At 40.7% G+C, this 57671-nt stretch carries 50 protein-coding genes and 6 pseudogenes; 14 read left to right on the top strand and 42 right to left on the bottom strand.

Features of this window, described 5'->3' with window-relative positions; genetic code table 11:
• Nucleotides 1-333: 333 nt before the first annotated feature.
• From KNO96_RS12680 to KNO96_RS12690, 3 genes are read left to right on the top strand one after another with little or no spacing between them, the layout of a single operon-like run.
• Nucleotides 334-1116, top strand: a complete 783-nt coding sequence (locus KNO96_RS12680) for an ABC transporter permease (protein WP_214704264.1) — start codon at nt 334-336, stop codon at nt 1114-1116.
• 21 nt (nt 1117-1137) lie between these two features.
• Nucleotides 1138-2631 carry a hypothetical protein gene (locus KNO96_RS12685; RefSeq protein ID WP_074037985.1) on the top strand — a complete coding sequence of 498 codons (1494 nt, stop codon included), beginning with the start codon at nt 1138-1140 and terminating at the stop codon, nt 2629-2631.
• Between the two features lie 13 nt (nt 2632-2644).
• Nucleotides 2645-3286, top strand: coding sequence for an ATP-binding cassette domain-containing protein (locus KNO96_RS12690; RefSeq protein ID WP_074037984.1), 642 nt, complete (start codon nt 2645-2647; stop codon nt 3284-3286).
• Nucleotides 3287-3758: 472 nt separating this feature from the next.
• On the opposite strand, the gene KNO96_RS12695 is transcribed toward KNO96_RS12690, so the two are convergent.
• From KNO96_RS12695 to KNO96_RS12700, 3 genes are all read right to left on the bottom strand, one after another.
• On the bottom strand, nt 3759-3935 hold the full coding sequence (locus KNO96_RS12695; RefSeq protein WP_214704263.1) for a hypothetical protein: 177 nt from the start codon (nt 3933-3935) through the stop codon (nt 3759-3761).
• 198 nt (nt 3936-4133) lie between these two features.
• Nucleotides 4134-4262 (bottom strand): hypothetical protein, encoded by a 129-nt coding sequence (locus KNO96_RS14445; protein WP_285800486.1) that lies wholly within the window; start codon nt 4260-4262, stop codon nt 4134-4136.
• Between the two features lie 388 nt (nt 4263-4650).
• Entirely contained in the window at nt 4651-6093 is a 1443-nt protein-coding gene (locus KNO96_RS12700; RefSeq protein ID WP_074037983.1) for a caspase family protein, read from the bottom strand.
• Nucleotides 6094-6665: 572 nt separating this feature from the next.
• Here KNO96_RS12700 and KNO96_RS12705 point away from each other — a divergent pair.
• Nucleotides 6666-7658, top strand: a complete 993-nt coding sequence (locus tag KNO96_RS12705; protein ID WP_214704262.1) for an Abi family protein — start codon at nt 6666-6668, stop codon at nt 7656-7658.
• 225 nt (nt 7659-7883) lie between these two features.
• Here KNO96_RS12705 and KNO96_RS12710 read toward each other — a convergent pair whose 3' ends face one another.
• The 3 genes from KNO96_RS12710 to KNO96_RS12720 form a co-directional block, all read right to left on the bottom strand.
• Nucleotides 7884-8048, bottom strand: coding sequence for a hypothetical protein (locus tag KNO96_RS12710; RefSeq protein ID WP_214704261.1), 165 nt, complete (start codon nt 8046-8048; stop codon nt 7884-7886).
• Nucleotides 8049-8184: 136 nt separating this feature from the next.
• The gene (locus KNO96_RS12715; protein WP_214704260.1) at nt 8185-8382 is read right to left on the bottom strand and encodes a hypothetical protein; all 198 of its coding nucleotides are present in this window, start codon (nt 8380-8382) and stop codon (nt 8185-8187) included.
• 401 nt (nt 8383-8783) lie between these two features.
• Nucleotides 8784-9239 (bottom strand): JAB domain-containing protein, encoded by a 456-nt coding sequence (locus KNO96_RS12720; protein ID WP_214704259.1) that lies wholly within the window; start codon nt 9237-9239, stop codon nt 8784-8786.
• 371 nt (nt 9240-9610) lie between these two features.
• Between KNO96_RS12720 and KNO96_RS12725 the strand changes: the two genes are divergently transcribed.
• Nucleotides 9611-9952 carry a YolD-like family protein gene (locus KNO96_RS12725; RefSeq protein WP_214704258.1) on the top strand — a complete coding sequence of 114 codons (342 nt, stop codon included), beginning with the start codon at nt 9611-9613 and terminating at the stop codon, nt 9950-9952.
• Nucleotides 9953-10190: 238 nt separating this feature from the next.
• Here KNO96_RS12725 and KNO96_RS12730 read toward each other — a convergent pair whose 3' ends face one another.
• The 3 genes from KNO96_RS12730 to merR form a co-directional block, all read right to left on the bottom strand.
• Nucleotides 10191-11513 (bottom strand): ISL3 family transposase, encoded by a 1323-nt coding sequence (locus KNO96_RS12730; RefSeq protein ID WP_214704257.1) that lies wholly within the window; start codon nt 11511-11513, stop codon nt 10191-10193.
• 159 nt (nt 11514-11672) lie between these two features.
• Nucleotides 11673-13313 (bottom strand): mercury(II) reductase, encoded by a 1641-nt coding sequence (merA, locus tag KNO96_RS12735; protein WP_002440486.1) that lies wholly within the window; start codon nt 13311-13313, stop codon nt 11673-11675.
• Between the two features lie 28 nt (nt 13314-13341).
• Entirely contained in the window at nt 13342-13734 is a 393-nt protein-coding gene (merR, locus tag KNO96_RS12740; RefSeq protein ID WP_001863748.1) for a mercury resistance transcriptional regulator MerR, read from the bottom strand.
• Nucleotides 13735-14052: 318 nt separating this feature from the next.
• Here merR and KNO96_RS12745 point away from each other — a divergent pair.
• Nucleotides 14053-15620, top strand: a protein-coding gene (locus KNO96_RS12745; RefSeq protein WP_214704256.1) for an IS3 family transposase whose coding sequence is annotated in 2 segments (ribosomal slippage) — nt 14053-14704 and nt 14704-15620 — 1569 coding nt in all. Because the reading frame shifts where the segments join, the coding sequence is not laid out codon by codon here.
• 54 nt (nt 15621-15674) lie between these two features.
• Here the strand turns inward: KNO96_RS12745 and KNO96_RS12750 are convergent.
• The 5 genes from KNO96_RS12750 to cadC all read right to left on the bottom strand — a co-directional run bounded on the left by KNO96_RS12750 (nt 15675) and on the right by cadC (nt 21395).
• Nucleotides 15675-16340 (bottom strand): CadD family cadmium resistance transporter, encoded by a 666-nt coding sequence (locus tag KNO96_RS12750; protein WP_435528659.1) that lies wholly within the window; start codon nt 16338-16340, stop codon nt 15675-15677.
• Nucleotides 16341-16414: 74 nt separating this feature from the next.
• Nucleotides 16415-17062 (bottom strand): ZIP family metal transporter, encoded by a 648-nt coding sequence (locus KNO96_RS12755; RefSeq protein ID WP_251125207.1) that lies wholly within the window; start codon nt 17060-17062, stop codon nt 16415-16417.
• A gap of 175 nt (nt 17063-17237) precedes the next feature.
• A complete protein-coding gene (gene lpdA, locus KNO96_RS12760) occupies nt 17238-18647 on the bottom strand; it encodes a dihydrolipoyl dehydrogenase (protein WP_029336149.1) in 1410 nt (469 codons plus the stop codon).
• Nucleotides 18648-18862: 215 nt separating this feature from the next.
• Entirely contained in the window at nt 18863-21034 is a 2172-nt protein-coding gene (locus tag KNO96_RS12765) for a heavy metal translocating P-type ATPase (protein WP_214704254.1), read from the bottom strand.
• Nucleotides 21027-21395 carry a Cd(II)-sensing metalloregulatory transcriptional repressor CadC gene (cadC, locus tag KNO96_RS12770; protein WP_003322301.1) on the bottom strand — a complete coding sequence of 123 codons (369 nt, stop codon included), beginning with the start codon at nt 21393-21395 and terminating at the stop codon, nt 21027-21029. The genes KNO96_RS12765 and cadC overlap by 8 nt, the downstream gene beginning before the upstream one ends.
• Before the next feature lie 690 nt (nt 21396-22085).
• Between cadC and KNO96_RS14370 the strand changes: the two are divergent.
• Nucleotides 22086-22429, top strand: a pseudogene (locus tag KNO96_RS14370) (DNA/RNA non-specific endonuclease); the annotation flags it as partial.
• Between the two features lie 75 nt (nt 22430-22504).
• Here KNO96_RS14370 and KNO96_RS12780 read toward each other — a convergent pair.
• From KNO96_RS12780 to KNO96_RS12800, 5 genes are all read right to left on the bottom strand, one after another.
• Nucleotides 22505-23110 (bottom strand): hypothetical protein, encoded by a 606-nt coding sequence (locus tag KNO96_RS12780; RefSeq protein WP_214704250.1) that lies wholly within the window; start codon nt 23108-23110, stop codon nt 22505-22507.
• 204 nt (nt 23111-23314) lie between these two features.
• A complete protein-coding gene (locus KNO96_RS12785; protein WP_214704248.1) occupies nt 23315-24175 on the bottom strand; it encodes a hypothetical protein in 861 nt (286 codons plus the stop codon).
• A gap of 1823 nt (nt 24176-25998) precedes the next feature.
• Nucleotides 25999-26586, bottom strand: a complete 588-nt coding sequence (locus KNO96_RS12790; RefSeq protein WP_214689690.1) for an SCO family protein — start codon at nt 26584-26586, stop codon at nt 25999-26001.
• Between the two features lie 11 nt (nt 26587-26597).
• On the bottom strand, nt 26598-27014 hold the full coding sequence (locus KNO96_RS12795; protein ID WP_214704245.1) for a disulfide oxidoreductase: 417 nt from the start codon (nt 27012-27014) through the stop codon (nt 26598-26600).
• Nucleotides 27011-27682, bottom strand: coding sequence for a DsbA family protein (locus tag KNO96_RS12800; RefSeq protein ID WP_214689672.1), 672 nt, complete (start codon nt 27680-27682; stop codon nt 27011-27013). Before KNO96_RS12800 ends, KNO96_RS12795 begins: the two co-directional genes overlap by 4 nt.
• Nucleotides 27683-28046: 364 nt before the next feature.
• Here KNO96_RS12800 and istA point away from each other — a divergent pair.
• Nucleotides 28047-29586 (top strand): annotated as a pseudogene (gene istA / locus KNO96_RS12805) (IS21 family transposase).
• Entirely contained in the window at nt 29583-30341 is a 759-nt protein-coding gene (gene istB / locus KNO96_RS12810; RefSeq protein ID WP_214689670.1) for an IS21-like element helper ATPase IstB, read from the top strand. The pseudogene istA and the gene istB overlap by 4 nt, the downstream one beginning before the upstream one ends.
• 704 nt (nt 30342-31045) lie before the next feature.
• Here istB and KNO96_RS12815 read toward each other — a convergent pair.
• Nucleotides 31046-31801 (bottom strand): annotated as a pseudogene (locus KNO96_RS12815) (IS3 family transposase); the annotation flags it as partial.
• On the opposite strand from KNO96_RS12815, the pseudogene KNO96_RS12820 reads away from it, so the two are divergent.
• A pseudogene (locus KNO96_RS12820) lies at nt 31793-32917 on the top strand (heavy metal translocating P-type ATPase); the annotation flags it as partial. The pseudogenes KNO96_RS12815 and KNO96_RS12820 overlap by 9 nt on opposite strands.
• A 497-nt stretch (nt 32918-33414) precedes the next feature.
• Here the strand turns inward: KNO96_RS12820 and KNO96_RS12825 are convergent.
• The 7 genes and pseudogenes from KNO96_RS12825 to KNO96_RS12855 form a co-directional block, all read right to left on the bottom strand.
• On the bottom strand, nt 33415-34266 hold the full coding sequence (locus tag KNO96_RS12825; RefSeq protein ID WP_029336174.1) for a cation diffusion facilitator family transporter: 852 nt from the start codon (nt 34264-34266) through the stop codon (nt 33415-33417).
• A gap of 212 nt (nt 34267-34478) precedes the next feature.
• Nucleotides 34479-35372, bottom strand: a pseudogene (locus tag KNO96_RS12830) (arsenic resistance protein).
• Between the two features lie 321 nt (nt 35373-35693).
• Complete coding sequence (locus KNO96_RS12835) at nt 35694-36509, bottom strand: ZIP family metal transporter (RefSeq protein ID WP_029336175.1); 816 nt, start codon at nt 36507-36509, stop codon at nt 35694-35696.
• Nucleotides 36510-36633: 124 nt separating this feature from the next.
• Nucleotides 36634-37575 (bottom strand): cation diffusion facilitator family transporter, encoded by a 942-nt coding sequence (locus KNO96_RS12840; protein WP_029336176.1) that lies wholly within the window; start codon nt 37573-37575, stop codon nt 36634-36636.
• Between the two features lie 23 nt (nt 37576-37598).
• A complete protein-coding gene (locus KNO96_RS12845) occupies nt 37599-37937 on the bottom strand; it encodes an ArsR/SmtB family transcription factor (RefSeq protein WP_029336177.1) in 339 nt (112 codons plus the stop codon).
• Between the two features lie 420 nt (nt 37938-38357).
• Complete coding sequence (locus KNO96_RS12850) at nt 38358-38777, bottom strand: disulfide oxidoreductase (RefSeq protein WP_214704244.1); 420 nt, start codon at nt 38775-38777, stop codon at nt 38358-38360.
• Entirely contained in the window at nt 38774-39448 is a 675-nt protein-coding gene (locus tag KNO96_RS12855) for a thioredoxin domain-containing protein (RefSeq protein WP_029595508.1), read from the bottom strand. Before KNO96_RS12855 ends, KNO96_RS12850 begins: the two co-directional genes overlap by 4 nt.
• 384 nt (nt 39449-39832) lie before the next feature.
• On the opposite strand from KNO96_RS12855, the gene KNO96_RS12860 reads away from it, so the two are divergent.
• From KNO96_RS12860 to KNO96_RS12870, 3 genes are all read left to right on the top strand, one after another.
• Nucleotides 39833-41374: an N-acetylmuramoyl-L-alanine amidase gene (locus KNO96_RS12860; RefSeq protein WP_081828362.1), complete on the top strand. Its 1542-nt coding sequence runs from the start codon at nt 39833-39835 to the stop codon at nt 41372-41374.
• Nucleotides 41375-41681: 307 nt separating this feature from the next.
• A complete protein-coding gene (locus KNO96_RS12865; protein WP_029336183.1) occupies nt 41682-43019 on the top strand; it encodes a murein hydrolase activator EnvC family protein in 1338 nt (445 codons plus the stop codon).
• A gap of 770 nt (nt 43020-43789) precedes the next feature.
• On the top strand, nt 43790-44182 hold the full coding sequence (locus tag KNO96_RS12870; RefSeq protein WP_029336184.1) for a FixH family protein: 393 nt from the start codon (nt 43790-43792) through the stop codon (nt 44180-44182).
• A 378-nt stretch (nt 44183-44560) separates the two neighbouring features.
• Here KNO96_RS12870 and KNO96_RS12875 read toward each other — a convergent pair.
• The 5 genes and pseudogenes from KNO96_RS12875 to KNO96_RS12895 form a co-directional block, all read right to left on the bottom strand.
• Nucleotides 44561-44689, bottom strand: a pseudogene (locus KNO96_RS12875) (ATP-binding protein); the annotation flags it as partial.
• A gap of 195 nt (nt 44690-44884) precedes the next feature.
• Nucleotides 44885-45268 (bottom strand): hypothetical protein, encoded by a 384-nt coding sequence (locus KNO96_RS12880; RefSeq protein WP_214689658.1) that lies wholly within the window; start codon nt 45266-45268, stop codon nt 44885-44887.
• Nucleotides 45269-45426: 158 nt separating this feature from the next.
• Nucleotides 45427-45630 carry a hypothetical protein gene (locus KNO96_RS12885; protein WP_214704242.1) on the bottom strand — a complete coding sequence of 68 codons (204 nt, stop codon included), beginning with the start codon at nt 45628-45630 and terminating at the stop codon, nt 45427-45429.
• Nucleotides 45631-46119: 489 nt separating this feature from the next.
• On the bottom strand, nt 46120-46653 hold the full coding sequence (locus KNO96_RS12890; RefSeq protein ID WP_024127825.1) for a DUF4258 domain-containing protein: 534 nt from the start codon (nt 46651-46653) through the stop codon (nt 46120-46122).
• Nucleotides 46654-46668: 15 nt separating this feature from the next.
• Entirely contained in the window at nt 46669-47001 is a 333-nt protein-coding gene (locus tag KNO96_RS12895) for a hypothetical protein (RefSeq protein WP_214704239.1), read from the bottom strand.
• Between the two features lie 1163 nt (nt 47002-48164).
• Between KNO96_RS12895 and KNO96_RS12900 the strand changes: the two genes are divergently transcribed.
• Nucleotides 48165-48911, top strand: a complete 747-nt coding sequence (locus KNO96_RS12900; RefSeq protein ID WP_214704238.1) for a hypothetical protein — start codon at nt 48165-48167, stop codon at nt 48909-48911.
• Between the two features lie 542 nt (nt 48912-49453).
• On the opposite strand, the gene KNO96_RS12905 is transcribed toward KNO96_RS12900, so the two are convergent.
• The 10 genes from KNO96_RS12905 to KNO96_RS12950 all read right to left on the bottom strand — a co-directional run bounded on the left by KNO96_RS12905 (nt 49454) and on the right by KNO96_RS12950 (nt 57651).
• Nucleotides 49454-50068, bottom strand: a complete 615-nt coding sequence (locus KNO96_RS12905; protein WP_214704237.1) for a hypothetical protein — start codon at nt 50066-50068, stop codon at nt 49454-49456.
• On the bottom strand, nt 50061-50804 hold the full coding sequence (locus KNO96_RS12910) for an ImmA/IrrE family metallo-endopeptidase (RefSeq protein ID WP_214704236.1): 744 nt from the start codon (nt 50802-50804) through the stop codon (nt 50061-50063). Before KNO96_RS12910 ends, KNO96_RS12905 begins: the two co-directional genes overlap by 8 nt.
• On the bottom strand, nt 50804-51136 hold the full coding sequence (locus KNO96_RS12915) for a helix-turn-helix domain-containing protein (RefSeq protein ID WP_214704234.1): 333 nt from the start codon (nt 51134-51136) through the stop codon (nt 50804-50806). Before KNO96_RS12915 ends, KNO96_RS12910 begins: the two co-directional genes overlap by 1 nt.
• Before the next feature lie 201 nt (nt 51137-51337).
• The gene (locus KNO96_RS12920) at nt 51338-52168 is read right to left on the bottom strand and encodes a hypothetical protein (protein WP_214704232.1); all 831 of its coding nucleotides are present in this window, start codon (nt 52166-52168) and stop codon (nt 51338-51340) included.
• Nucleotides 52169-52978, bottom strand: a complete 810-nt coding sequence (locus KNO96_RS12925) for a hypothetical protein (RefSeq protein ID WP_214704230.1) — start codon at nt 52976-52978, stop codon at nt 52169-52171.
• Nucleotides 52975-53751, bottom strand: a complete 777-nt coding sequence (locus KNO96_RS12930) for a ParA family protein (RefSeq protein ID WP_024127810.1) — start codon at nt 53749-53751, stop codon at nt 52975-52977. The genes KNO96_RS12925 and KNO96_RS12930 overlap by 4 nt, the downstream gene beginning before the upstream one ends.
• A complete protein-coding gene (locus KNO96_RS12935; protein WP_214704228.1) occupies nt 53748-54431 on the bottom strand; it encodes a DUF3102 domain-containing protein in 684 nt (227 codons plus the stop codon). Before KNO96_RS12935 ends, KNO96_RS12930 begins: the two co-directional genes overlap by 4 nt.
• Nucleotides 54428-55210, bottom strand: coding sequence for a ParA family protein (locus KNO96_RS12940; protein ID WP_147538812.1), 783 nt, complete (start codon nt 55208-55210; stop codon nt 54428-54430). The genes KNO96_RS12935 and KNO96_RS12940 overlap by 4 nt, the downstream gene beginning before the upstream one ends.
• A gap of 451 nt (nt 55211-55661) precedes the next feature.
• Complete coding sequence (locus tag KNO96_RS12945) at nt 55662-55994, bottom strand: hypothetical protein (protein WP_214704226.1); 333 nt, start codon at nt 55992-55994, stop codon at nt 55662-55664.
• Nucleotides 55995-56583: 589 nt separating this feature from the next.
• On the bottom strand, nt 56584-57651 hold the full coding sequence (locus KNO96_RS12950) for a hypothetical protein (RefSeq protein WP_214704224.1): 1068 nt from the start codon (nt 57649-57651) through the stop codon (nt 56584-56586).
• Between the last annotated feature and the right edge of the window lie 20 nt (nt 57652-57671).

The following is a 57671-nucleotide window of genomic DNA, read 5'->3' on the forward strand; positions in this document are numbered from 1 at the left end:
ATTAATTTGTCTCATGCTACTATAGTGAATAAAAATGTAAACGACTTGAGTTCAATTATATTTAGGACTTAGGTCGTTTTACGTTTTATAAATTGTATTCAATAGGCACAATAACTCTTTTTCATATTTTTTTAGGAAAATAGAAGTGTTTTTATCAATATAGAGTTTTCCTGTTTAAAAGTTACTTTACTTAAAAAGGTGCTCTAGAGTAATCTTAAGATAGAAAATAATTCCTTTAAGGATAGTAAATATTTGTGAAAAAATTACTCGAATCTTTGATTTGAAAATAATTAATTCCTTAACAAAAGGATGAAAATGAAGTGAGGTTAATCAATGTTTAAGCAAATTAAAAAAGAATTGGTAAATGCGCTGACAACTAAAAATTTAATATTATTTGCATTTATTATTTTCATCGTCCCTTTAATCCAATTTTTAACAGTGTATAATACTTATGAATTTTTTAAGCCAATTGAAGTTTTTGAGGAGAGTATCTCTACTATTCCGGCAATGATCTTTCCAATTCTTGCGGTTTTAGTATACGTTCCTTCATTTATTTCAGAGTATAAAAATAATTTTTTGACTTATACGAGAACTAGAGTAAACCTTAACGATTATCTCGTTAGTAAAGGAATTGTTAACGCGATTTTAAGCGGAATTGTATTATTTTTAATGGTTTTCGTTACATACTTGTTTGTACAGTTTATCGAGCCTTGGTTAGGGTTAGTAAATTATACACCGATAAGTGAATCGACTGGTGATGTGAAGAATGTATTTTCGTCTTTAATTGAAAACAGCCCGTTTTTATATGCCACGATTTATGCTATATGGATTGGATTAAATGCTGCTCTATACGCTACGCTTGCTTATATTCTTGTATTATCACTTAATAGTATTTTTGTAGCGATCTCGATTCCGTTTATGGGATATCACCTTTTAAATTTTGTTTCAGGAATTTTCCAGTTTCCGCAATTTTCGCCATTGAGTACCTTGTTTCCGTTCAATATTACAGCACAACCAATTTGGACAGTTTTTGTTCCATTCACAGTAATACTTTTGATCAACTTAATCATATACAAAGTATATATTTCAAAAAAAGAAGAATGGACTTTCAATTAAGTAAAGCAGGTGACAAATTTAATGCTTGAAACAATCTTTAAAGAATTTACAAAAATAAAGTGGCTGTTAGTTGGTACAGTAATATTTTTTTATAGCTTATATCTAAAAAAACAAATATTTAGTTTTGCAGGAGAATACTCATTAAATATCAATATATGGGATCCGATCTACTCACTTCAAAATGATTCATATCTTATGGTGTATTTTTTAATTCCGATTATAATCTTTACTTCAGTCAAAACAATCACTACTAAATTTGATTACATATTGCTTATACGACTAAAGTCGTTCAATTCATGGATGCTTTATACGACTAAAGAATTTTTAGTTCAAATCTTCCCTATGTTTGTCCTGTTGTTTATACTTAGCCTGTTAATGTCTATCGGCTTACCATTCCAGATGCACTGGAGTGAATATAGCAAATTAATTAATGGTGTGAACGAATTAAACGAGTTATATTCAGAATTTCAAAATCCTCTAGCACCACTATTCTTTCAATTCTTATTATGGATAGTTACTTCAATAAGTCTTCATGGAATGCTGGTTTTATTATTTTTAATGCATCAGAAGTACCAGTACTTGTATATCGAGGCAGCTCTTTTATTTTTACTTTGTGTTTTTGGATTTAAAATTTTTCCATCAGAATTTAAATTTTTATCTCCTTCAGTTTATTTTACAATTGCTGCTGCAATAAATGCTTTATCAAGTATATGGATCATTTTTATAATTCCTATAACGCTTTTTATTTTTGAATTTTTTATTATTAAGTATTTAATTGAATTAAAAAAAATATTTAGGATAATAAAAAAAGAGACGCTCCCTTATACTATTTACAGTACATTGATATTTATTTATATTTTGATGACTTATCAAAATAACAAAGTAGATATTTTAACACTGGGTGACTGGATTACGGTAATTTTCTTGGGAGTGAGTGCTTTTAATTCTTCTTTTACATCTTTATTTGCATATCTGATTATTTTTTTTGGCTTATCATATTTAAGCCAAATTCGACTCTCTCATGAAATCGGTGAAATAAGTCATTACAAAATTATTAGATACGGAAGTATTGATAAATGGTTCTTCAAAGTATTTATGAAAGAATCATTGTTCCTTTTCAGTGTTTTATTATCCATTATAGGATTTGTAGTTTTATTTGGGATCTTTAATGGGTTAGACCCTTCTTTGAAAACAGACATAACATCACTACAGAATAGTAACTTGATTCTTTTTATCATTTGTTTCTCATTCCTTCAGCTTGTATGTTATTTGCTTTTTAGCTTTATTACTTTATGGAAGTCCTCTGAGGGTTATTTTTTACTAATCTTGTTTGGAGTATTATCTTTTATGTTATTACCAGGGATAAATGTATGGGGTGTTTTTCCGGTTGGATTAAATGCTGTAATCGTTACTGAGTCATTCAGTCTTCAGCATTTGCTAATTGTTTTGTTCGCTTATATTGTAGGTTCTTTAATGTTTTTAAAAGTAATGTTCTCTAAAAGTCTTAAAGTATGAAAGGGGTAGTAAAATGGGAATAATAAGTTTAGAAAACGTATCGAAGACATATATGGGCAATATCTTATTTGATAGTGTTGATTTAACAATCAATCAAGGTGAAATTGTTGGTATTGTTGGACCAAACGGATCAGGTAAATCTGTCTTATTTAAAATGATGTGTGGATTCGTTTTTCCTGATGAAGGGACAGTAACAGTAAGAAATAACAAGCTACATAAAAAAAACCGCTTTCCAAAAGATTTTGGGATACTTATTGATCGTCCAGGTTACATAGCAAATAAAACAGGTTTTGAAAATTTAAAACAACTCGCTTTGATTCAAGATAAAATTAACGATAAAGAAATTGAAGAAACAATGATTAAAGTCGGTTTACAACCAAAGAATCAACAAAAGGTAAAAAATTATTCATTAGGTATGAAACAGAAATTAGCGATTGCACAAGCCATTATGGAGAACCAAGACGTTCTTATTTTAGATGAAGCGTTTAATGCGCTTGATCATGACAGTGTAAAATCATTACGAAACATGCTTTTAGATTTCAAGAAGGAAGGAAAAACGATTCTTATAACTAGTCATAATTCTGAAGATATTGATGCGCTGTGTGATAAAGTTTATAGAATCAATCAAAGCAAGGTTGACTTGGTACAAAAATAAAAAAACATATGAAGCGTAAACGATATGGCTCCCTCAAAAATGTACAGTTGAAATAATAAAACTGTATATTTTTGAGGGAGTTTTGTCTATGTCCAGAATAAGTACTCTGCCAATGAAAAGTTAACAGTCGTTAAAAATTTTGAAGAAGATTTCAGAACGATGTGAACCTAGATAAAATTTACAGTTTTTGCTCGATACGATTTTACACTATTGCCGAAGAATCAGAACACAACTCCTATAGATTAATGAGGTCACTGAAAAACTCAAAATGATATTGAACAGTGGAGCGTTGTCCCGACAAGAGTTGACGCTCTCCTGTTTTCCTTTTGACGAATCCGATTTTTGGGTCCAGGCGAGAGCAACGCGAGTCGCCGCCCCACAAAAGAAAAACGCACGTCTTTCGTCCTTGCTCTTCTCGGATGGACCGAGATCGGTCAACCGGCCCCACTCCTTCACGTTTAACCTCGCTGTTTCATGCTGACGTATGACTCGTCCGCACCGAGGATGAGATGTTCGAGCGGTGGGATGCCGATGACCCGATTTGTCGGGCACTGTCCGGAGAATGGATGATGGCGTGCTCGAGGGCGACCATTTCCTCGTGAACCTCTTGGTTGATGCGGATGACCTCGATGATGGCAGATAGTTCCATGATGGTTTGTCCCCTTTCGGATAGATAAGCTGACCACAGAACAAACACCGTTGTACATCCTGTGGACGGGTCGGTATCGATGACTGGGCTTGAAGAAAACGAAAAAAGTACGGGACAATCACCTGCGACCTTGAGACCAGACGGCCGATTGCCTTGCTTTCCTCTCGGGATGTTAACACCGTCTCTGCCTAGTTTCGCTCACATCCTACCATTCATGTCGTGGCATGGGACGTATCCGTCGAGTTCCGGGAGACCATCCGTTTGGTCGATAAGACGATTCAAGAAGTCAAAGATTCCGGATTCAGTATGCCAATCAGAAGTGGCCATTGGCTGTATCCTTATATGCAAGACAATGACGGAGATGGCATGGTCGGAGAGTAATCATACTTATTCGACGGTCAAATAGAATCACATTGATTAAACGCATCCTCGTAAAATCGAAGGATGCGTTTTTTTTGTCCTGCTTCATTCTGCAATTTTTATACGGTGGTAACACCTGACTTTGAAACGTATTTCACTGTTGAGACTCACGGCTCTCCGATTCGCCTTGGCTGACCACATGTTTGGACATATCGTATAAGCTTACAAACACCATTGCATTCTTCGTCATCTTTTCATCCATCGGTGTTCTTAATTAAAAAAGCATCCGGCAAGCATGCTTCATCTCGATTCTCCTGATTATGCTTACTTGCTCTGCGTCTTCTTGTCTTTACAATCATTTCAATGAAAAATGTACAGGTTGGTCCACCGTGATGGTTGACGGCGTGACATTTGTGTAGACGCGGGGACGTCTTCCTTGAAGGGTGATACGGGTGATGGCGTGATCTTCGATATACAAGTTCAAAGAACTCACCTCAGCCACGATGGATTTAAAGACGAGCACCGCGATCAGGTGAAGCCTGATGCATTCCAGCGGTACATGCTGATCGAGGAGGTCCGGAATCAATCGATCGGACACCTCATAGTCGGATGACATCCCATAAATGACTGAAGATGAATGACCGATTTTGACATGGCTTGGCACTTCTTTGTTGAACAGATAGTGGTCGATTCTCAGTTTGGCAATTTCATCAGGTGTGATACCATTGAACGAAGCGTTATCAAACATAGGATTCCCATGCTTATTATCACTGGAGACCAGCTTGAGATTGATTGTTTTTTCGCCCCCAACCACTTCGACATCCACTTCGTCTACACGCACAAATTCAGCCGAGTCCTCAATCGCTAGCGGTTGCTCCGTTCTCCACATCTGCTTGAGCACCTCCTCGATTCCTTTTGAGTTGGGTTTGGCCTCCAAGATCAAAATGTATGACTTGTCAGAACGATTGTAGCGATAGGAGAAGTAGCGTGCGTGTACACGTCCTAGTAGAAACCAATCTCCAGAGTTGTCGACCACTCGCTGCCCACCATCGAAGAGTGGTGCCGGTGACAGATTCGATCCGGCCTCTCTTGTCTTCACATTCTTGATGACGACGGGTGGACCGGAGAGCTTACCCTTCATGACAGGATGTTGATTTGGGAACTCGTTAGATAGTGCCTGACTGACATACGAATAGAGGTTGTAGATATCGACTTCCCCGCTCGAATTCGTCGCCCCACCTTCCAGACCACGGATCAAATGATCGGTGAAGGCGCCGTGTCCATCACGATCCCAGGCCGACTGATTTTCCGTGCACGCTGCGATGACAAACTTCCCAGATCCTTTGATTTCAAGCCCTCTGTCCATCAGACTGTCGATTGATCGCATGACCGCACCGCTATGGCATGTGTCAAAAAAGCTCAAGACCGTGCGCGCCGGCGTTCGGTCGATATGATCCCGGACGTCGGACATATTGATGCTCGTGTCTCCGATAGCATGACGATCTGCATCGTACGGAAGGAAATACGCACTGGTCTCGCTGAATCCCCCATGCCCCGCCCAATAGAGGAACAAGACGTCCTCTGGGGACGCCTCCTCAAAAAAGCTTCTCAGTGTATGTGTTAATATCGACTTGGTCGTCAAGTTCCCACTCAGAATCTGCACATCGGATTGTCGGAAGATGGCCGGCGCCTCCGTCAACAATCGATTGATTTCGCTGACATCGTTAAAAGTGTTCGGAAGAGCCGTTATCTCATGATTCCGTTGCTCGTTGACTGCGATTAATAGCGCTTTGTACAAACTTACCCCCTGCCTCTCTACTATTTACATATATTGTATTATACAATATACCACGCTCCCACAACGAGGCAAAGGCAACTTCTTATTGCGCTATTTGTTATACGAACAAACCTGTTCACTATTGCTTATTCAGTTAATCCGTCATGCATCCAAGGCCATCTTATGATCAAGTAACTGTCCGCTGGAACATGTTATTGGTAAGTCAGCGTTACCTGAAGAAAATCTATTTTTTCTTCCCCGTCAGGGAGCCTTACCTACAGAGTTTGACTACATAATGATGTGACGATCGAACACAAACATAATTTTCTCACTTGCCGAATAGATACTACATATAGTCTTATCTCTACCATAATCCACCCTTATCATCTATATTTAGTTAAAAAGTTCTTTACTTGTTCGCTGAATCTGTGCTATTATGTTTAGCGTTGTCATTGACATATTGGTACCGGTCGAATATAGTATAAGTAATCAATGAGCAGGCTGGACTGACCAGCCAACAACGGCCCCTTACCTTTCGGTAAGGGGCCGTTTATTTTATACTAATCATATACTGCCTATGAAGGAGCACAAACATGTCAAAACCGGAAAAGGTCTTCAAGTCAACGACCGATCAACTGAAATTGCTACAAGAGCGCGGTCTGGTAATCGATGATCCGATGTTCGCAGAAGAGGCCTTGATTCGAACGAGCTACTACGAAATCATCAATGGCTACAAAGACCTGTTCATCAACATAGACAGTGAAGAAGAGCAATTCGAATCCGGGACAACCTTCTCGGAAATCTATTACCTGTATGAACTTGATAACACCATCCGTTTCGCGATGCTGTCGGCGACCCTTTCCGCGGAGAACCTGTTACGTTCAGTCATAGCCTACGTGCTTGCCGAGAATCACGGTCATTCCGTCAAGGACTATCAACATAACAGAAACTTCCGACAAGGGAAAAAAATGATTCGTGGGCGCGCCAAAGGGAAATTTGAGCGGGAATTATTGTTGCAGATCTTCTCCGAGGTTTATTATTCGACGCATCAACCGATGGCCTATTATCGGGAGACCTATCAGGACATGCCCCCTTGGATCCTGGTGAAGGGACTGAGCTTTGGGAACCTTCAATACCTGTTCAAACTGATGTTGCCGGAATCAAAGACAAAAGTCATCGCACGGGCGACAGGCATGAATTCAGAATTGATCACTGATCAGACCAAACAAGCTTTCGCCGAGACATTCGATATCCTCGTCGCCTTCCGAAATTGGGCTGCCCATGGAGGACGTGTTTACAATCACCGTGTGCGAAAGCGCCTGAGCTACTCTCCGGTCCATACCCGCTTTGGTGTGACACACTCCGCCTATCAAAAACATGACCGTGGCCAAAGTGATGTCTTGAGTTTCATTATCGCGTTGTCTTATTTGAGAGACCGGGGCATCCAGGATGGGTTCCTTCACGCCGTCACGTCAGAGATCGACGATTACCTGATGCGATTCCCCCGACACAAGACGTTGCTGTTAAGGCAGATGAACATCCCGGACCAGCTCTATCAAGAGTGGAGCCATATTCGACAGCATTGACCTGAACCCGCGACCTCTCGCGGGTTTTCGTCGCGCGTCGCCAGACGCGCTCCCGCTCTTGATTTTGACTTTACCTTACGCTCCGTGCCTCCCGTCAGAAAGGGCCAGGAACATAGAGATGCGGCGGTGAGCCAGCAGCTCTTGTTATCGGACCGTCAGGGGGGCAGCGGTGCGATGAGCGACTTCGCCTCGAGGCGTTAGACGCTCACGCATGAGCCCGGATCATCATTCTTTCTCCCATGCACCGTATAGATACACTTTCTTGATTGGATGCTCTTCCGCATCCAGATAGATCACTACGCGAAAATAAGGCGAGTTCCGTCCCTCATCGAACCGGACGAGCGGATCCAACCCTTCGAACGCATAGTCATCAAGTATCCGCTCGTTCATCACGTCTCACCCCTTTCAGTTTTTATAGACCAATTCCCAATACTTATGCGATTCACGCTTCGTTCAAAGACTCACTAAATAAAAATGTATACATGTATACAAATCTACAAGTATCCATGTATACATTTCGAAACAATCAGTTATGTACTTGAAGCGTGTTCGTATTAAAGAAGACCGTCATCTGTTTCAATCGTTCCCCTTCTTTCACTTCACAAAGGATATCCATGCTCACCAACTCGAATGCCTCAGGGTCGATGTCCATCCGTTCGGGAAGTCTTCTAAGCAATACCTCTTTCATCTCTTCAATCGTTTGTTGGTCCAATGTGTGATTCATTTGAATCATCCTCTCCTGTTGATAGCTCAACGATACCTTGAATATGACCTCTCAACATCTCGCCTTGTTTCATGTAAGCCCTGGGCTTGTTTGAAACAAGCCCAGGGCTTACATAGGAAAAACGAACATTTTCACCAAACAAGCACTCATTTTTCATTAATCCAAACATCGCAAATACACATTCATGAAAAAACAGAGCAACGTGATTTCTTTATGCCTTTAACTTCTCACCAAAACCATTTGTTTTCGCCACGCGAAAACATTCCTTTTCCCGGATCCGAATTCTGGATCCAGGCGAGAGCAACGCGAGTCGCCCCTCTCGTCAAAGAAAAACGCATGTTTTTCCTCCTTGCCCTTTCCGGACGGACCAGGACCGGTCCCCCGGCCCCGCTCCTTTCCATTCAACCCATGTAACCTCGCTGTTTCATGCTGACATACGACTCGTCCGCTCCAAGGATGAGATGGTCGAGCACCGGGATGCCGATGAGGTCACCCGCTTCATGCAGTCGTTCTGAGACGAGGATATCCTCCCGGCTCGGGCTCGGGTCCCCGCTCGGATGTTGGTGACAGGCGATGATGCACGAGGCATTGTTCAAGATGGCGCATTTGAAGATTTCCCGCGGGTGGACGACACTCGAATTGACGCTCCCGACGTGCGCCCGATGGACGCCGATGACCCGATTCTTCGTGTTGAGCATGATGACGAGGAACACTTCACGGTCATCATCCCCGATAAAGGATGCCCCGATTTGTCGGGCATTGTCGGGTGATTGGATGACGGCGTGCTCGAGGGCGATCATTTCCTCTCGAATCTCTTGCTTGATACGGATGACCTCGACAATTGATGATAGTTCCATGTTGGTTTGTCCCCTTTCGGATAAGCTGACCTCAGAACGAACACCGTTGTGCGTCCTGTTGACGGGAACGAAGCGAGCGTCGGGAGACGGTGCAAGGGCGACCGGAGGGAGAGCCTCAAAAAAATGCGTAGAGCGCACGGAGGGACAGGCTTCCGTAGCCAACGAGCGAAAAGCCTTGCTTTGAGCCAAAAGTGAAGGAAGACGGGACGGAGGGCGCGTCATTTTTTTGACGTTCCTTGCACCGACGACCAGCGAGCTAGAGTACGGAAACAGGACGAACGAATCCCCGATCACGAAAAAGGCTGTTCAAACGAGAGAAATCGGGTATAAAATAAGAACAAACGTTCGCTTTATTAGGAGGGTGATTTATTATGACGATGTATCGAGACCGAGGTGAGCTGAAATGGATCCCATTCCTCATGCCAGAGCACAAGGCGCTACTGACGAAATACTATAAGGAAATCCAAAAGATTGAGATGCCCGATGTCGATGAACAGGTCCTATCGGTCTATGAGAATGTGTTGAATGACGCGATCTTCAGCGGAGACATGGTGGAGGTGAAATATGTGGAGGAGCGGGAGATGAAACGATTCAAGGGGTTCGTGCACCGGACGAACTATTTGGAGCGGACCGTCGAACTGGCCAATCAGCGGGACGGGATCATCCATGTGCCGTTCGAGGTAATCATTCACGTGGAACAATCGATGGACTAACGCCCTGGCAGTTGTTCGAAGTCTGTGTCACGAAAATTATTTCGTGACACAGACTTCCCTAAAAATGAAATAAAATCCTGATTAGCTCTCATTAACTTTATCATCAAAGAATAGCTCCCTAAAACATCAAGACATTATATATTTTTGTACTTCTTTAATTTTTTTCATCTTTTGTGAGAAAGTACATACTGACTCCTAAATAAATAAAGGGTATTCGGATTTCATGGTGGAAAAGGGCTTATAAATCACCCTTCTCAAAATTCTTAATAAGTGTGGAAAAATCGACACCAAAGTTGTCTGTAATGTCGTGATCATTCACTTCATACCAATTGAAAGTATCGTATAACATAGCTTTATTGAAAGCACTTGAATTAAATCGTGGCTTACGCTTTTTATGGAGCTTCTCATTGAAAAGGATTTTGGCTCGTAAGGCATCAAACGAGTAACCTCTACCCATTCGCTCTACCTGCCTAATAATGCTGTTAATTGACTCCGTATAAGCATTAGTGAGCCTTTTATCAAAGTAGTTGAATATTTCGACATGCCAGTTGTCTACGGCTCTCACGAGGTCTTTATATGCGTCTTTAGAGTTGCTGGACATACAACGGTGTCTCCATTGACTATAACGAAGATGACCTTCATCTGGATCAGGAGTATCCCATATCCAGTAAAACTCTTCTTTGAGTTCATAGGCTTCTTTTAAAGCAGGAAGATTACCTAACCAAGTATCTAAGAGGAATGATTCACGTTCATTTAGATCGTGTTTACGCTTTAGAAGGATAAACCTTTCACGCATAAGGGTACGTCTTTCTTTTTGGCTCATATGGGCTTTCAAAGACTTTCTGACGTTATCTAAGGCTTGATTAGCCATTCTAACTACATGAAACTTATCTACGACAACTTTAGCGTGTGGAAGGATAGTGTTCACTGCGTCTTTGTAGGGCTTCCACATATCCATTGTGACGTACTCAATGTAAGTCCTGTCACTGATTTCTGAAAGACGTTGGATGACTGTTTCCTTGTTACGGTTAGGCTTGATGTCATAAATAGTCCTGCGTTCAATATTAGTCAATACAAGCCGAGGTCTACGGATAATATGTATCTCGTCTATCCCAAGCCACTTAGGAGTTTCAAACTGGTATTCACGTTCTTTGAGTGCCACATAGTCCTTAAAAACGTTCCTAATGGTTTTCTCGTCAACACCAACGCTTTCTGCGACTTCTACAAAGGTCTTAGACATGGATTGCTCTTGAATGGACTTTAAAAGCCTTTTGGTCATACTACGCTTTTCATCTACAGATATTAGGCGTTCCCAGAAGGTAGATCCGCATTCACGACACTTGTATCGTCTACGGTTCAATTGTAAGCCCACTCGCTTTAAACGAATGGGCAAATCCATAATTAGTTGATTTCTTGAACTGTGTTTGTACAACTTGTCAAAACCACATTCAGGACAACGTTCAGGTGGTCCGACTGCTTCAACTTTAAACATCATATCGGTTTCATTTTCTTGTGGCGGTTCTATTGTTTTAATGTCTGGTAGGGATAATAAGTCTGACATATTATTCATCCTTTATTACTCTGCGGTGTTAAGGTATCAATTATAGATTTGATGTCGAAATCATCAGTGTTAAATTATTTTTGTGACCACAAATGCACTTAGAAAATCCCTTAAAGCATTAGCTGGTTCACTTGAATAGGGAGTTGTAAAAAAGTTCCCTTAGCCTGCACAACAAGATAATTTCGAAATATCTTTATCGAACGTAAGTGCAGCTAATTTTAGCCCTTCAGCCATTGTTAAATATGGTGCTAGGGTTTCTGTTAAATCTTCTATCGTTAAGCCAAATTTAACAGCTAATGATGCTGCATAGATGACATCTCCTGCATTCTCAGATACAATATGAACCCCTAATACTTTTAGTGTTTCTGCATCTGCTACTAGTTTAAATACACCGGTTGTTTCACGGTTTACAATTGCTCTTGGAACAGCATCTAAAGGTAATACAGATGTCTTCACATCATACCCTTTCTCTTTTGCTTGTTCTTCTGTTAAACCAACCGTTGCAACCGTCGGATTCGTAAACGTAACAGCAGGAACTACCGATAAATCTATTTTTTTGTTTAATCCACCAATAGCATTATCAGTAATAATTCCACCTTCATAGGCTGCTACATATACAAATTGTGGTCCTAAAGTCACATCTCCTGCTGCATAAATCTTTTCATTACTTGTTTGACCAAAATCATTGATCAGGATTTCATTATTTTTTCCAGTTTCAACACCTGCTGCACTTAAATTTAAAGAATCCGTATTTGGTTTTCTTCCAGTGGCAACAAGTAACTGATCTGATTCAATGACTTCTCTACTGCCATTTACTGTTACGTAAACCCTTTTTATCTCTCCACTTTGTTCAACACGCTCAAAAGTTGCCCCTTTGACAAGGTTTATACCCTGTTCAATTAACGCTTTTTCAACTGACTCTGAAATCTCAGGATCATACTCCTTTAAAAGTCGCTCACTTCTTTGCATAAGCGTTATTTCTGAACCTAAATGATGAAATAGTTGTCCAAGCTCCATTCCAATGTATCCTGAACCAATTACAGTTAATCGTTTTGGTATTTTCTTTAACTCAAGAAGTGTTGTACTAGTTAAATAGTCCATTTTTTCAAGTCCTGAAATTTGGGGCAACGAAGGCGATGCACCTGTTGCAATTAAAAAGCGTTTTGCAGATAACTTTGCCCCATTGACCTCAACCGTACTAGCATCAACGAATTTTGCTTCACCTTTAATTAAATCAAAATTATATTCATCAATTAAATCCATATATTTTTGATTCCGAAGTTCGCTCACTAATTTATCCTTTTGCGTGATTAAACTAGCTAAATCCACTTCTCCAGCGGATGTTTGTAAACCTATAAACGGATTGTCTTTTGATAAATGATTGATTTCCCCTGCCCTAAGAAGAGTTTTTGACGGAACACAGCCAATATTCACACAGGTTCCCCCAACCGTTCCACGCTCAATCATTCCAACTTTTGCACCGTATTCTATAGCTTTAATTGCCGAAGAAAAGGCAGCAGCACCAGAACCAATAATAAGAAGGTCATAATTGTCTTCATTAATTAACGCCACGTTTTCTAGTGATGATACTTCTTCAATTTCTCCGGCTTGGTAATTTGCTTCATCAATCGCCTTTATTGCACTTTCAACCTCAATATCATCGGGCAGTTCAAATACTGCTTCACCACGACGATAACTAGACTCAATATTTTTAGCACCTATCTTTTCAAGTGCTGATTCTACGTGTTTTTCACAACCCGTACAAGTCATTCCTGAAATGTTTACCTTAAATTTATTCATAAAAAAGCTCCTTTCGTTAATTAATCTCTCATGTTAATGTTTCTATTATTGGACACGAATGTAATTGCTTTTCATCTGGACATCGTTGTTTTAAGTCGTCTAACATAGTTTCAATTCGTTTTAAATCCTCTATTTGTTTTTGCACTTCCTTTTGTTTTTTAGAAACAAATTCGAACATATCTTGACAACGAACTTCATCTTTATCTACAACACCAAGTAATTTATAAATCTCGCTTAAAGAAAAACCAAGTTCCTGTATTCGTTTAATAAACCCAACACGCTTAACGTCATCATATGAATATATCCGATAACCAGCTTCCGTTCGGTGAGGTTCTTGTAATAAATTTTTTCGCTCGTAATATCTGATCGTTTCTTTATTAACTCCACATTTATCTGCAAACTCACTAATGCGATAAATCATCTTATTTCACCCCATGAATATTATAAACCGTGTACCATAGTACACGGTCAAGTAAATTGGACTATTTTATTTTTTTCCCAAAGTATCACTCGTATGTGATTGATACTTTTATATAATATTATTGATTATCCTAACATCCCACCAGAAAATCCGATTTAAACACCAGTTGTTTTTAAACTATTAAGAAAGTAATTCCACTATATATTCCGAAGACCCTAAATAAACAAAAAGAATAACTGACTCAAGAATGATATGCTCCCCAATAGGTAGACAGATGAAATAACAAATCTGTTTATTCTATTGGGGAGTGTTTTTTTTATGGCGAGAAGTCGGCATTCAATCGAACAAAAACTGGCTGCACTGCGCATGATGGAAGAAGAAACGCATACATGGAAGGAAATCATGGAGACTCATCACGTTTCTGAGAATACCCTCCGGGTGTGGAAAGTGAAATTCGATACCGGCGGGAGTGACGCATTGAAGGAATCGAAGACATGGAAACTGTACACCAAGGAACAGAAAATCGCGGCCGTCCGTGACTACCTCGACGGGGCCACCACGATGGAAGTCCTCTCCAACTATCAAATCAGTGATGGATCTGTTCTTCGAAAATGGATTAAGAAGTATACTAGTCATAGCGAGTTAACAGATTCGAGAAAAGGGATGGATCGAGCTATGACAAAAGGGAGAAAGACCACATTCGAGGAACGCATGGAGATAGTCAGGTATTGCCTGGACAACGGACGGAACTATCAACGGACGGCCGAGGTATTCGCCGTGTCGTACCAACAGGTCTATGGGTGGACGAAAAAATATGACGCCGACGGCGTGCACGGGCTCGAGGACCGGCGCGGACGGACGAAGCAAGAAGAGGAACTGACCAACGAGGAGAAGCTCGAACGTCGCATTCAACAGATCGAGCGGGAGAAAGAGCGCCTTCGTGCCGAGAACCTGTTCCTAAAAAAGTTGGAGGAAATCGAGAGGAGAGGTTGATCAGCCAGATCAGGCTACAATTGCGATACATGGTCATCGAGGAAATGTCGACGACCGACACGTTCCCGGTCGTGCTCCTGTGCGAGATCGCGCAGGTCTCACGGGCCGCCTACTATAAATGGTTGAAGCGTACCGTCTCGGTACGCGAAGAAGAGAACTTGAGCCTATTGGAAGACATCCGCCTCCTCTACGACCAGGTGAACGGGACCTACGGTTATCGACGGATCACCATGACGGTCAATCGCAGACGACGCCAGCATGACCTGCCGGCATACAATGAGAAGCGCATCTATCGTCTCATGCGTATCCATGAGATCCGTTCGGTCATCCGCCAGAAGCGAAAACGGCACAAAAAGTCGTCACCACAACATGTGGCAGAGAACGTATTAAACCGTGAATTCACAGTTAAAAAGCCGAATGAGAAATGGGTAACGGATGTGACAGAATTTAAATATGGCCTATCTAAGAAGGCCTATCTAAGTGTGATTCGTGATCTTTATGACGGATCCATTATTAGCTATGTGCTGGGACACTCTAATAATAATCAACTGGTATTTAAAACGCTTGACCAGGCAATCGTACGATTGCATCAAGAACACCCACTGATTCATAGTGATCGTGGATTCCAATACACCTCTAAGGCGTTCAAGCGTAAATTAGAGGCGGCAGGAATGACTCAAAGTATGTCACGGGTTGGTCGCTGTATTGATAATGGACCAATGGAATCTTTTTTCGGCACGTTAAAATGTGAAAAGTATTATTTACATAAGTATCAGACCTTTGAAGAACTTAACATTGCCATAAATGAGTACATCTATTTTTATAATCACGAAAGATACCAAAAACGATTAAACGGCCTCAGCCCTAAAGAATATAGAGCGAAAGCCGCTTAAATCACTTTTATTATTTCCACTGTCTACTTGACGGGGGGCAGTTCAGATTATTTTTTAATAATTTATTAAACTCAAAAGGGCACTAAACGTTTCGTTCTCTGCCATGATGTATACCCCTAATCCAACAAAGACTATAGGGATAATCCATCTTCCGTATTTCTCCAAAACTTCAGAAACATGTCTGAAGGAAGCTAAACGATATCCTACAAAACACCAGACAGCAACCATTATAAAGAAGATAATAACCGTAATTACCAGTTCATTCACACTTAAAGTTGTAAAATAAGGCACATAGATGCCGATATTGTCCCCGCCATTAGCGAATGTGATGAAGGCTACACTCATAAATAGTTTGTTAAATCTCCCTGAGTTTAAACTGGAGAGGATCGCACCTTCATCTTCATCTTCACCCTTAATAAACAGTTTAATCCCTAAATAGATCGGAATTAAACCAAGCAATCCAACCCATTTTTCTGGAATCAACATGACGCCAAAAGTTCCCAAAAGACTGATCAAAACCAGCAAGGCAAAACCTAAGTATTGCCCAATGACTATATCTTTAGGGTAGATCCGGTTACTCTTTGTCTGCGCGTTCATCTTTAAACCGCCAGTCGCTCTAGCCTGTGCATTTGCCTGAGAGAACAGCAGCATCAAAACAAAAATATCATCAATATTGGTTACTAAGAAAGCCCCAATTGCGGAAATAATAGTCAAAGCCACTTTTATCAACTCCATGGTAAGTTATTAAAACATTCACACGTATGTTTGAATGTTATGAATAGGTTCTCCCCTGCTTAGTGTAAATATACGGGAAGTAGCTCCCCTATCCAGTGAAGAGCAAAATATAGCAATATCCCTACAAAAAAGAAAAGAATAACGACTCTGTCTTCAGTGGCACTAACAACAGGCAGCAAGTCAACGGTAGATATGTATAGAAATATTCCTGCTGTAATGGAAAGAGCTATCGCGAGGATGCTGCTATCTACCATAAAAAATTGTGTTAGAGACACGGCTGCGATCGCGCCTGTTATCGTTGATAGACCCAATAAGAAAGATGCTCCTATCGCCTTCTTCTTGCTTTCAAAGCTTGCAAATACGATGGAAGAAATCGTTAAACCATCCGGAATTTTATGTATTAATACAGCAATCAATACAACAAATCCTATTCTCTCGTCTATTTTGAAACTGGCTACAATAGAGACACCATCAAAAAACGTGTGAACCAGCATGCCCAATAAAGCACTAAAGGTTGTGCTTTGAGAATGAGAATGTTTATGAGTCTCTTCTCCGAAATGAAAATGGGGTGCAAGAAACTGCTGGAACAAAAAGATCAAACCAAATCCAATAACAATATATAGGGCACTGGATTCCTGAATTTCTAATGCTTCTGGTATTAAATCCATAATCGCAATAGCGAAAAGTATCCCGGCGCTCAGCGCCATTAAGCCATTTAAGCCCCTTCTAGACCAATTTTTTTAAGAAAGATCACAAAGCCACCCAGGACATTTGCGAAAGCCGCAGTTAGGACGTAAAACAAAATGTCCATTAATTCCCCCACTCCATTAAATGAAAAGTTTAACCTGCACTTATGAAAAGTGCCGGTCTGCTGCATTCACATTATTTCTTTTTATTCAGCATGTGAATGGCGTGCCCCATCACACCTTCCGCCGCTTCCATCAATGGCTCAGGCAACGTTGGATGGGCATGGATTGTAAGGCTTAGATCTTCGGCAGTTGCTCCAGATTCAATGGCAAAAACTGCTTCAGCAATAAGCGACGATACTTCTGGTCCTACCATCTGTGCGCCTAACACCCTTTTGCTGTTCTTCTCGGCTACAATCTGCACAAAGCCATCTGCATCTGAAACAGATAATGCCCTTCCGTTCGCTTGGAATGGAAAACGGCTGGAAACCGTTTCGTATCCCTGTTCTTTTGCTTCTTTCTCTGTTAATCCTGTGTAGGCAACTTCAGGATCACTGAAGATAACAAAAGGCATGGCTTGAAAATCAATGATGCTGTTTTGTCCGCTAATCACTTCTGCAGCTACTTTTCCTTCGTAGCTAGCTTTATGGGCAAGGAGGTATCCGCCAGCACAGTCACCTATTGCATAAACATGCTCCACGTTTGTCTGGCATTTCTCATTTATCTTAATAAAACCACGCTCGTCTAATTCTACTCCGATATTTTCCAACCCAATTTTCCCTGTGTTCGGCTTTCTTCCTATAGAAACTAAGCAATAATCTCCGTTAACCACTTCTTCCTTGCCATCAACCTGTACACGAACTTTTACTTCATCCCCTGTGTTTTCTCCGCCTTGGACCAGAGCATTGGTTACAACTGTGATACCTAGTTCTTTTAGATGCCGTTTTACCACATTTGTAAGCATAGGATCGGTACCTGGAAGAATCGTGTTGGACCCTTCGAGAATGGTCACTTTTGATCCGAATTTGGCATAAGCAGTGCCCAGCTCCAAACCAATATAACCACCGCCTACCACAACTAAATGTTTTGGTACTTCCTGCAGCACTAATGCCTCAGTGGAAGAAATGATTCTTTTTTTATCAAATGGCATACTTTTTAGTTCGAAAGGCAAAGATCCTATCGCAAGGATTAAATCTTTGTAGGAATATACTTGTTCTTCGTTATTCATTTTGATTTTAGCCGTATAGGGTTTAGTAAGATAGGCTTCTCCACTGATTACCTCTACTCCATTGCCTTTCAGTAAGGTCTTAACCCCGCTGGTTAACTTATTCACGATGCCGTCTTTCCACTTTACTACTTCCGGCATATCTACTTGAACTTCACCAGAAACCTTGATGCCCATTGCACTGGCGTGTTGAATATGTTTTACCCGCTCAGACGCACTAATAAGAGCTTTTGATGGGATACACCCCCGGTTAAGGCAAACGCCCCCTAGTTCTGCTTTATCTACCAGAACCACTTTTTTCCCCAACTGGGCCGCCCGTATGGCCGCCACATAACCTCCAGATCCTGCTCCTATTACTAACAAATCGACATCTTTTGTCATTTTAGCTTCCTCCTCCGGTGATTTCAGAATGAAATAAACGAACGGTCTTTCACGAAAAAACAGAACCGTTTTCGTGCAATATGTAATCCTAAAACTGCTGTGAACCAGCCTGTAACGTGTACCCGTTTTTAATCATTTTTAATGTAACTAACCCCAAATTTCTATACATGGTAAGAAAAAGGGCTTTCCAGACAACCAGAAAGCCCTTTTCCCTTTTATTCCTTGACCCGCATAAGCCGCATACTATTTAACGCTACCAGAAGAGTTGCCCCCATGTCTGAAAGGATGGCAATCCAAAGTGTTAACCAGCCCGGTATGACCAATAGCAAGGCAATAAATTTAATGGCAATTGCAAAGGTGATGTTAGCTTTGATGATATTTAGGGATTTACGGCTTAGTTTCACAGTGAATGGAAGTTTTCTTAAATCATCTCCCATTAAAGCAACGTCTGCCGTTTCCAGTGCTGTATCTGTACCAGCTCCACCCATTGCAATCCCAACGGTAGAAGCTGCTAACGCAGGGGCATCATTGACACCATCTCCAATCATGGCTACTTTTCCGTACTCGGATCTCAATTGTTTAATATAGTTTAATTTATCCTCTGGCATCAGTTCTGCCTGAATATCCGATACGCCAACATGGCCGCCGATCGCATTCGCGGTACCTTGGTTATCGCCTGTAAGCATAATGGTCTTTTTGATGCCAAGTTGATGCAATTTCTGAATAACGTCTTTACTTGATTCACGTACTTCATCCGCTACCGCAATCACAGCAAGTATTTCTTTTTCAGTTCCGACCACCATAGCTGTCTTGCCTTGGTTTTGAAGAGTAGTAACATTTTGCTCTAAGTCTTTATCGAAATCATTAGTCAATAATTCCTTAAAGAGTTTCGGGCTACCGATGTAATAAGTCGTCCCGTTTACGATACCCTTTATACCCTTTCCTGTGATAGAAGAGAAATCCTCTACCTGTACGTCAGAATAATTAATGTTCTCCGCTTCTGCTTTTTTCATAATGGCTGAAGCAAGAGGATGCTGGGAACGATATTCTAATGCAGTAATGATGGACAGCAATTCTTTTTCATTTGCCTGCTTGTTCAACACATTAAAATCAGTTACCACTGGGACACCTTTTGTTAGTGTGCCCGTTTTATCAAATGCAATGGCCTTTAAGGCACCCATTTCTTCTAGATAAATACCGCCTTTTATAAGAACGCCCTTTTTCGCTGCATTCCCGATTGCTGAAACAATGGAAATCGGAGTGGAAATAACCAATGCACAAGGACAGCCGACAACAAGAACAGCTAATCCTTGATAAATCCATGTTTCCCAACTGCCATCAAAGAATAATGGAGGGACTATAGCGACTAAAGCTGCAATGACCATAATGACTGGCGTATAATATTTCGCGAATTTTTCGACAAATGCTTGAGATGGGGCACGTTCTCCCTGTGCTTCCTCTACAAGATGAATAATTTTTGCAATCGTTGTGTCTTCTACCAGCTTAGTTATTTTTACCTCAAGCAAGCCTTCTTCATTTAAAGTACCTGCAAACACTTCATCATCAACCGTTTTCGCAACAGGAACAGACTCGCCCGTAATGGCCGCCTGGTTAACAGCCGAATAGCCGCTTACTACAGTCCCGTCCATGGCAATCTTCTGGCCGGGTTTCACGATCATAATATCACCAATGGCAATGTCATCCACATGGATCATCATTTCTTGCCCATTTCGTCTAACGAGTGCCTCTTTTGGTGCAATATCCATTAATGAACGAATGGATTGTCTTGCTTTATCCATAGAGAATCGTTCAAGAGCTTCACTAATCGCAAAGAGAATGACAACAATGGCCACTTCTCCCCATTCCCCAATGATAGCGCCACCTATAACAGCCACTGTCATAAGGGTTTTCATGTCAAACTCAAAGCGAAACAAGTTTTGCAAACCGACTTTGAAAAGCGATAATCCTCCGATCAACATGGATGCTAAAAATAATAATGTAGTAACGAGGTTCTCTTCCCCATTCACACTCTGGGACAGGTAACCGAACGCAATCAATAAGGACGCAAAGAGCAGCGTACTGTGCTTTTTATAAAATGGCACTTTATCTTCTTTCGTATCTTCTTTTACCTCTTGTGATGCTTGGCGAGCAGATTTTTCAGGTGTCACTTTGAGATTCTCAAATGCACCTGCTTTTTCTAGTTCTTCTATCGTTGCATTACCATAAACAACAATTTTAGATGCACCAAAATTTACTTTTGCATCCTCAACTCCAGATAGCTGTTTTACATTTTTTTCGAATTTACCCGCGCAGTTTGCGCAAGTAAAACCTTGTACACGATAGGCCTTCATTTCTTGTTCAGATGTTATTGCCTTTTGATCAGACATTGACATTCACTTCTTTCTTATGTTCTAGTACAATCATCATTATTTGTCTAATATGTTCATCGTCTAACGAATAAAACGCTAGTTTTCCTTCTTTTCTATATCTTACAATCCCCTGCTTATGAAGGGTCCTTAAATGATGAGAAGCATTTGCCACCGTAATACCAATAATATTTGCTATATCACACACACATAACTCTTCATCTTGACACAAAGCATAGGTAATCTTTGCCCTATTTTCATCCGCAATTGCTTTTAACATTTGGGCAACACTAACAATATCGATTGTTTTTAAATCACCTTGTATTCGATTGACCTTTTCCTCGTCATAACAAAAAATTTCACAAGTATCTTTCTTATTCACATTATCACCCCATTGATATTCAAGTGTTCACTTGAATATAGTATATACCTTTCCTTGGTCAATATTCAAGTGAATATTTGAATGAAAAACATAAAATGATTTTTCTAATAGTAATTCCCGTTAACGAACGTTAGAAAGACATATTTGTTTATCTTTTCACAAAAAATGAAAAGGGCTTTAAATAGTCCTTTTCATTTTGTCTTAATTGTCCATTAACTCATCTTTTTATCAATGTTCGTTTTTTATATTTGATGAGTAAGCAAACGAACAGAGGTCCTTAATGATGAAATTGGATATACACGAGTCTCAAACAACTTGGATTCACAGTCAGATAAATAAAAGAATTGGTAATACTGAAACTATTCATTCAAAGAGAAAGGAAATGAATTTCACTTACTCAGCCGCACCTCAAGCTATACCTTTATTTTCCTGATGTTCCCAATAGAGCATTTCCTCTACAGTAGAGAACACAGAAAAAATACTTACGACAGAGGAAAAACATCAAGACGTCCGAGCCGGGCACCACGGAATCAAGTGCGGCGACTATTACAGAAGGACCTATCGATATCAAATATGGGGATTGCGAGTATTGTGCGTCCACGAATGAGCATTGTAAATTGATCCGTGTCACGTCAGACGGTCGTTAAGGTTTCAGGCGTCGAATACAGTAAGCTCGACAGGTGACATGTTATCCGTAAGGACGGCGGCGCGATTGACTTTAAAATGATCATCACATATCTAGATACGAAAACTTATATTACATCACATTACCAATACACATATACGGTCAAAAGAAATGTGGTTACCGACTCGTTCGACAAGGTCAATCCGGACGAGTTGAACGAGGCACTCACAGAAAGTGAGTTGGAATCCCCAGCCACGAACGAGCCTGCTGGTGATGAGATACGAATGGAGACGGTCAGGTGACGATTCAATAGGCGAAAGACGCCGGTTTCACGATGCCGATAATGAGCGACCATTGGCTTTATCCTTATATGCGTGATAACGACAATGACGGGATGGTCGGGGAATGATTTCAACCCAAAAATTAAAACAATGATGATTGTAAAAAAGACATTCTCCATTTCTAAGAGAATGTCTTTTTATATTCATTTACGTTTTCGATTCACTTTATCGAGCCGAATTTTCTCAATTAACGCGTGGATGATTTGCTCATCTCTTCCACCGAAATCTTTATTGAAGGGAATCCGCTCTCCTTCGAACATGAAGTAATCGAGCAGGTACGGGACTCGAGGTGTTGCGTGGCCCCACGTGTGCTCCGAGCAACGTTCCCACACCTCGGCTTCGAACTCTTTTGAATAGCGCATATGCTCGACGGCAGCCTTGACCTCCGATTTCTTCAGGACAAAATAGTCTTCAAAGACGAATTTACCGAGAAGCTCATACCACATCTCCTCGCGGACCCGTTCTTTAATCGCTTCTACATCGACTTCAACATGATACGGGGCCTCTTCTTCATTCTTGATGACATCCCTTGCTTCCCCTGTCACCGACTCCGGATGCAGCTCCCACCCTTCAGGCATCCGTTCTTTGATGAACTGTTCGAGCGCCTCCTCACTGATCCGATATCCTTTTTTACGTGACTCGAGCGGTTCTGCCTGGATCACGCCTTTTCGTACCCAGTGGACCGTCTCCTTATGACTTGTGAGCTTGTTCTTCGATAAGATTTCAAATGCCTCATCAATCGTATACATGATAAGCCTCCTTTTAACACAACGATGATTTTATTAAATAATACCATGACCATTGTATTAAAGTAAGCTGTTACTTTAATCGGTTTCAAATTGATAAGAAATTACTAAATGGATACCAAACAAAAACACCATTCCGGAGAATGGTGTACCTCTAGAAAATTGTTTTCATTTCTTAAAAAATATTTTTAATACTTATTATACTGCTTAACGAGACTTATCTCCTACTTGCGAATACGTTTGAGTAACTTTAAGTCCAGTTGACGTAGAAGCATCCCATCTCACTTTACTTGTTATTGACATATCAAATGACATTAATCCAATTCCGTTATAGCCACCGACAGTAACGTTGTATAATCCCATAGCGTTAATATCGTATCCGATTTTTTCAGCACGTGAATCAATTGCTTGCGAAGAAGCTTTGATTGCTGTCGGAAAAATACTCGACGTCCCACTAGTACTGTGCCCAGTTAATCTTAAGCCATCAGATCTTGTGGTATAGGTAGTCACAAGACCACAAGTAGAATCAGGGTACAATAACGCACGGATACTATATGCAATTTTATAAGAATATGTACCAAAACTTCGTATTAATTGAAGACTTTGAACAGTAGCTTTATTTTGAGGAGTTTTTGCCAATTCAACTAATTCGTTTGATGTCACCACTGTAATTTCTGCTCCAGTTTTAGGAAGTGTATACGTCACTTTAGAATTCCCTCCTAAATTTTCATCATCAGCGATAGAAAAAACAGAGATTTCCTCTTCTAACAATTCGTTATATTGATTAAGAACTTCTGGGCTAGTATTTTTAATTAATGTTAATTCTTCTGGAAGTAAACCTTCATTTGATGAGAGTACAGAATAACTGAAAGATTTAGAGTTGTTTATTTTAGTCAACTTTTGATTAGTTTTGCTAGCTTTTTTCTTATCCATTATTTCTTTACTTTCTTGTGAAAATTCACTCAAGCTATCAATAAAGTAGTTTACATTTTCTTCAGCGCCAACTGATGGGATAAATAGATTAGCAGAAAGTAAAGTTGCTAAAGTTAAAGTGGAAATTTTTTTCATTTTATTCCTCTGCTTTTGAGTTATAATAAGTATTAAAGAAGCAAATAGCCTCTATTTCTTTCTTACAGAATAATATTAGAACATTATTTTCTTTTAATAAACAAATTTTAGGATTTTTTTGGATTTGATTAATAATAAATACCTTTTTTATTCATATTTATTGCTTATATGCGTAGGATTAACAAGTAATATCCTTCTTGAAAAATTAGGTATGTTTTCAAACAGTACATTTAGCATCTTAAGTATTCCTATTGGTTCAGTTGATAATTATTTTTATCCCGGATTATTTTTATTGTTTTTGACCACGATAGGTCTGTATTTATTGCCCTTCTCATTCCTTCTTATTAAATGAGAAAAAAGCCACTATTAGTTTCACATTCTTAGTAGCAGTTATAATCTTCCCTCACATTCCATTTTAATTTTTCAGTAAGTAAATGCTGGTTAGCATTAATCTTGGCGAGTGCGTCTGCTAGTTCGTCATCACTGACCTATGAGAAGTTTAAACCCTTCGGGAAGAACTAGCGGAGAAGACTGTTGAGGTTCACATCGCTCCCCTGCTACCGTGATGAATAAGGGTCGGCAAAATAAAGTGGCATGCCAAGTGAGGACCGGATGCGCTCGTAACAGCTGAACGCCTTGCCTCAGTCCGTCGTCGCCGTCATGAATGTACCCCTCTGGGAAGACGCCATGGAACGTGTTGATCACCTCCAAAATCGAGGCCGCACTGCGGTTCGCGATTGGTAGGACGAGGTAGAACCGGTCCTTGCGCTCGATGAACGTCGCGACGCAAGCCTCCGACCTCCCGCGGCCGGTCCGAGACGGTCAGCCCGACGTTGATGCGCCCGACGATCTGTTCCGGGGACCAGGTCGCCCGCAGTTTCTCGATGATCGTCAGACGCATCATGTCGTCGAGCTTCGTCTTAGCGCCACAGTTCTCTTTCGCCCTCACATAGCGTTCCTGTGCACGTTCCGATTTTTACCCGGGGTTCCGTCTGATCTCCCGCGAGACGGTCGAGGACTGCCGCCCAAGCCCCAGATAGGTCTCTATTTCCACGCGCTCGGTTGTGGTAAGATGGGTATAGCTCATGGCGACTCCTCCGTCTGAATGTTTGCGTCGTAACTTCATTCTACACTAGGCCGCCGCTATGGGCTTTTTTTGCGTTCACGTTGGGGTATTGCACTTAATTTTATAATTCATCTAATATAAATAATGGTACGATTTACAACTTCCACTTTGAAACTATTGAATTATATTTAATCACAGAATGTCATAATTTTAAAAAAAGTATATCCATCCAAATAAATATACGCACAATAGTCAGTTGTTGAAGATACACTAAAATTTACGGATGCCGCTTGATTTAGTCCGATGCTCGCGTCCCCGTTTGTGGTAATTGTATTGTTATTATAAAAATCTCCGTTCACAATCAAAAAATTCGACCATCGTTTTGTAAATGCGTGTCTCGATTTTCCGTAACAGTTGGTTCGCTGGCACGAGTTCGTCGAACGTTACTATCTCCAATTGAGTTCGGTTGGTTTTCCGATTTTGTTGATTTCCTGATCATTCGATTCTCCTACATAACTGTTTCTATGTCCCTCATTATAAAAAAGCGATGACGTTACGAAAAAAAGGATTGATGCGTGGACCGACCAAGGGCACGGCGAGACTTCCAGGGGATCAGCAAGCAAAGGGAGGTCCAGCAGCGACAATGTCTCGATGCGGCTCCCTGTTTGTCCTCAGAAAAGCGAACTGTGCCCGGTCGGGCAAATAAAAAAGACTGCAGACAATGTGATGTCTACAATCTGAGACAGCACGGGCCGTCTTAAGAGTTCTGTAAAATCTTGATGTCGTTGACGATGTCCTCGATCGGCACGTCTTGGAATCCTTGATACGCCTTGATGATTTTCCCGTCCTGATCGACGAGATAGAACCACGTCGCGTGATCCACTTGGGTGCCTTCTGACGGTTTGCGGACGAGCGCTTTGAAGTTTTGTTGCGCAAACGCCTCAATCTCTTCTTGCGAATAGCCCGTCAAGAATTGCCAATCGGCTTTCGCCAAGTCGTAATCAGCCATGAACGCTTGAATCTTGTCCGGCGTATCGACGGTCGGGTCGACGCTGAACGACACGAATTGGACGTCTTCGACGCCTTCCTCGACGAGCGCTTCATTGAGTTTCGTCATGTTGTACGTCATCGGTGGACAGACCGTCTCACAGTTTGTGAACACGAAGTCGGCCATCCATACCTTCCCTTTCAAATCATCGAGACTGACCATCTCTTCATTTTGATTCATATAATTGAACGACTCGATCTCCCAATTGAGCGGGTCTTCAATTTCATTGCTGCACGCGGCGAGCACCGCCATCAGGCTAATCAAGCCAATGAGCATCCATTTCTTCACACGTTCCATCTCCTTCATTGTCAGTTGCGTCTCACGCGCCAGACGAGGAGCGTGATCAAAGTAAATGCCGTCAAGGCAAGGAACGGGATCGTGACGAACCCGAACCAGTTGATGTATTGCACGTTGCACGGTACGCCTTGCACGCACGGCTTGATATCGGCGAAACCGGGTACTTTTTGAACCAAATAATGGTACAGTGAAACCAGACCTCCGAGGATGGAGAGCGGCAATACATACTTCTTCACCGCCCGGTCGTCCGTGAACACGGCGACCCCGAGCAAGATGACGAGCGGATACATAAAGATGCGTTGAATCCAGCAGAGCTCACATGGCACGAACTCGCGAATCTCGCTGAAATAAAGGCTGCCGAGCGTCGCCGTGAGGGCGACGAGCCAAGCGAGATACAGACCATAACGGGTCAAGAATGAATGCTTCATGGCGTGCCTTGCTCAATCAATCGCTCAATCGTCTCGTAGTCGAACGGGTCTTCGAGCATGACGCCGTTAATCATGATCGATGGCGTGAACTGGACACCGTGCTCTTTGACAAGCCCGTCATCGAGACTCACCTGTTCGAGCACCGTCGAGTTTTCACTCAAATCGTCCTCGAGCTTCGCCACGTCGACCGATGTCGTCTCGCTCGCAATCTCTGTCAACCGCTCGACCGTGACCCATGCCTCGTCGTGCTGCTGACTCGCCGGTTGCGCGTCGTAGAGCGCCTTATGGAAATCCCAGAACGCGTCCGGGTCTTGTTCATACACCGACTCTGAAGCGAGCGATGCCAAAATCGACTCTTGTCCGTGGAACAGGACGTTGATGTAGCTGAAACTGATTTTTCCGGTGTCGATATAGTCTTCCTTCAACTTCGGATAGACCGTTTCGCCCCACTGTTTACAAGACGGGCATTTATAATCCCCGAACTCCACGACCGAGACGGGTGCGTCCGCATCGCCGAGCGTCGGCTGGCCTTCCGTCGACACGTGTTCTGTCGTCGCCGGTGCCGCCGTTTCGGCTTGTTCGGTCGGTTGATTCATCAGGACGACCACGACGGCCACCAAGGCGACCGCGAAGAGCGTCGCGATGACCAATAGTTTATTCTGTTTCATTATGTCTCACCTCTATTTATATCGATTCGTCTTTCATTATAACGAAAGCGCTATCTGTTTCCACGAAATCGACCTTGTTTTTTCTCAATTTTACTTCATGTCATGGAAAAGATGACGATGACGTCGCATCAACTCGTGAACAAGCTCAGACAATCTTCATTCAAAAAAGAGTGTCTTTCCTAGTGAAATTATGTCTCGAGTTCACTATACCTAGACGATTCTTCATCCCTCTGTGAACGCTAGAATAAAATTGACAGTTTTTGCTCGATACGATTTTACACTATTGCCGAAAAATCAGAACAGAACTCCGATAGAGTAGTTGAGGCTATTTTATCTGGAGGGAATGGATTTGGAGGAAAAGTTAGTGTTACATATCAAGATTCATCAAATGTATCAGCAAAACATGAAAGTGGCTCAAATCGCACAGCACTAAAAATATCGAGACCGACGGTATATAAGTACCTGAAGATGACATATGAAGATGCCCTACATGAATTTGACGAGAAAGCCTGTTCACGAAAGAAGAAGCTCGATGCCTACCGAGACTGGATCATTGCATGGTTGGAGGAGTATCTGCATTTGAGCAGCGCACAAGTACATGACTGGTTACTTGAAAGATATCCCGACCTGTCGGTCGGATCGAGCACGGTCAGGACATACGTGAATGAAATCCGAGAAATCTATCAGATCGAAAAGAAAAGGGTCGTCCGCCATTACGAGGCCATCCCAGAACAACCGATGGGCAAGCAAATACAGGTGGACTGGGGTGAGACCAGACAACGGACTAAAGATGGAAAAATGATAAAGCTTTATTTCATCGCGTTCTTACTTACGCACTCTCGGATGAAATATGCCGAATGGAGAGAACGACCGTTCACCACCAAGGACACCATTCACTGCCACGAAAATGCGTTCCAATTTTATGGTGGGCGCCCTTCTGAAATCGTCTACGACCAGGATCACCTCATCGCAATCAACGAGAACGCAGGTGACGTCCTATTGACCAATGAGTTTCAAGCCTACGTGAACGAACGGAAGTTCAAGATTCATTTATGTCGCAGGGCCGACCCGGAGTCGAAGGGTATGATCGAGAACGTCGTGAAGTACATCAAACGGAACTTTGCGGACAGCCGAGTGTACCGGCATATCGAGGATTGGAACCACCGTTCCATGAGATGGTTGGAGAGGACTGGAAATCATAACGTCCATCAGACAACGAAAAAAAGACCAGCTGAAGTGTTCTCCGTCGAAAAACAACACTTACAACCGGTCTTATCGCTACTCTCTTTCGAAAGTATCCGTACCGAAAGTATAGCAAGGAACGTCAGCAAGGACAACACAATCCGTTATCGCTCAAACCGTTACACCGTCCCAATCGGGACCTACTCATCGGTCAAGAAGAAGGTGGTGTTCCTCGAGGTGACCGAACAGGAACGGTTATTGATTCGCGAATCTCCCGAGGGAGAAGTGATCGCAGACCACCGGGTCAGCAAAGAGAGCGGAAAACTGATTCAAAGCCGTGACCACCTTCGGGATCGTTCCAAAGGAATCGAAGAACTGAAGCAACAGGTCCTCACCTATTTCGAGGACAGAGGGGCGGCGTCCGATTATCTGGGTAGCTCTCAAAGCGTTACCCGAGATACCGACGTGACCAGTTCAACATCATTAGGGACGTCGCGACCATGTATCCTAATCACTTAACGATAGCACTGGAAAAGTGTTCGCAAGAGAGTCTGTTCAGCGCCAACGATTTCCGGGACGTGGTCCACTATCTCGCGATCCTCGCGGACGATGGGTGTGATACAAAACCCGATACCGAACGTCCGAAGAAATCCGGGATACAGGTCGCAACGAGGCCGATCCAAGCCTACACCGACATCCTGAAAGGGGTGACGGCAAAATGAGTCAAAGCGTTTCCGAGTTACAACAGGACTTTCGGCAGCTTCGTCTCGCCGAGACGGCTGACGCCCTCCCACAGATTTTGAGAGAGGCCGAAATGGCCTCCTGGACGTATATCGAATTTCTAAGTGCCATCACGAACCATGAACGCGCAAAACGAGACGCTAAAAGTTTGGAAAGACGAATGAAGTGGGCCCGATTCCCGTTCATCAAATCCCTCTCGGAGTTCAATTTAGTGGAACAGACCGCACTAACCGCCCGACAGCTGAAGCAGTTGAAACAACTCAACTGGCTCGAACAACAGTACAACCTGATCCTCTTGGGCCCTCCGGGCGTCGGAAAGACGTTTTTGGCTGTGGGGCTGGGAATCGAGGCGGTCAACCACGGGTTCAAGGTATACTTCGTCACGATGGGCGAACTCGTCCAACTATTAAAAAGTGAAGAGTTCTCAAGCAAGTCGAAGATCCAGTTAAAAAGGTTGCGAGATTCGGACCTGGTCATCATCGATGACCTGATGTACATGGCGATGGGCCAACGAGAAGCCAATCTCTTCTTCCATCTCGTCAACCACCTTTATGAGCGCAGCTCGATCATCCTGACCTCGAACAAAAGCCCCGATCAATGGGGCGAATTGATCGGGGACCAGGGCATCACGACTGCGATACTGGACCGCTTACTCCATCGCGTCGAAATCATACATAGTGATGACGACAGTCATCGGATGAGGAACCGAAAATCATTGTTTTCGGCAGAAGTGTAAAAGGCAAACGAGCAAAAAGTGTCAAAATCAACTTGACGTCTACACCCTCGCATATGACCACCCAGAAACATATCTCCACTAAAATCCTTTCTGAACAAACCCTATCCGCTTATAATGACAAAGGTCTACCTATTGTCGTTCTAAGGTTTGGTGCCATCTGTGCAGAAACGAATTCTTATGGGGTGGCGATCATATTAAACGCATGCTGAACTTCGACAATGTGACATGGGTTCACCTTGATGACTCCGTTCCTTAGGTCCATACCGATAATTTATTAGAAATGATTTACATAGTTTTATTACAAGGCATAGACGGAGAAGTCTACCACGCCATAAAACAGAATGTAGACAATCGCAATTCCCGTGTAAGATTAGCCATTGCCGCAAAAAAAGAAAATCATTGCTCCCAATTATCAAGTAAAAAGTGACCTATACATTCGATAAGATTCAAGCAATTGGATATAGACCGCGTAAAACATGCAAGCAGACGGTGGGAAAACTTCAAAAAAATCGGGAGAAGAATAAGGGTATGGTCTCATTTTTGAACACAAAAACACCATTCGCCCGATTAGTCAGGCTATTGACAAACCAAATCGCCCTTTGCGATTTGAACCGCTCCCCGTCAAGTAGACAGGGCAAATAATGAAAACCAATCTAAACGGCTTGAGACCTGTATTCGACAGGGCTCAAGCCGTTTAGTCGTTTCTAGAGTAGACCATGGTTGTAGAACGATATGTAGGTCTCGATGGCCGACGTGAGTTCGCTATAGACCTGGAACTCACGCAAGTAGTACATCTCGACTTTCAAAGTGCCCCAAAAACTCTCGATCGGGGCGTTGTCGAGACAACGACCAACTCAGGACATGTTGCCGATTAGTCCTGCGTCTTTCACCATACGTTTGAACCCTCTCGAGGTATATTGGAGCCCTCGGTCACTATGGATCATCGGACGCGCTCCTGGACGGAGCCCCGCGATGGCTGGCATCATCGTCTGGAAGACGATCCCGTTGTTGTTGGACCTTCCGATACGATAGGCGACGATCGATCCGTCGTACAGGTCGATGATCGCGCTCAGATACGCCTTCTTCCCGGTACCATATTTGAACTCGGTGACGTCGGTGCACCATTTCTCGTCCGGCCGAGACGCACCGAATTCTCGGTTCATCAGGTTCTCGGCCACATGCTGTGGCATCGACTTCTTATGTCTCTTCCGCTTCCCGCGGATGATCGATTGGATCCCATGGATATGCATCAGGCGATAGACTTGCTTTTCATTGAACGTGGACAGACCTTGTTGCCTGCGTAGCCGATTGATTGTCATCGTGACCCGACGGTAGCCGTATGTACGGTTCGCCTGGTCATAGAGTAGACGAATGTCCTCCAGGAGCTTCTCGTTCTCTTCTTGACGCACCGATACGGTGCGGTTCAACCATTTGTAATAGGCCGCACGTGAGATGCCAGCTGGGAAACCTGGGTCTATCAAGGATTGGCGGTTCTAATAGTGGGTTGCCCGTGTGCCTTAGTCATTTCGACGCCGATTTCGATTGTTTCCGCCATCGGTAATGCTGCCAAAAAAGGGGTCTTGATTAAAGGCGGCGTATACCTGGAAGAAATGGGCGCGCTGAAAGCTATTGCATTTGACAAAACCGGTACCCTGACCAAAGGTGTACCTGTCGTCACAGACTTTAAAATCACGAACAAGCAGGTAAACGAGAGAGAACTGCTTTCTATCGTGACGGCATTGGAATATCGTTCTCAGCATCCGTTGGCCTCTGCCATCATGAAAAAAGCGGACGAGGAAAACATACCTTACACCTCTATCAGAGTTGAGGACTTCTCTTCCATCACAGGAAAAGGCATTAAAGGAACGATAGACGGCACCACCTACTTTATCGGAAGCCCGCTTCTCTTTAACGAGCTAGGTGTTGAAAGTATTGATAATAATCTGGACCAAACCGTAACGGCTCTGCAACAGCAAGGTAAGACTTCGATGATTATCGGAACGAAACAAAGCATATTGGCGGTTATCGCCGTAGCCGACGAAGTCCGGGAATCCAGCAAAGAAATCATCCGGAAACTACATGATATGGGTATTAAAAAGACAATTATGCTGACGGGTGACAACAAAGAGACAGGCAAAGCTATCGGCCAGCAAGTTGGCGTCAACGAAATCCAGGCAGAATTGATGCCAGAGGATAAATTAAATGTCATTAAACGCTTGCGAGCTGAGTACGACAATGTCGCGATGGTCGGGGACGGCGTAAATGACGCTCCGGCACTCGCTGCCTCTACTGTTGGAATTGCCATGGGTGGTGCTGGAACGGATACCGCTTTGGAAACAGCAGATGTCGCCCTGATGGGCGACGATTTGAGCAAACTACCGTTTACGATAAAATTGAGCCGAAAATCCCTAAATATTATCAAAGTGAACATCGCGTTCGCTATCAGTATCAAAGCGATTGCATTACTCTTGGTCATCCCGGGCTGGCTCACCCTATGGATAGCTATTATGTCCGATATGGGGGCAACTCTTCTGGTAGCACTGAACAGTTTAAGACTGATGAATGTCAAAGAATAAAAAAACAAAAATATTCATTTTTATATCCTCGAATTTGTACTGGGTATGATAAAAATAAATGATCTCTGTTTTTTAAGACGGCTTTAAGATGACTTCGGTATTGTTCCCGAGTCATCTTTTTAGGTTTCATTGTCAGCTTTTTTATCATCAGACAGTTTTAATCGAGGCCGAACCTTATTCATTGACCGGAATATTCTCCGAAGTATGGAAAGAAAATCCGGTCGACAGGTCTACTAAACTATGACAATTAAATCTAAATATTTGAACGTTCGTTTTGGAATCATTCATTCATTCGAATACATCCTATTTTAAGAGACGAAATTTCGATAGTGTTCAAAAAAAAAACGAATGAGGGGGTTTCTAAATATACCCTCATTCGATATTCAGTTTCCTTGCACGTAGAAAAGTATTTATTGGTATCAGACGGTATGAAGTATAGAATTTTTACTCATATGTCGAACCTCAGTGTGGATTTGGTGCAAGGATGACTTATTTCTTTAGTTGTGTTTTTTTGATTCTAACTCTATTGTAGAATGTTTAATATCTAGTTTTGAAGTCACTTCTTTGACTTTTTGTTTAACAATAGTTGAATCCTTTAGATTCATCTCTTCTACTATTAAGTGTAAATTCATGGCGTTATCTTCGCCATCAATTGACCAGACATATAGGTTTTGAACAGAAATCACTTCTTCAATACCTTCAATCTTTTGCTTCACCTCATCGATGTCAATACCATCAGGGACAGCACCTAAAAGTATTTTCATTGTTTTAACTAAATTACGAAACACATTCACTAATATAAACAACGCAATAGCAATTGATAGGATGGGGTCAAGTATATGTATATCCTTGAAGAGTAAAACTATCCCTACTACAAGAACGGCAATCCAACCTAAAACATCTTCTAAAAGGTGCCAAGATAGTACTCCCTCATTTACTGATTTTCCTTTGTGTAGACGGAATGCCGCAAAACCATTTAAAAGCACACCAAAAATTGCAAACCAAATCATTCCTTGTGCATTAGAATGCTCCGGTTCAAACAGTAGAGGAATTGCTTGAGTAAAAATATATACAGATCCAATTATTAATATTGTCGCATTTATTAATGCTCCTAAAAGGGAAAAACGATTATATCCAAAAGTGAAGTTATGATCGGGTTTTTTGTTCGAAAATTTTTGTAAGAACCAGGACAGGCCCAATGCAAGAGCATCACCTAAATCGTGAATGGCGTCCGACATGATTGCAACACTATTAATCAAAAATCCCCCGATAAATTCACCAATCGAGAAAACAAGATTAATTATAAATGCTAGTTTGATATTTTTTGATGCCTTATCAGTACTCGCCATTGTTCGATCTCTCCTCACTTGGTAGTCCATCCTTAAAAAGGTTAGTTGTTAGAATAATACTGGTCTCTAGCGTTCTGCAATATAATAAATTTCTTTGCCTATTGATTGTAAACAACGCATACTTGAGAACTTAAGCGCAGTTCTTAATATTTTAATAAACAATCGAAGGACGTAATTTTTGAAAGCGAAATTAAATACATGTATCTAATTTGTTAGAACCATTTAGGCACTAATTTTATATATAAGACTTCTCCGAACAATTCGGTAACGGTCTGTAAAATGATCACTACAGCTACTTGTGTTGATAGGGGCTCTGGTAATATAGATGCTAATGGAAGAACTACAAGTGAATTCCTTGTTCCCATACTAAATGTAATTGCTCTTCTTGAAGCAATATCTAGTTTGAACAACTTACCAAGGGACTTTGACACCCATGGTATGATAAGTAGAAATAAAATATAAACTGGTATTACATCTATTAATGTCCCGAGGTCACTATACACTTCCCTAATTTGAGAGGCAACTACCACAAAAAGTACAAAAGACATAAATGGAACGGGAATCCATGGCGGCATTTTCATGATACGATTACCTAAAGAACTCTTTTTAGAACACAATTGTGTCATTATCGCTAATAGAAGCGGTATAAAAATCAAAAATAGAAATGCATCTAGAAATGGACCCATCCTAACGATACTAATAGCCTTTTCTCCTAATAATACGAATAAATATATGGGTAAGAGTATCGTCTGTAAAATTAAAAGAATCGGTGTTACTTTTAACAATATTGATTCGTTTCCCTTTCCCATCTTTGTAAAAACAATCACATAGTCGATGCACGGTGTTAACAACACCAAATACACCCCCAGCATTAGTGATGAATCTTGAAGAAATATGATAACCAAAACCTAAACTATTAAAGGAACGGCAACAAAATTTCCTAATAAAAGAGCTACCACAAACCTCATGTTTGTAGCAGATCCATTCGATTTCAGAAACGGAATTTGAACGAACATCCCATACATCAAAACTCCTAAAAGGGGAGAAATAAAAATATCGAGATATACAGCTTCTGTATTCAATAGACCAAAGATTACTGCCAACATCAAAAAAATGATGTATATACTGACTTGGTGGGCTTCCACCTTCTCTAGCACTTGAATTCCGAATTTGCTTTCCTTCTCTATCAAAATCACCCCCAAAATTTTCAGGAAATTTCAGAATGAAATAGATAACTCCACGATTTTAATTGCCAGGGCAAGAGGTTTTATATTTTTTCTTCTAGTATTTTTATTTATCCAACAGTAAAAATACCGACTGAAAGTAAATATAATTAAGGCTCATTATTTACACTTCCGAATATAGTTAGTATCTTGAATATATATCAGTCAAAAAATAAAGTGATAACCATTAAAAAAATAATTATTTTAGCCTAAAGCCACATCTAAAATCATCATGATTGTAAAGCCAAACATTAAACAAACAGAAGCCAAGTCCTTGTTTCCATTTTCTTGAGATCCTGGGACTACCTCCTCCACTACAACAAAAATCATTGCTCCTGCAGCAAAGCTTAGCGCAAACGGAAGTAAAGGCTCCATTATGAGTACTGCTACTACTCCTACCAACGCCGCGAACGGTTCAACCATACCAGATAACTGGCCATAGAAAAAACTTTTACGACGAGATAATCCATCTCGTCTCAATGGCATTGACACAGCAGCACCCTCAGGGAAATTTTGTATGCCGATTCCGATTGCCAGCGCGATAGCTCCCGTGATTGATGATGAAGGGAATCCTGCTGCAACTGCTCCAAATGCAACGCCTATGGCAAGTCCCTCTGGAATATTATGCAATGTTATTGCTAACACCAGTAACGTGCTCCGCTTTCTCTTCTTAGGGTTTATACCCTCAGCCTCATCCATCGGTGAAGTGGGATGCAGATGTGGAATCACTTTATCAACACCTGATAAAAAGAATCCTCCAAGTAAGAAACCGATTGCAGCTGGTAACCACGCCGGAAGAGAATCTTGTTCCGCCATCTCAATTGCAGGTGAGAGTAATGACCAAAAACTAGCGGCAATCATTACTCCTCCAGCAAAACCGAGCATCCCATCCATTAGCTTTTGATTCATTGATTTTGTCATAAACACTAACGCGGCACCAAGCGCCGTCATCCCCCAAGTGAATAAAGTACCCAGCAATGCTTGAGTAAGGGGTTCTAACGAAGAAATATATTCAATCATCTATCAAAACTCCGTTGCCAAAAATCGAGTTTCTATACATGCTCAAAATTAAGTAACTATTATCCAAAATCAGCATTGCTGTCTCCTCCTCTTGATTGTCAATCCTACTCAACAGGTGATTTTTTTAATGTTGATGTACTACTTCCCCTACCTTCAGTTTGCAAAGCAATTCATCGCTGTGAGGATGAGAAAGAGTTTCGAATTGAATCGTAGAGTGTTGAACGTTCAGATGTGCTAAATCGTGTTCAATTTCTTGAAGTAGATTCTCACTGTCATAGATTTGTAAATTACCATCAACGACAACATGACATGAGAGTGCATTCATTCCACTTGTGATACTCCAAAGATGAAAGTCGTGTATACTCCGTACCCCCTCCTTGTTGTGAATGACTTGAAGAACCTTTTCGACATCAACGTTTTGTGGTGCACCTTCCATTAATACGTTCAATCCGGATTTCGTCACGAAATAACCACTTCGTAAAACAAGTCCCGCTACAATGATTCCTGCGAGCGGATCTGCCCAGTTCCATCCAAATGCCATGATAAGAAGCGCTGCCAGTATTGCACCGACTGAACCCAACGTATCGCTTACAACATGTAGATAAGCACCTCGCATATTCAAATTATGTTCTACGTCTGCACCTCTTAACATAATCCATCCAACAAGAAGGTTTATAGCAAGGCCAATACTGCTAACAATTAACATTCCTACGGATGCGACCTCAGGTGGTTGAATAAATCGATTGATGGCCTCATAAAAGATATATATGGAAATCAGTATGAGTGTGACCCCGTTTAAAACAGCTGCTAGAATCTCGAAGCGTCTATATCCGAACGTTTTACGATTGTTCGCTATTTGTTCACCTAATTTAAAGGCAAGTAATGCAATAGCGAGCGAAGCCGCATCACTAAGCATGTGACCTGCGTCCGCTAAAAGTGCTAAGCTATTTGTAAGGTACCCTCCAATCGCCTCTACAACCATGTATGCCGAAATAATAAAGAATGAAATGATCAAAATCTTTTTGTTAGAGGTATGAGAATGATCATGTGCATGATTATGTGCCATAAGATTAACTCTCCTTACTATATTTAGTGGTGTTTCGCATGCTCAATCGCCTGTCTTAGTAAGTTCATGACATGGTGATCATCTTCTGAATAAAATAGAGTAGTTCCTTCTCTTCTAAACTTGACAAGTCGAAGATTTTTTAAAAAACGTAGCTGATGAGACACGTTTGATTGACTTAAGTTAAGAAGATCAGCTATTCCGTTGACCGAATGTTCCTTTGTGCATAGCAGGGTTAATATTTTAATTCTTGTCGGGTCACTAAGTGCCTTGAACGTCTGAGATACAATAAATAGAGTCTCATCGTCAATCTGCGCCCCTATTTCTATTTCATTTTCTGTAGTATCTTCAATCGGTTCATCCATAAGTCAGTACCTCCGCTCATGATAACTATACATGTTCATATGTTCATATATAACTTATTAGACTTTTGCTGTGCCGTCAACACTTAATTTAAAAAACATTTATTCTATCAGCTCTACATACTTGAAGATTTGAGATACTTTCTCTGGTTTTGCGATTATTTCTTATTTTTAGCCATACAAAAACTACCTATTAGAGAGCTAGTTAGATCTCATACTCGATAGGTAGTCACGCTTTTTCAAAAAATCAATATAGTACACTAACGTTTTAAGAAAACGTCAATTGAATTATTTACTGGGTATTGTCTAATCTATTTTCCAACTTCAAAAAGCTTTTCATGTTTTTCTAAATCAAAGCTGTTTTTTAGTAAGCATACCAATTTGATACAATTAGTTCTTCATTTTTCAAATCCAAATCAAAAACTACTGTTTGGTACTGATTCGTCCAAGAATGACTGTAATCAGAAAAAAGGCGGTCAACGCTAAAAACGGAATTGTGATAAAACCCATCCAGTCAATGTACTGTGCATTACAGGAAACTCCTTGTTCACATGGTCTGACTTCCGAAAAGCCGGGCACCTTTTGTACAAGATAGTGGTAAAAAGAGATACAGAATCCGATTATTGATAAAGGGAGAACATAAAATTTGATTGAGCTATCTTCTCTGAAAACTGCAATTGCAAGAATCAAAGCTATTGGGTACATAAAGATACGTTGAAGCCAACAGAGTTCACAAGGTATAAAACCACGAATTTCGCTAAAATATAGACTTCCAAGTACTGCAGTAATTGAAACAACCCAGGCGAGGTACAGTCCATATCGGTTTATTACTGAAGCGCTCATTGGGTTAGCTCCTTTTCAATTTGTTTTTTTATAGAGGTATAGTCGAATGGATTTTCAAGGATGACCCCATTAACTGCAATCGTCGGGGTCAGTGTAACATTGTATTTTTCTACGAGCGCCGCATCCATTTTAACTGATTCTAATCTAGAAGAACGACTTGATAGGTCTTCTCTAAATTTATTTAAATCTAGAGAAGGGACAGTCTTCGTCGCAATCTCTTCCATTTTCTCCACCGTAACCCATGGATTATCGTGTATTTGCACGTCAGGTTGAGCTTCATAAATAGCTTTGTGAAATTGCCAAAATGATTCTGGGTGATTTTTGTAAACAGATTCTGATGCAAGGGCAGCTAAAGTGGACTCATCTCCGTGAAACAAAACATTAATGTAACTAAAGGAAGCTTTCCCACTTTCAATGTAATCTTTTACAAGTTGAGGATAGATTGTTTCACCCCACTCTTTACACGAAGGGCATTTATAGTCTCCGAATTCTACAATTGATATCGGCGCTTCCTTTTTACCTATTGTAGGTTGATTATTAACTGATATCTTTTCATCTTGAACAATTTTAGTCTTTGATTTTTCGGAACTTTGATCATTTAAAAATAAAAAAGCTAAGACTGCAATTACTAATACGGATGTAAAAATAGTCAATAGTTGATTAGTTTTCAAAACAATTCACCTCTTTTATAAATTCGTTATTTCTTTTATCAGAATTATAGCTAAAAATACTAGAGTATCCTTAGTTTTTCAACATTGAATCCATGGACTTCTAAAAACGAAATCTATGAGTCAAACAAGTTACATTCTAACACATTCATGCAACTAAACTTTTATGCAGATGAAAGGAGGGCCAATTTATTTCTTAAAATACGTCTATTCCCCTTAATAATAGTGCATTTTAAAACAGGGCAAGAAAACTTTTAACTGTAGATAGACGAAAGCCAATAATCGTTGCATAGAATGACTAATATTTAAAGGATAAGTACCATACAGATAGTAAAAAACCATTCATGGGTCTTTACAACCAAAAAAACTACATATGAGGAGTCTATTATGAAGTCTAAACATAAATTTCGAATAAGCTTAGTAATTTCCTTGGCTTTATTAACTTCTTTTTTCTATCCCTTTAAGCTTTTAACTAGTGTTAACGTCCTAAACGTCGTACATGCAGAGGAATCTCTATTCATAACAACTGAAAATTTGAATTTGCGTTCCTCGTTCTCTTCAAAAAGCAAAGTCCTTTTGACGATTCCAAAAGGAAAAACCATTAAGAAGATAGGTGTATATGGAGAAGATAAATCCTGGTTTAAAGTTTCATTTAATTCAAAAATCGGTTATGTCTCAACGAAGTACGTGACGCCAAAACCTATACCTAAAAATTCAGTCAGTTCAATAAACACAATATATAAAACTAAAACTTCACTAAATCTGCGTAAGGGCCCATCTGTCAAATCACCCGTTTTAATGACTATCCCAAAGTCCAGCCCACTAATGTACCATGCTGCCTCAGGCCCTTGGTATAAAGTATCATACAATGGGACTCAAGGCTATGTGGCAAGTCAGTATGTAACCATATCGCCCTCGGCTATGAAGTCACGAAGTAAGCAAACGACCGAGATTCGCTCAAGCATGTCTTTAGTGAACTCAAAGGTCCTTATTACGATTCCAGCATCTACTGAAGTGACTGTACTAGGAAAATCGGGCACAACGGGTTCTTGGTTAAAAGTTATGTATAACGGTATTACAGGATTCACACCTGCTCGACATTATATAGTGCAAGTGGCACCGGGGGATTCTTTATCCACTTATCCAACATATATTACTATCGAAAATCTTAATTTACGTAACCAAGCGAGTCGTTACGGATCTATTTTGACAACAATTCCCTCAGGCACTTCGATTTCTGTCATATCGAAAAGCGCCAGTTGGTACAAGGTGCGATATAACAATCAAGTCGGTTACGTATCATCTGGTTTTGTGCAACCATTTACCGGAAAAACTCCTATAAAATCACCGGTGATTCCAGCTAACAAACACGTGATTTTAATTGACGCTGGACACGGTGGGGGAGATGCTGGTGCAGTGACTTCAAACGGTACAGTTCAAGAAAAAGTACTCACCCTAAACATTGCTAATCGTGTGGCCGACGAACTAAAGAAAAACTATGAGCTTTATGAAGTGAAACTAACGCGCTCAAATGATAGATACTTGTCACTTGTTGAGCGGACCAATCTATCAGAAAGGCTTGATGCTGACGCTTTCATAAGCGTCCACATTAATTCTTCACCTTCTTTCGCTACAGGTCATGAAGCACTCGTCCCTACTTCTAGCGCGTACACCACAAATCCATATGCGAACGCTAGCCGCAGATTAGGTGAAGTAATTAATCAAGAAATCGCCATGAACGTTCCAGATTTTAAAAATCGAGGCGTTAAGCGACAAGATGTCTATGTGGTAGGAAGAAACACGGTACCTTCTACTCTCATCGAATATGGCTTTATTGCTAACTCAGTAGATCGCTCCTATATGTCGGGAAGTAACATGATCAAAGCAACCGCCAAAGGAATTGATAAATTTATGAAGAGTTACTACTAAATAAACACCAAACAAATACTAACAAACGATTTGACCACTGAATTTGAGACAAAATGTCCTAAATTCAGTGGTCATCATTCATTTCCTCATCAAAATGGCATTATAAGTATTTCTCTTGATATATTCGAATGACAATAAACTCAAAAGAACAACTGACATAGAAATGAAAAGAAATAGAAATATAGATGGTGAAGTAATATTGATACAATGATTCCGGTTCGAGTTTTAATCATGATACGAATACTTTTATCCAGCAACGCATTTTTTATAATAGAGATAAGTTACGGAGGCAACAACATTGTTTACCATGAAAAAAATTATAGCTTCAACTTTACTTGGTGTTATGTTAGTTCAAAGCGCATCCCCTTCTTACGCTTTAAACTTGACTGAAAAACAAAAAAATATCCAGCAGAAGCAAGCGCAAAATTCTACAGAGCAACGTAAAGCTAATACGTCAATTCAGCAGCGTGAACAAGATATCACACTCGAAGAACAGAAACTGAATGACTTGGAATCCGAGTTACAGGATATTATCAATGAGGTCACCCAGAAGAAGGCTGAAATTCGGACAACCCAAAAGAAAATTGCTCAGATTCAAACTCAAATTAAAGAATTCCAGAAAAAAATGAGCTCTCAAAAGACATTGATGGAAGAACGCATGGTCACGATGCAAAAAAACGGTGGTTCTTCTATAAACTGGGCTGAATTTATTTTTGGTTCAAAAGACTTTGGTGATCTGGTTTCACGCATGATCACCGCAGGGACGATTCAAGAAAATGATCAAGAACTTTTCAAAGAATATCAATCAACAAAAAATAAGCTTCAAATTGCTAAAGCTGAATTGGACACTGAAAAAGATAAGCTTATTAGTCAAAAAGAAGAGCTAGAGAATAGTCAGAAAAAATTGAACGGCAAAATTAAAGTGCGGGCTGCTCAAATAAAAAAATTAGAGGCCGAAAAAATCCAGTTCACATCTAAATTGGTAAGCTTGCAACAAATGGAATCGACGCTTCAAGAACAAGAAAAATCAATTCAAGCAGAGATTGAAGCCCAAAGGCTTGAAGAACAAGCTAAAATTCGTACCAAAGAGGCTGCGCGTAAAGCTGCAGAAGCAAAAAGTGCCGAAAAAAATGAAATCAGCGAGAATAAAGCCTCTCTCGAAAAATCACCAAACTCTGAGAAAGTGGTAAACACTTCAAAGACTACGGATTCACTCGCTTCTCCAACAAGTGGCGGAGTTTTTCAACGTCCAACCTCAGGTATCGTAACCCAAGGATGGGGTCCAGCAGGCGGGGCCAATGGCTACAGCTTCCATAATGCACTAGATACAGCTGGACCAGTAGGAACTCCTATTATGGCTGCTCAAACAGGAACTGTAACTCGAGCAGGCTGGGGTGGACCTTATGGAAATCATGTCATCATTACGCATGTCATAGGCGGTCAAGTTTGGACTACCCTTTATGCTCACATGAGCTCATTGTCCGTTTCCGCCGGACAACGTGTGACCCGAGGACAGAACATCGGTGCGATGGGGAGTACCGGAAATTCGACCGGTTCTCATTTACACTTTGAAGTCCATCGAGGAAACTATTCGTACTCAGCTACAAGTGCAGGGAATACAGTCAACCCATCCCAATTTTTCTGAATTTCAGAGGCGAAATTGTTTAACACTATATAATTACTTCAGTAAATCACTTAATATTTAGACCACAGAATATTAGATGCCCCGTAAAAGTTGGACCTGATAATCTAATTTTTATGGGGCGATTTTTATGTCCGAAAGCTTTTAAAGTCTCGGTGACCAAACGCTAACTGACTCGCAAGAAAAACTTCAGAAAGTTAGGATGAGCTTTCGTTCGTGCCCCCACCCCCCTACGAGTGCCTGGGGAATACAATCTCAGGTGCGACATACACATTCACTATGTAGATATTAAAAACGATATGGATGGGTAGACAATCTTTAATCGATTCAATCTTGAAGTACAGACTCTTCTCTCCTTTGATGACCTTCAACTGGCAATATACGTCGAGACGAACCTTAGGTTACTAAGGCCGTGTCTAACGGTCGATGATAAATTTACGGATATGAAGGTCCAAATTCAAACCTAGGTTGTCGAAGTCACCAGATGATCTATTTCATGATCCAACTTTTTGGATTAAGTTCAATTAATATCTTTTGAACTTAATATATAAAATTGAACTTAATATATAAAATGTACATTTCTTTATTTTTTATATAGAAAAGTAAACCAATCGAGCATACGACGCTCTATAAAGTCTTGAACCTTAAAAGTGACATGGGGTCTATGCTCGATAGCTAATAAGATTGCATGATCAGGTCACTTTTAATGTAATAATCAATACATCACATTTTCGTGTATGTTAATATTAAATCGTTTAAAGGAGAGAAAAAAGATGGCAAGGTTTTTTTCACTGTTGATTGTTTTGTTAGTATTATCTGGTTGTGGAAGTACAGTAAGCAATAATGGACCTGAAGTGATTCCAGAATTAATTGATGTACAATTTAAAACAGATCCTGAAATAGTAAAAGCAAACGAAGTTATTGAACTTATAGCAACTGTTTCTCAAGGAAACGAGAAAGTCGACGATGCGGATAAAGTTGAATTCGAGATATGGAAAGAAGGCCAAGAGGAAAGCCAACACGAAAAAATTGAAGCCAATTATCAACAAGACGGACTGTATGTAATTTCTTATATTTTTGAAGAGCCCGGTAAATACTTTATATATTCACATACGACAGCAAGAAGCTATCATTCTATGCCCAAAAACGAAATATTAGTAAAATAATAAATTTTAATTATTACAATTAATAATATAGACGAGCTAATCCATGATGAAAAAACTCGTTTTTATTGAATCGCGCGACAACATCAACCTTGTGATATATGCTCGAAAAATACCAATTTTATGATATATCCTTTCCGCTCCAATGTCTGATACGTCCATTCCGTCGCTCCACCTTGGAAACTACCATCAGTTGTATGCTTATATGTAGGAATATAAACGCGAGTCAAATAGAGTCACATTGCTCAAACGCATCCTCAAAAACTCGAAGGATGCGTTTTTTGTCCTGCTGAGTATTGCGGATACAGAGAGCCACTAGTGCGGACGACTGAGCGAGTCAATATGAAGAAAAAGGCCATCGACTCATCGATGGCCAAGATCTTAGCTTATCCCTAGCCCGTGGTGTTCCCTCATTGAGGTTTCGCCATCGACCAGGATTTTATAGGAGTCGTGTACGATCCTGTCGAGAATTGCGTCCGCGATTTGGGCCTGTCCTAGATTCGAATGCCACTCCGCGTGGCGTTAGACGCGCCCACGCTCTTGCTTTTGACGTTGCCCTTACGCTCCGTGCCTCCCGTTAGAAAGGGCCAGGAACATAGAGATGCGGCGGTGAGCCAGCAGCTCTTGTTATCGGGCCGTCAGGGGGGCAGCGGTGCGATGAGCGACTTCGCCTCCTGGCGTTAGACGCTCACGCATGAGCCCGGATCACCATTCCTTCTCCCATGCCCCGTCTTCAGACACGCCCCAATCTTTGAACCGATACTTGATGAGCCAATGGACATGCATCACTTCATATTCGAATACACCCTTGGATAGCTCTGAGACGACGAAGCTGACTTCTCCATCCGCCACCACCCATGTCCCGTATAGATACACTTTCTTGATCGGACGCTCTTCTGCATCCAGATAGATCAGCACCCGGAAGTAAGGCGAGTTCCGTCCGTCATCGAACCGGACGACCTTCTCGACGCAATGTTCCCTGTCGACGACACGCATCCATTCGGGATGTTCCATCAGTTCCGAGAACACCGTCCGGACGAACGGATCCAATCCAGCGAACGCATAGTCATCAAGCAGCCCCTCATCCATCACGTCTCCCCCCTTCCGCTTCGCTATAGAACGATTCCCCGTCCAGAGCCAGTTCAGTCCTTGTTCATGAAACTACAGAAATGACGACTTTAAAAAATGTATACATGTATACGCGTATACAAATCTACATGTATACATGTATACAAATATTTTTGTTCTTATGTACGACGATTCCGTCGAATCATATTGGTATTGAAAAAGACGGTGAGGTGGGTCAAGCGTTCTCCTTCCTTCACATCACAAAGAAGATCCATGCTTACTAACTCAAATACCCCAGGATCGATGTCCATCCGTTCAGGAAGTCTTCTAAGCAATACCTCTTTCGTCTCTTCAATCGTTTGCTGGTCCAATGTGTGACTCATTTGAATCATCCTCTCCTGTTGATAGCTCAACAATACCTTGAATCTGACCTCTCAACATCTCGGCTTGTTTCATATAAGCCCTGGGCTTGTTTAAAACAAGCCCAGGGCTTACGTAGGAAAAACGGTCATTTTCACCAAACACGCACTCATTTTTCATTAATCCAAACATCGCAAATACACATTCATGAATAGACGGAACAACGTGATTTCTTTATGCCTTTGACTTCTCACCAAAACCATTTGTTTTCGCCACGCGACAACATTCCTTTTCCTGGATCCGAATTCTGGATTCAGGCGAGAGCATTTCCCTGGAGATGGACTTTTAAATCTAAAAGCACAATAACAAATTTATAGTAATCCCTTTATCTATTTAGTCCGAAATATGTGTACGAACCCATAAAAAAGAAAAAAAGACTTGGAGCGAACGAATCGCTACAGGTCTCCTTTTTTCTCTTAATCTAACGGGTTACACGCCAATCCCGAACCTTTTTACCAACTTTGCTTTTTCCACACCGCTTTTGGGCTATTTTGTTTATACGTAGTCACAACGACTTTCCCTGCTTTATCTAATACCAGTGTTGTTTTGGTCGGCGAGTGGTACAAAATCTTCGCGCCTGTGTTTTTATCTACGTACTTCGTTCCATATGCCATTGCACTGGCAAATTGTCGTTCAGTAATCCCCCGTTGTCCTGCTCGTTCTGCAGCATGTTTAGAAATCTTTTTAACCGCTTGCTTTCCTACCCACTGTCCAACTAAGCGAACTACAACTGCAATGATGATAGGCGCGAGCGGAAGCGCCATTACTTGGAAACCCGGATCTTTACTATGTTCAGATTCAATCAAACCTAATTCTGCATTATCATAGTAGATTCGAGCATCAAATTCTTCAAGTCCCTCGTGGTAATCAACAACATATTGTTCGAAATCGAGCTCGCTTTCGTCTTGCATGGCATAGCTAACGTTAGGACCGATTACACCGAACAAAAATACAGTTAAAATAACTCCAGTAATCCACTTGTACATACGCTTACTCCCCCCTTATTCATATGTCTCATACATTTTTGAAGCAATAAATTCAATTTCATATGTTTCACCAAGCTCTTGTTTCAAGCGTTTAGTAAGGAATTCACCTTCACTATTATGTTGTTTCTCCTTGACCTTTCCGTCTGTAGTGAGTGTATCGGTTTCCCAGTCCACCCATTCCCCAAATCGACTAACCCAGTCATGAATATCTTGCTTCAACGAGTCAGAAATCGGAAAGACGTCCAATTCCACATTGTAGTGGCAAACTGCACACCAGATCGGGTCCGCCCCAATATCCGCTTCTACCTTAATACGTTTTAAATCTTCACAATTACAAATGTTTTTCACCGATCGATTACCTCCTTAACTCTAAGTACAACCTTTCATTTTACGATTAATAAAATGTACATTATTTCCTGAAAATCCTTTTCTTGTTGGCGTCGATTTTACTTTCTCATACTCTACTCACCTCTACAACACCGATTTTTAATTTCAATAAAAATGAATAATTGGTCGTATCATAAATTCAAAAATACTCATAATAATCATATTTTTGGACGTTTATCGGGATATCTTCAAATCTAACTTTTTACTTCGTCAATTAGTGTATACCTATATGTAATCTAACGATCACACTTTTTCAGTCATGTATTTAAAATAAAACGGTAAGCGCCAAGTCTGTCTATCATCAAAAAGACGAACCTGACATGTACTACGTCAGACTTATAAAACGACATGAATCGCTACAAACTACGACCATGCTGATGCAACTGATTCCCCAGGATCATATCCACCGAAAATGCGATCACAACTACAATAAACACTACTGCGAAGAAAGAGACCATTAGTCTGCATCACATAAATTCCTCTAACGGTTGCACCCGTAAACTGGCCACTTGTTGATCAGATAGGCAGATCTACGTAACATTTTTCAGTTTTATGCCAGACAGAGCGCCGCTTCAGATCAAACGAAATGCATATCGTGTCAATTTAACTAGAGGGCATGATGGTCTCATTATCTACATTCCTAAAAAAGCAGAACTTAAGGAAACCTGGCATACATTTAAGGATATCTTACGCATTCCAGAACTATAAAAAAGAATGTCGCTACATCACATGCAAGGTTCTTTTTTATATACACCATACTAGAATTTAAGTGTAAACATTTCGACGTCGAAATGTTTACACTTAAGGTAACATGGTTAATATAGACGATGTTAAACTTTTTTCTAAATCTTCACACTGAACAAACACAATTATTCCTCCGATCCATCAATACCAATAAATACAATGGAGTTATCTACTTATATCAGTGTCGTACATTATGAATTTAAGCGCTTTTGGAATTGAACATTATAATTTATAAGCCATTTTGATGACCTCCTACAAGTTGTAAACGTCCTATTTGTACATCTTAAATTTCTATATACAGGTTCCATGTCAATTCAAATACGAAATTGAACCAAAACCATATGATATACTAAAAAAAAATACCGTGGAGTGAATAGGATATGACCTCAAACGAAACAAAAGTAAAGTCATTTCGTGTCTCTGAAGAAGTGACAGAACATATTCAACGTTTAATGCAAGAACGACACCTAACGACGAATCAATTGTTTGAAGAATTCATTCAATTAGCTGATAAACAATCACCAGACCCATTAATCGACGAAGAAAATGGTGTACTTGAAACTACACTTAATCAGATTACTTCACTCTTTCAAGAACGAGCGCTTCGCTTAGAGAAGCAACAAAAAGAAACTCAACGTATGACAATTCAATATACCGAAACGATACGAGAACTCGAAGACAGTGTTGTGAAGGAAAGTGAAGAGCTAAATCTAGAGTATGAAGCTAAAGTCATGCATCACCAGGAAGAGCTAGAGCAACTTCAACAGCAATTGGACCAACTACACACAGATAAACAAGACTTACTAAATGCACTAGAGACGGAGAAACAATTAGCGAAAGAGGAGCTAAAGGTTCATAAAAAGATGATTTTTGATTTGGAAGGAACCATTCGAAAATTAGAAGAGAGCCAAAAACAATTAAATCGCCAAAACCAAAGTTTAATGGATGCTGTAGATGAATTGAAAAGCAAAACGCGTCGGAATGATCAACTCGAAGAAGAGAATCAAAAACTTCACTTAGAAGTGCAACTTCTTCGACGCGAGAAAGAAGCTTTTGAACATCGACTACAAGAACAGGTAGAGCTTGCTGTTCTTCGGGAGCGAAATCTTCAACAGAATAATTCTTAATTAAAAGGGCCGAAGAGAAGTCACATATTGACTATTTCTTCGGCCCTTTTAATATATAGACTGCGCTCTTTTAAAATAGATAGTTGCTTTTCTTAGGTTTTTGGGACTTCTAACTGGTTAGGCTTCATAGAAGCCGCGTCTTCCCCCCATTTATATAAAAAATGACCCACCGTGGTCCGCATTTTAAAGAGGCGTGGTGGGTTCTATTACATCAAACATAGCAAAACACGTCAAAATTGTATAGCTAGTAGAGGGAACTTACTACAATTGTTTTTAGAAAAATCACTCATGCTTTGATCTCTCAATATCAATTTTCACACGAGAAATATACATATTTCTCGATACCCATCAAAAATGAACGAAAAGACTCTTTACTTTTCCGGATCCGATTTCTAAACCTAGGAAAGAGTAACGTGTATCATTGATCCTGTAAAACAAAAACATGTGTTTTCTTCTTTTAGTAACACATAAAAAAGCACCCAATCTACGTCACAAGTTGACGCAGATTGGGTGCTTTTTGTCCTGATGATACAACATCGTATTCAGATCTTATCAATGTGTTGATCAAATACAGTTAAATCATGAGGACGAATCGTCTTGAAAAACTTTCGAATCTGGCCCCTCTTCACGACTTCATATCGCTTCAAATGTATACAAAAGTCTAGGAGGGTATGCTGACGTATGAGTGTTTCCTCTTCCTCTTGGTTTACGATGTACAATTCAGCATCTGTGATGACCTCTCGAATATCCGCGTCATCGCTACATATCAACCCAGCGCTCATCAATCTCGCGGCAGCAAGACTATGCATTTCGCCCAAGTCACTCGTATGTTTGAGTGGCCGACCTTCTCTTTTTTTCTTTTCATCCAGTTGTTGGAATGCCAGGCGAACTTCCGTCAGATAAACGAGATAAAGGTCATATAGTTCATCCGTCGCGATCGATGCTTCCGATTCAGGATCGAATAGCACCCACTTCCCATCATGGATGAACGTGTCGACCCTTTCTCTTACCGAAGATGTCTTCAGTTCATTCAATACCTCTACATGGATAAGGACTTGTTTATAGAGACTATTGATCCAATCGAAAACATCGGCTTGTCGAAAACTTGCCGCATGAATGATGATGTTCGCATCGATGAACACCGGCTCCTTAATCATGGGCAGTGTCCTTTTGAAGACGACTGATTTCATCTTCCTGTAACGCTTGAGCCAACTCAGGTCGATAGACAGAGAGTTTATTGGCGGCGCTCAACCGTGTCATTCGATCTTCTTCTACTGCTTTGACGACTACTTGTTCATAGGCTGGAAATGATTCGAAGCGTTGAGCTTGATCCAGTGGACTCGGGGCAATCCCTAGTCTGCTTCGTTCCTCGCGCCAATCGGATTCCTGTTCACTTAAGTCAGTGAATCGATAATTGAGCTCTCGGAGTCGTCTTACAACCGATACGTATGGCACTTGGGCCATATCTGCCAAATAGATGATGGCAGACTTCGTATCATATCCATCCCTCAGCTTTTCCCAGACTTCTTTTGTCGTACTCTTCGGCAACATGATCGCAGCGGCGAATCGATCGGCTGCCCTTTCGTGATCGAATCCATCGACTTGCCACTCGCTTGCTTCAGACAAGTGCCATAGTTCATGAGCCGCGGTAAAGTAACGCATGCGCAGCGGTTGGTAGGAGTTCAATGCGATGAATTCTTCTCCTGACATATGCTTGATCGCGACGCCGTAATATGAGTCGTCCTCGACATATTGAAAGATGAGGTTCGCACGTTTGGCCAATACCTGCTCAATGTAAGCGCCAATAAAGACGTGACTGTCAATGACTTGCTCTAAAAAGTCGGCCGCGAACGCTTCTGCCGTATCTTCCGCAAATTTTGTAGTTGGCTTCATCATAAATCACCCTTGAGAACGACGTAATCCTCTATCGCAAATTTCAGACGCTCAAGCTCCATTTTGGACCGTCGATTTGAGAGTGTCCCGCGCAACTCGACCGTCATCCGCTCTTCTCTCATTGAAGCATCAGTTGTCAATTCGTTGACCGATACACCTAATGCCTTCGCGATCGCAACGATACGTTGTGGTTGGATGACACGGCTCTCATTCAACATATGACCGACCAATGCCTTGCTGACTCCGATTTCTTGGGCCAACCATTGTTGCGGCTTTTGATGATCCTGTAACCATGTTTTTATATTGTTCACGATGATTGTATTTGAGTTCATGATGACACCTTCCTTCTAATTTGATTATACCTCTCTTTGCATCAGTCTACAAATTAATAAAATAAAATTGTAGACAAATCCGATTCTATGCATCAGCAGGAGTCTAATATTTATTCGATATATAAAGACACCATTCTTTTTGATAAGTAATGGTGTCATGTATAAGAAACTTATTCGATTATTTTACCTGTAACTTATAATTCAACCGATTTTCCTATCAGGAAAAGTCTCTTGATCGATATATATGATAAAAATCAAACAAGCAAGATGAAGCGATATAATTACCAACGAATCTAATAATTCATCAATTTTATTTGTAGAGGCTACATACAAAGATATGATCCCACCTCCACCTATGAAAATGATTAATAACACTTTCCTCCAGTTTTTAATACGAGGCTTTTTAAATAGGGAGCGCAAGATGATTCCTATTAAACTAAACAAGAGAAGAGCAATCAACAGTATTGAAACGACCGCAAAGAAGTCGAGCATTTGTATATTACCTAACCAAACCATCATGCATAGACTCATGAAGCTCATAAGTAACATCCATAGTAAAAAGGCAAAAAATGCAGGACGAACAAAGCTGAGAGTCAGCCGATATAGGTCTTCTAGATCTCTTAGAAAACCTCCTGGAACAGTACTACCTTTTAGATTATGTAGGCGTCTGATTTCTATGTTTATAACAGACATTACGTCTTGATAGTTAATACTTTTCTCATTAATCCAATAGAATGACTTTGTGGCAATCTGACTGTCCCCGACTTGACTCATTTTATATAACGCGTCATTTAATTCTTCTCTATCCATAGTGTCCTTGTTAAGACTTCGATGTACAGAAAATAGAGCATCCAATTGATCATTGTATGCAGTCAAGTTTCGTTCTTCTTTCATATCGAAGTATTTTTTCAATGTTGAAAAAAGATAGAAAAATATAATCATCATTACAACGAAAGTAAATAACTCCAAATAAGGGAGTTTGTAATTTTTTCCTAACTCTTTAAGAAATATAGAAATTAAATTGTTTAACATTTAATCTTGGTAACCCTTTAGATACTGGTCCAAGGCCCGTTTAATGATTTCATCTTCAGAGACATGCTCTTTTTTAGCGGCTTGAGTCAACCCGACATATAAAGGATCCGTTAAATCAGCAAAGCGAATCTGGACACGCATTGGTTTCACAGAGTTAGTTTCGACTTCGAGCACGCGCTGTTCTTGACGCTCGATCAACATACGCTTCACTTCACGCAATTCTTCACGTGTCATTTCATAAACTGTTTTGTCCCCATTTGCTGTGTAATATTTCTTACTCTCAAGTAATGCGAGCTTTGGGTCTTCTGGCCATGATAAGAGTTCCGCTAACTTGGTCGCACTGAAATCTTGTTCGATCGTTTTTTCTAAAATATTCGGACCAAACGTATTCCAAAAAGAAACAAAGCGATTCACTTGGGAATGAGACATCCCAATCTTCGCTAAGAAGTCTTTCCAATTTCCCTCTTCTTGTTTAAATTCCTTTTTTGTTTCCGGATCACGGAACAACCTATTTGCATGCGCAAGAATACGGCATTTTTCGACAAAACTTGTCGCCTGAATCGCATCAATGTGATTATAGTATTGAACAATGCCTTCCATGTCTTCGGGCAGTTTTTTTGTGATAATACGAGAAAGTCCGGTTGCTGGTAAGGACTGATACGGGTTCGTAATAGTCGTCGTTGCAGAAAATTCTTTGACAGCTTCCACTTGATCCGTACGATCTTCACTAGATTGTGTTCCTTGTTTCACCGGTAAATTAGCACTGAATGTCGAAATTTTAGGCGTATGTTTTTTACGAGGGCGACTCATAGAGAAAGTACCTCCTGGGCAAGTTGTAAATAAGCATCCGTTGCAGGACTTTTATGATCAATCACAGGTCTAGATTCACGTTGTAGGGTTTGTACCTTAACGGCATACGGGATCGTTGTAAGGACAGGAATCCCGACCTCTTTCCCGAGCTCTTCAAGTTCTTCTACCGTCGTCGTATCCCCTTTAGAACGTGCACTGACCATTGTCGGGATAAACGCTGCGATATGAATATCTTCTCGGAATCGTTTCATTTCTTCTAACTCCTCAGGAGCCGAGTATACCGCATCCATCGAAAACTTTTGCATCTGTACAGGCATGATAATTCGATCTTGTGCGACAAGAGCGCAGCGCGCATAAGGATTCAACGCTGACGTCGAACCAGGACAATCAATTAAACAAATATCAAATAGTTCATCTAGTTTGGCCAACTCTTCACTGAGTCGGTACTCATAACCAATTTGACTCGTTAAATCACTCGGTGAAGCAGACCGTCTTGTCGGAACTAAGTAAATCGTTCCAGTCTCATATTCACAAGTGACGATGACTTGTTCAATCGGTGTATAAAATGGATCGTTCTCTTCGAGTAGACAATCCAATAGCACTTTCCCTTCATAGTCGTTCGTCAGACCTAATCCATTCGTTGAAGACGCCTGATCATCGGCATCAATCACGAGTACACGTAAGCCATCCCGTGCGTAGGCATGAGCTAAATTGATGGTTGTCGTTGATTTTCCAACTCCACCTTTACGATTGTACAATGCGATTTTCTTCATGACTGTTCTCCTTGTTCATCTGTGGCTTCAATTATATTGTCTGATACAGTTCGTTCAATCATTTCAGCTAGTAACTCACTGACACTACGATTATGTGCATGGGCATACTGTTGAAACTGTTCCGAAAGATCACTTGGAATACGCGCGGACAAGATCGAAGATGACTTTTTCTCTTGCTGAAAAGGTTTCACTTTAAGGGGGGTATGAGTGTTCCCTTTTCGAAGATCACGGATCTGTTTGACCGTGAGCTCTTCGACCTGTCTTCTTTCACCATTAATATATAGGCCTTGCTCGACGACCTCATCGACATTATCGAGATACATGAGTTCAAAAATTTTGGATGCTGGTAGACTTGTTAGCGATGACTCGAGTGGATGCAGCGTCTCATAGGCTTTTATATATCGTGAGGCAAGTGAGGCGGACATGGAGACCGCTTCTAAAAACGTCCCCCACTCTTTTTTATCATGCATCTCAGAACGGGCGATCACTAGACGTTTGCCAATCTCAAATACGGAAATGGTTTGTACTTTGGCGAGTTCATTGATTTCGTGAACGAGGTCTTCAACTTCCTTTGAAATTGGCAGCTTTTGAACCAGTGAACTGATATTGGTTAAACCGCTCTGATAAGGGTGTTGCTCACTCGGTTTGATTTTATGAATGTTACGATTTCTGGCCTTCATACAGAATCACCTCTGGCTGTTCGGATCATGTGTGCCAACTCTCGAAACGGTTCAGATAACTGTTTTGATTCTTTGGAGCGGTATTGAATGACACTTTTTCCGCTATCCGCTGCTTTTTCAATAAATGTCGATCGTTTGATGACAGGTAAAATAGGCAACGATTCAGTCAACGCAATTTGTTCCATTGCTTCGAAGTATTCTTTATCGGCTTTTAACGTATGGTCCATCGCCACAGGCAAGACGCCGGCAATCTCTAAATTAGGATTATAGAACTTTTTCACCTTTTGTACGGTGCGAATGGTACTTCCTAGCTGATCAAAGACAAGCTTTTTCGGCATAAATGGAATAATGGTCGTATTGGCAGTCGACAAGACAACTTTTGAGAGTTCGTTGATCGAAGGAACTGAATCTAAGATGACCCAATCAAATTCATCTTCGAGCGGTGCAATCATATCTTTTAATAGGAAGAGCTTATCTTGCTCAGAAAGTAAATTAATTAACCTTGCATTTCGTTCATTTGAAGGAAGAAGACTGACATGATACGTTTCGTCATCAAATAGAATATCTTTGATATCTAAATTACGTGTATGTACATCAAACATGGTCATGTATTTGATCGTATCGGATTCTTTTAACATTAGTTTGCTAAGAGAACCCTGAGGATCTAAATCAATGAGAAGAACACGTTCCCCTAACTCTCCTAATGCATAAGCCATGTTCAAGGAACAGGTAGTTTTACCAGATCCACCTTTCGAAATGTAAAACGTTAATATGTTCATGTCCTCTCCCCTTTCTAGTTCTTATGATGCCACACTCTGTTTTATAGAACAACTAAAAATAATGAACAACTGACATATTTAAATAAATAATTTGTATACAAATTAAAAATAGATTGTATACGTATTTTATTTACTTGAATATATCATCTGATTTGTATACATTTCGACGTCGAAACGTATACTTTCGACTCACACCTCAAGAGCGTTTTACTATTTGAAATAGAAAAAAGACTACAACTTTGTGTTATAGTCTTCGAATTTGAAATTAGTGAATGAATAATACATAGCAACTTGAGCTAAGCCCTTATCAGGATATGTAGACACTAGAGGAGCATACAGCTTCTAACCCATACATATTTAAAGTTAAAAACACCGAACATGGAAACATCGATAGATAAGATGACATCAAATAAGAGCGAAGACAATCGTGCAGCTCTAATGAAGAATACATTTACATGTCAAATTGATAGGTTGGTTCCATCAGCGAAACAGAGATTGATCCTAGTGTATAGACACCGTCATCTTCGTTATGTAAATGTTCAAAGATCGCATTGGTTGTGACACAAGGGGCACCAAGTAGTTGTGTCACGTACTCATAGAAAATTTCAGTTGCAAAAATTTCATCTAACATTTGACCCGTAAATACGAGATTCTCAATATTTTCTCCAGCGTTTTTAAGTTCTAAATCTGTAATTTCATCACGATATGTCCAATGTCCATACTTTTCAATATTGTCAAAACCAGCGAATACATAATCAACATCATAGCGAATACTTCGTTTCATAGGAAAGACCTCCTAGAAGATGATATATACTTTATTGTATGAGGGGTATATAGGATTAAGTCATCATGGATGTGACACCTTCATGATATTGTATGAACGGTTTTTTGAACGATTACTATGATTTAAGTCGTTAGAGAATGTACATGTAATCAAACGCTCAGATCTAATCGATTAAGAGAAGAATACAAAACCATATTCTTATGAATAAAAAAGATTAAATAGAATGAATAAGAATTAAAGATAGATTAAAAGAATTAGGAAAAAGGAAAGTCCGAAAATCCTTTTGACACCAACGTTTTCGAGAGATTTAGAAGATTGTAAATATGTCAGCTATAGTTTCTTTTATTCAAAGGGGCTATTTTTTTTTCATTTCCTTTTTGATAAATCATATCCAACAGCCAATTTTATTCGCTATATATTTGAAATAAAAACGATTGTATTTGATTTTTTTCCAGAGATGTAAAATATAAAAATGACCTTATGAAACACAGGTCATATACGATGCCTTTTGATGGAATGCATCAACAATGGATATAGATTCGGGATGTTTTCATACAATTTTTCAAAATGAGGCATGCCAAAAAGACCATCATGCGATCGTCAATTTTTCCACTTTATGTTTTAGTTGTTGATGAAGGTAAAGAATCGGCTCATTGAAGAAGAGTTGATGCTCACTTGAATGAATTAAGTCTTCACGATGGTGAAGAAACGCTTGTTTCAAGTCAGCCAAGACTTCACGGAACGCTAATGCACCGAACGTATCACTCATTGAATAGAGAGATTCACGGCTTACTTTTAGTGCATCGAAATCGAAGAACTCACCAACGCGCTTACGCAACTCGAACCAAGCAATTTGAGCATCTGAACGCTCTTCTTCTCGGATGACTTTACTGTCTTGAGATTTATCTAACGTCAATTCAACGAGGACGGGACGCGAAATATCTTGAACGCGTTTTTTAAGCGTGAGATTTTGCTTCACCACATTTAAGAAATGACGGCTGTCCTCTACAAGTGACACTTGAAGGAACTTCAAACGACCCATCATCTTTTGAATGGCAAGTTTGTGGCCACAGTATTTAGGCAAGAAGCCTTTAATCTCGTCATAAGTAAGGATGGCTTGGTCATGTGATTGAACATGGATATCTTTTTCAACTTGTACGAGTGTACGTAACGCAAGGCGCAAAGCGTTCACGTTATCAAGCGTGAGCAGTTCGGAAAGAAGATCATGCCAAATAGACGTGTACCCGGTCTTCGAAACGACAGAGGATCCGTCAACATAAAGGTCACGATAATTCTCAAGATAATCGGTCAGTTCAATCGAGAGCACTCCAGGGAAATGCCGGACAAGTCGTAACAAGCCATGGCTCTCAAATGTTTTTAAGTTATTATGTAAAGAACGGACAGATGTATGAGCGGAAGAAGCAAGCTCTGTATCTTCCATAAACTCAATCTTACCTTGGTCATCTGCATAAGAAAGAAGTGTGAGGACATGGCGAATCCGTGACTTTGTCCACTTAAAAGAAGTGAAGCATGTAGGGATGTTATAGTGATGCTGTTCATAGCGATAGTGATCAGCGCGTTTCGTCCAACGAGTTAAGCCACTCATCGCGACGAGTAGTTTGTTTGCAACTAAAATGTGACGATTTCTGTAAACCACGTACCCTACACCTCCTCTAT

It is taken from the genome of Exiguobacterium sp. s89 (assembly GCF_018617735.1).
Taxonomy (GTDB): domain Bacteria; phylum Bacillota; class Bacilli; order Exiguobacteriales; family Exiguobacteriaceae; genus Exiguobacterium; species Exiguobacterium marinum.

Excerpts from the sequence above, each read along its gene's own strand:
- KNO96_RS12680 (WP_214704264.1), top strand. The coding sequence starts at position 334 with ATGTTTAAGCAAATTAAAAAAGAATTGGTAAATGCGCTGACAACTAAA.
- KNO96_RS12685 (WP_074037985.1), top strand. The coding sequence starts at position 1,138 with ATGCTTGAAACAATCTTTAAAGAATTTACAAAAATAAAGTGGCTGTTA.
- KNO96_RS12690 (WP_074037984.1), top strand. The coding sequence starts at position 2,645 with ATGGGAATAATAAGTTTAGAAAACGTATCGAAGACATATATGGGCAAT.
- KNO96_RS12695 (WP_214704263.1), bottom strand. The coding sequence starts at position 3,935 with ATGGAACTATCTGCCATCATCGAGGTCATCCGCATCAACCAAGAGGTT.
- KNO96_RS14445 (WP_285800486.1), bottom strand. The coding sequence starts at position 4,262 with ATGGCCACTTCTGATTGGCATACTGAATCCGGAATCTTTGACTTCTTG.
- KNO96_RS12705 (WP_214704262.1), top strand. The coding sequence starts at position 6,666 with ATGTCAAAACCGGAAAAGGTCTTCAAGTCAACGACCGATCAACTGAAA.
- KNO96_RS12710 (WP_214704261.1), bottom strand. The coding sequence starts at position 8,048 with ATGAACGAGCGGATACTTGATGACTATGCGTTCGAAGGGTTGGATCCG.
- KNO96_RS12715 (WP_214704260.1), bottom strand. The coding sequence starts at position 8,382 with ATGAATCACACATTGGACCAACAAACGATTGAAGAGATGAAAGAGGTA.
- KNO96_RS12720 (WP_214704259.1), bottom strand. The coding sequence starts at position 9,239 with ATGGAACTATCATCAATTGTCGAGGTCATCCGTATCAAGCAAGAGATT.
- KNO96_RS12725 (WP_214704258.1), top strand. The coding sequence starts at position 9,611 with ATGACGATGTATCGAGACCGAGGTGAGCTGAAATGGATCCCATTCCTC.
- KNO96_RS12730 (WP_214704257.1), bottom strand. The coding sequence starts at position 11,513 with ATGTCAGACTTATTATCCCTACCAGACATTAAAACAATAGAACCGCCA.
- merA (WP_002440486.1), bottom strand. The coding sequence starts at position 13,313 with ATGAATAAATTTAAGGTAAACATTTCAGGAATGACTTGTACGGGTTGT.
- merR (WP_001863748.1), bottom strand. The coding sequence starts at position 13,734 with ATGATTTATCGCATTAGTGAGTTTGCAGATAAATGTGGAGTTAATAAA.
- KNO96_RS12755 (WP_251125207.1), bottom strand. The coding sequence starts at position 17,062 with ATGGCGCTGAGCGCCGGGATACTTTTCGCTATTGCGATTATGGATTTA.
- lpdA (WP_029336149.1), bottom strand. The coding sequence starts at position 18,647 with ATGACAAAAGATGTCGATTTGTTAGTAATAGGAGCAGGATCTGGAGGT.
- KNO96_RS12765 (WP_214704254.1), bottom strand. The coding sequence starts at position 21,034 with ATGTCTGATCAAAAGGCAATAACATCTGAACAAGAAATGAAGGCCTAT.
- KNO96_RS12780 (WP_214704250.1), bottom strand. The coding sequence starts at position 23,110 with ATGTATACGATTGATGAGGCATTTGAAATCTTATCGAAGAACAAGCTC.
- KNO96_RS12785 (WP_214704248.1), bottom strand. The coding sequence starts at position 24,175 with ATGAAAAAAATTTCCACTTTAACTTTAGCAACTTTACTTTCTGCTAAT.
- KNO96_RS12790 (WP_214689690.1), bottom strand. The coding sequence starts at position 26,586 with ATGGAACGTGTGAAGAAATGGATGCTCATTGGCTTGATTAGCCTGATG.
- KNO96_RS12795 (WP_214704245.1), bottom strand. The coding sequence starts at position 27,014 with ATGAAGCATTCATTCTTGACCCGTTATGGTCTGTATCTCGCTTGGCTC.
- KNO96_RS12800 (WP_214689672.1), bottom strand. The coding sequence starts at position 27,682 with ATGAAACAGAATAAACTATTGGTCATCGCGACGCTCTTCGCGGTCGCC.
- istB (WP_214689670.1), top strand. The coding sequence starts at position 29,583 with ATGAGTCAAAGCGTTTCCGAGTTACAACAGGACTTTCGGCAGCTTCGT.
- KNO96_RS12825 (WP_029336174.1), bottom strand. The coding sequence starts at position 34,266 with ATGGCGAGTACTGATAAGGCATCAAAAAATATCAAACTAGCATTTATA.
- KNO96_RS12835 (WP_029336175.1), bottom strand. The coding sequence starts at position 36,509 with ATGATTGAATATATTTCTTCGTTAGAACCCCTTACTCAAGCATTGCTG.
- KNO96_RS12840 (WP_029336176.1), bottom strand. The coding sequence starts at position 37,575 with ATGGCACATAATCATGCACATGATCATTCTCATACCTCTAACAAAAAG.
- KNO96_RS12845 (WP_029336177.1), bottom strand. The coding sequence starts at position 37,937 with ATGGATGAACCGATTGAAGATACTACAGAAAATGAAATAGAAATAGGG.
- KNO96_RS12850 (WP_214704244.1), bottom strand. The coding sequence starts at position 38,777 with ATGAGCGCTTCAGTAATAAACCGATATGGACTGTACCTCGCCTGGGTT.
- KNO96_RS12860 (WP_081828362.1), top strand. The coding sequence starts at position 39,833 with ATGAAGTCTAAACATAAATTTCGAATAAGCTTAGTAATTTCCTTGGCT.
- KNO96_RS12865 (WP_029336183.1), top strand. The coding sequence starts at position 41,682 with ATGAAAAAAATTATAGCTTCAACTTTACTTGGTGTTATGTTAGTTCAA.
- KNO96_RS12870 (WP_029336184.1), top strand. The coding sequence starts at position 43,790 with ATGGCAAGGTTTTTTTCACTGTTGATTGTTTTGTTAGTATTATCTGGT.
- KNO96_RS12880 (WP_214689658.1), bottom strand. The coding sequence starts at position 45,268 with ATGGATGAGGGGCTGCTTGATGACTATGCGTTCGCTGGATTGGATCCG.
- KNO96_RS12885 (WP_214704242.1), bottom strand. The coding sequence starts at position 45,630 with ATGAGTCACACATTGGACCAGCAAACGATTGAAGAGACGAAAGAGGTA.
- KNO96_RS12890 (WP_024127825.1), bottom strand. The coding sequence starts at position 46,653 with ATGTACAAGTGGATTACTGGAGTTATTTTAACTGTATTTTTGTTCGGT.
- KNO96_RS12900 (WP_214704238.1), top strand. The coding sequence starts at position 48,165 with ATGACCTCAAACGAAACAAAAGTAAAGTCATTTCGTGTCTCTGAAGAA.
- KNO96_RS12905 (WP_214704237.1), bottom strand. The coding sequence starts at position 50,068 with ATGATTAAGGAGCCGGTGTTCATCGATGCGAACATCATCATTCATGCG.
- KNO96_RS12910 (WP_214704236.1), bottom strand. The coding sequence starts at position 50,804 with ATGAAGCCAACTACAAAATTTGCGGAAGATACGGCAGAAGCGTTCGCG.
- KNO96_RS12915 (WP_214704234.1), bottom strand. The coding sequence starts at position 51,136 with ATGAACTCAAATACAATCATCGTGAACAATATAAAAACATGGTTACAG.
- KNO96_RS12920 (WP_214704232.1), bottom strand. The coding sequence starts at position 52,168 with ATGTTAAACAATTTAATTTCTATATTTCTTAAAGAGTTAGGAAAAAAT.
- KNO96_RS12925 (WP_214704230.1), bottom strand. The coding sequence starts at position 52,978 with ATGAGTCGCCCTCGTAAAAAACATACGCCTAAAATTTCGACATTCAGT.
- KNO96_RS12930 (WP_024127810.1), bottom strand. The coding sequence starts at position 53,751 with ATGAAGAAAATCGCATTGTACAATCGTAAAGGTGGAGTTGGAAAATCA.
- KNO96_RS12935 (WP_214704228.1), bottom strand. The coding sequence starts at position 54,431 with ATGAAGGCCAGAAATCGTAACATTCATAAAATCAAACCGAGTGAGCAA.
- KNO96_RS12940 (WP_147538812.1), bottom strand. The coding sequence starts at position 55,210 with ATGAACATATTAACGTTTTACATTTCGAAAGGTGGATCTGGTAAAACT.
- KNO96_RS12945 (WP_214704226.1), bottom strand. The coding sequence starts at position 55,994 with ATGAAACGAAGTATTCGCTATGATGTTGATTATGTATTCGCTGGTTTT.